The sequence below is a fragment of the Pseudomonas nicosulfuronedens genome (assembly GCF_005877905.1).
In the GTDB taxonomy this organism is placed as follows: Bacteria; Pseudomonadota; Gammaproteobacteria; order Pseudomonadales; family Pseudomonadaceae; genus Pseudomonas; species Pseudomonas nicosulfuronedens.
This window is the reverse complement of sequence record NZ_SWDV01000001.1, coordinates 110422-165266: the sequence shown is the minus strand read 5'-3', so window position 1 is coordinate 165266 and position 54845 is coordinate 110422. Positions and strand designations below refer to the sequence as shown.

Annotated in this window: 54 protein-coding genes and 1 tRNA gene (2 of these 55 only partly in view); 33 read left to right on the top strand and 22 right to left on the bottom strand. The window is 65.5% G+C overall.

The features are described from left to right. The 7 genes from flgG to FAS41_RS00795 all read left to right on the top strand — a co-directional run. On the top strand, positions 1 to 281 hold the 3' portion of the coding sequence (gene flgG, locus FAS41_RS00825) for a flagellar basal-body rod protein FlgG (RefSeq protein ID WP_138519825.1). It extends 505 nt beyond the left edge of the window; the window shows 281 of its 786 coding nt (coding positions 506-786); its start codon lies beyond the left edge, outside the window; its stop codon occupies positions 279 to 281. Between the two features lie 2 nt (positions 282 to 283). Then, on the top strand, positions 284 to 946 hold the full coding sequence (flgH, locus tag FAS41_RS00820) for a flagellar basal body L-ring protein FlgH (RefSeq protein WP_138519824.1): 663 nt from the start codon (positions 284 to 286) through the stop codon (positions 944 to 946). Positions 947 to 961: 15 nt separating this feature from the next. Continuing rightward, positions 962 to 2080, top strand: a complete 1119-nt coding sequence (locus tag FAS41_RS00815; protein ID WP_246084796.1) for a flagellar basal body P-ring protein FlgI — start codon at positions 962 to 964, stop codon at positions 2078 to 2080. Then, entirely contained in the window at positions 2080 to 3120 is a 1041-nt protein-coding gene (locus FAS41_RS00810; protein WP_138519823.1) for a lytic transglycosylase domain-containing protein, read from the top strand. The genes FAS41_RS00815 and FAS41_RS00810 overlap by 1 nt, the downstream gene beginning before the upstream one ends. After that, entirely contained in the window at positions 3117 to 4484 is a 1368-nt protein-coding gene (gene flgK / locus FAS41_RS00805; RefSeq protein ID WP_138519822.1) for a flagellar hook-associated protein FlgK, read from the top strand. The genes FAS41_RS00810 and flgK overlap by 4 nt, the downstream gene beginning before the upstream one ends. A gap of 23 nt (positions 4485 to 4507) precedes the next feature. Next, complete coding sequence (gene flgL, locus FAS41_RS00800) at positions 4508 to 5422, top strand: flagellar hook-associated protein FlgL (protein WP_138519821.1); 915 nt, start codon at positions 4508 to 4510, stop codon at positions 5420 to 5422. A 141-nt stretch (positions 5423 to 5563) separates the two neighbouring features. Beyond that, the gene (locus FAS41_RS00795; RefSeq protein ID WP_138519820.1) at positions 5564 to 6610 is read left to right on the top strand and encodes a hypothetical protein; all 1047 of its coding nucleotides are present in this window, start codon (positions 5564 to 5566) and stop codon (positions 6608 to 6610) included. 248 nt (positions 6611 to 6858) lie between these two features. On the opposite strand, the gene mdtI is transcribed toward FAS41_RS00795, so the two are convergent. Further along, positions 6859 to 7188 (bottom strand): multidrug/spermidine efflux SMR transporter subunit MdtI, encoded by a 330-nt coding sequence (gene mdtI, locus FAS41_RS00790; RefSeq protein WP_138519819.1) that lies wholly within the window; start codon positions 7186 to 7188, stop codon positions 6859 to 6861. Then, positions 7182 to 7553: an SMR family transporter gene (locus FAS41_RS00785; RefSeq protein ID WP_138519818.1), complete on the bottom strand. Its 372-nt coding sequence runs from the start codon at positions 7551 to 7553 to the stop codon at positions 7182 to 7184. Before FAS41_RS00785 ends, mdtI begins: the two co-directional genes overlap by 7 nt. A gap of 472 nt (positions 7554 to 8025) precedes the next feature. Here FAS41_RS00785 and FAS41_RS00780 point away from each other — a divergent pair, with 472 nt between their 5' ends. Then, a complete protein-coding gene (locus tag FAS41_RS00780) occupies positions 8026 to 9684 on the top strand; it encodes a SulP family inorganic anion transporter (RefSeq protein ID WP_138519817.1) in 1659 nt (552 codons plus the stop codon). A gap of 148 nt (positions 9685 to 9832) precedes the next feature. Here the strand turns inward: FAS41_RS00780 and FAS41_RS00775 are convergent, their stop codons facing one another. The 7 genes from FAS41_RS00775 to FAS41_RS00745 all read right to left on the bottom strand — a co-directional run bounded on the left by FAS41_RS00775 (position 9833) and on the right by FAS41_RS00745 (position 16766). Continuing rightward, on the bottom strand, positions 9833 to 10627 hold the full coding sequence (locus tag FAS41_RS00775; RefSeq protein WP_138520027.1) for an ABC transporter ATP-binding protein: 795 nt from the start codon (positions 10625 to 10627) through the stop codon (positions 9833 to 9835). A gap of 42 nt (positions 10628 to 10669) precedes the next feature. Next, complete coding sequence (locus FAS41_RS00770; protein ID WP_138519816.1) at positions 10670 to 11431, bottom strand: ABC transporter permease; 762 nt, start codon at positions 11429 to 11431, stop codon at positions 10670 to 10672. Next, positions 11428 to 12186: an ABC transporter permease gene (locus FAS41_RS00765; RefSeq protein ID WP_138519815.1), complete on the bottom strand. Its 759-nt coding sequence runs from the start codon at positions 12184 to 12186 to the stop codon at positions 11428 to 11430. Before FAS41_RS00765 ends, FAS41_RS00770 begins: the two co-directional genes overlap by 4 nt. Positions 12187 to 12189: 3 nt before the next feature. Next, positions 12190 to 13401 carry an MFS transporter gene (locus tag FAS41_RS00760; protein ID WP_138519814.1) on the bottom strand — a complete coding sequence of 404 codons (1212 nt, stop codon included), beginning with the start codon at positions 13399 to 13401 and terminating at the stop codon, positions 12190 to 12192. After that, positions 13388 to 14443, bottom strand: a complete 1056-nt coding sequence (locus tag FAS41_RS00755; protein ID WP_138519813.1) for an ABC transporter substrate-binding protein — start codon at positions 14441 to 14443, stop codon at positions 13388 to 13390. Before FAS41_RS00755 ends, FAS41_RS00760 begins: the two co-directional genes overlap by 14 nt. 92 nt (positions 14444 to 14535) lie before the next feature. After that, positions 14536 to 15594, bottom strand: a complete 1059-nt coding sequence (locus FAS41_RS00750) for an ABC transporter substrate-binding protein (protein WP_138519812.1) — start codon at positions 15592 to 15594, stop codon at positions 14536 to 14538. Between the two features lie 17 nt (positions 15595 to 15611). Beyond that, positions 15612 to 16766, bottom strand: coding sequence for an LLM class flavin-dependent oxidoreductase (locus FAS41_RS00745; protein WP_138519811.1), 1155 nt, complete (start codon positions 16764 to 16766; stop codon positions 15612 to 15614). A 339-nt stretch (positions 16767 to 17105) separates the two neighbouring features. Here FAS41_RS00745 and FAS41_RS00740 point away from each other — a divergent pair, with 339 nt between their 5' ends. Continuing rightward, entirely contained in the window at positions 17106 to 17837 is a 732-nt protein-coding gene (locus tag FAS41_RS00740) for a class II aldolase/adducin family protein (RefSeq protein ID WP_138519810.1), read from the top strand. A gap of 51 nt (positions 17838 to 17888) precedes the next feature. Here the strand turns inward: FAS41_RS00740 and FAS41_RS00735 are convergent, their stop codons facing one another. The 4 genes from FAS41_RS00735 to FAS41_RS00720 form a co-directional block, all read right to left on the bottom strand. Further along, a complete protein-coding gene (locus FAS41_RS00735) occupies positions 17889 to 18233 on the bottom strand; it encodes a type II toxin-antitoxin system HicB family antitoxin (RefSeq protein WP_138519809.1) in 345 nt (114 codons plus the stop codon). Continuing rightward, complete coding sequence (locus FAS41_RS00730) at positions 18230 to 18484, bottom strand: type II toxin-antitoxin system HicA family toxin (RefSeq protein ID WP_138519808.1); 255 nt, start codon at positions 18482 to 18484, stop codon at positions 18230 to 18232. The genes FAS41_RS00735 and FAS41_RS00730 overlap by 4 nt, the downstream gene beginning before the upstream one ends. A gap of 157 nt (positions 18485 to 18641) precedes the next feature. Beyond that, positions 18642 to 19718, bottom strand: a complete 1077-nt coding sequence (locus FAS41_RS00725) for an ABC transporter substrate-binding protein (protein WP_138519807.1) — start codon at positions 19716 to 19718, stop codon at positions 18642 to 18644. Between the two features lie 14 nt (positions 19719 to 19732). Continuing rightward, entirely contained in the window at positions 19733 to 21949 is a 2217-nt protein-coding gene (locus tag FAS41_RS00720) for a TonB-dependent receptor (RefSeq protein ID WP_138519806.1), read from the bottom strand. A gap of 352 nt (positions 21950 to 22301) precedes the next feature. On the opposite strand from FAS41_RS00720, the gene FAS41_RS00715 reads away from it, so the two are divergent. Further along, on the top strand, positions 22302 to 23039 hold the full coding sequence (locus tag FAS41_RS00715) for a metallophosphoesterase (protein ID WP_138519805.1): 738 nt from the start codon (positions 22302 to 22304) through the stop codon (positions 23037 to 23039). Between the two features lie 16 nt (positions 23040 to 23055). On the opposite strand, the gene FAS41_RS00710 is transcribed toward FAS41_RS00715, so the two are convergent. After that, complete coding sequence (locus FAS41_RS00710) at positions 23056 to 23490, bottom strand: CBS domain-containing protein (RefSeq protein WP_081518744.1); 435 nt, start codon at positions 23488 to 23490, stop codon at positions 23056 to 23058. A 175-nt stretch (positions 23491 to 23665) separates the two neighbouring features. On the opposite strand from FAS41_RS00710, the gene FAS41_RS00705 reads away from it, so the two are divergent. Both FAS41_RS00705 and FAS41_RS00700 read left to right on the top strand, forming a co-directional pair. Next, positions 23666 to 23848, top strand: a complete 183-nt coding sequence (locus tag FAS41_RS00705) for a hypothetical protein (RefSeq protein WP_138519804.1) — start codon at positions 23666 to 23668, stop codon at positions 23846 to 23848. Between the two features lie 69 nt (positions 23849 to 23917). Beyond that, positions 23918 to 24643 (top strand): hypothetical protein, encoded by a 726-nt coding sequence (locus FAS41_RS00700; protein ID WP_138519803.1) that lies wholly within the window; start codon positions 23918 to 23920, stop codon positions 24641 to 24643. Between the two features lie 35 nt (positions 24644 to 24678). On the opposite strand, the gene FAS41_RS00695 is transcribed toward FAS41_RS00700, so the two are convergent. Next, positions 24679 to 25272 (bottom strand): transglycosylase SLT domain-containing protein, encoded by a 594-nt coding sequence (locus FAS41_RS00695; RefSeq protein ID WP_138519802.1) that lies wholly within the window; start codon positions 25270 to 25272, stop codon positions 24679 to 24681. 246 nt (positions 25273 to 25518) lie between these two features. On the opposite strand from FAS41_RS00695, the gene yecR reads away from it, so the two are divergent. Continuing rightward, positions 25519 to 26016: a YecR family lipoprotein gene (yecR, locus tag FAS41_RS00690; protein WP_246084795.1), complete on the top strand. Its 498-nt coding sequence runs from the start codon at positions 25519 to 25521 to the stop codon at positions 26014 to 26016. An 82-nt stretch (positions 26017 to 26098) separates the two neighbouring features. Here the strand turns inward: yecR and FAS41_RS00685 are convergent. Beyond that, positions 26099 to 26175: transfer RNA gene (locus tag FAS41_RS00685), tRNA-Arg, on the bottom strand. A 657-nt stretch (positions 26176 to 26832) separates the two neighbouring features. Between FAS41_RS00685 and gabD the strand changes: the two genes are divergently transcribed. The 3 genes from gabD (at position 26833) to FAS41_RS00670 (ending at position 31214) form a co-directional block, all read left to right on the top strand. Beyond that, positions 26833 to 28284 carry an NADP-dependent succinate-semialdehyde dehydrogenase gene (gabD, locus tag FAS41_RS00680; RefSeq protein WP_054910195.1) on the top strand — a complete coding sequence of 484 codons (1452 nt, stop codon included), beginning with the start codon at positions 26833 to 26835 and terminating at the stop codon, positions 28282 to 28284. A gap of 201 nt (positions 28285 to 28485) precedes the next feature. Then, positions 28486 to 29766 (top strand): 4-aminobutyrate--2-oxoglutarate transaminase, encoded by a 1281-nt coding sequence (gene gabT, locus FAS41_RS00675; protein ID WP_045213232.1) that lies wholly within the window; start codon positions 28486 to 28488, stop codon positions 29764 to 29766. A gap of 251 nt (positions 29767 to 30017) precedes the next feature. Next, complete coding sequence (locus FAS41_RS00670) at positions 30018 to 31214, top strand: HDOD domain-containing protein (protein WP_138519800.1); 1197 nt, start codon at positions 30018 to 30020, stop codon at positions 31212 to 31214. 4 nt (positions 31215 to 31218) lie between these two features. On the opposite strand, the gene FAS41_RS00665 is transcribed toward FAS41_RS00670, so the two are convergent. Next, positions 31219 to 31929 (bottom strand): hypothetical protein, encoded by a 711-nt coding sequence (locus FAS41_RS00665; RefSeq protein WP_138519799.1) that lies wholly within the window; start codon positions 31927 to 31929, stop codon positions 31219 to 31221. A gap of 12 nt (positions 31930 to 31941) precedes the next feature. Continuing rightward, complete coding sequence (argH, locus tag FAS41_RS00660) at positions 31942 to 33336, bottom strand: argininosuccinate lyase (RefSeq protein ID WP_138519798.1); 1395 nt, start codon at positions 33334 to 33336, stop codon at positions 31942 to 31944. 233 nt (positions 33337 to 33569) lie between these two features. Here argH and FAS41_RS00655 point away from each other — a divergent pair, with 233 nt between their 5' ends. From FAS41_RS00655 to FAS41_RS00630, 6 genes are all read left to right on the top strand, one after another. Then, positions 33570 to 34640, top strand: coding sequence for a sensor histidine kinase (locus FAS41_RS00655; RefSeq protein ID WP_138519797.1), 1071 nt, complete (start codon positions 33570 to 33572; stop codon positions 34638 to 34640). 4 nt (positions 34641 to 34644) lie between these two features. Continuing rightward, positions 34645 to 35391 carry an alginate biosynthesis regulator AlgR gene (gene algR / locus FAS41_RS00650; protein WP_017521347.1) on the top strand — a complete coding sequence of 249 codons (747 nt, stop codon included), beginning with the start codon at positions 34645 to 34647 and terminating at the stop codon, positions 35389 to 35391. Between the two features lie 113 nt (positions 35392 to 35504). Beyond that, the gene (hemC, locus tag FAS41_RS00645; RefSeq protein ID WP_138519796.1) at positions 35505 to 36443 is read left to right on the top strand and encodes a hydroxymethylbilane synthase; all 939 of its coding nucleotides are present in this window, start codon (positions 35505 to 35507) and stop codon (positions 36441 to 36443) included. Next, positions 36440 to 37198 (top strand): uroporphyrinogen-III synthase, encoded by a 759-nt coding sequence (locus tag FAS41_RS00640; protein WP_138519795.1) that lies wholly within the window; start codon positions 36440 to 36442, stop codon positions 37196 to 37198. The genes hemC and FAS41_RS00640 overlap by 4 nt, the downstream gene beginning before the upstream one ends. A gap of 27 nt (positions 37199 to 37225) precedes the next feature. After that, entirely contained in the window at positions 37226 to 38338 is a 1113-nt protein-coding gene (locus FAS41_RS00635) for a uroporphyrinogen-III C-methyltransferase (RefSeq protein WP_138519794.1), read from the top strand. Beyond that, on the top strand, positions 38335 to 39567 hold the full coding sequence (locus tag FAS41_RS00630; RefSeq protein ID WP_138519793.1) for a heme biosynthesis HemY N-terminal domain-containing protein: 1233 nt from the start codon (positions 38335 to 38337) through the stop codon (positions 39565 to 39567). Before FAS41_RS00635 ends, FAS41_RS00630 begins: the two co-directional genes overlap by 4 nt. 48 nt (positions 39568 to 39615) lie before the next feature. Here the strand turns inward: FAS41_RS00630 and FAS41_RS00625 are convergent, their stop codons facing one another. Further along, positions 39616 to 40701 carry a PQQ-dependent sugar dehydrogenase gene (locus tag FAS41_RS00625; protein WP_138519792.1) on the bottom strand — a complete coding sequence of 362 codons (1086 nt, stop codon included), beginning with the start codon at positions 40699 to 40701 and terminating at the stop codon, positions 39616 to 39618. Between the two features lie 116 nt (positions 40702 to 40817). On the opposite strand from FAS41_RS00625, the gene FAS41_RS00620 reads away from it, so the two are divergent. The 3 genes from FAS41_RS00620 to FAS41_RS00610 all read left to right on the top strand — a co-directional run bounded on the left by FAS41_RS00620 (position 40818) and on the right by FAS41_RS00610 (position 43833). After that, a complete protein-coding gene (locus FAS41_RS00620; RefSeq protein ID WP_138519791.1) occupies positions 40818 to 41303 on the top strand; it encodes a disulfide bond formation protein B in 486 nt (161 codons plus the stop codon). Positions 41304 to 41560: 257 nt separating this feature from the next. Further along, positions 41561 to 42028 carry a sigma D regulator gene (gene rsd / locus FAS41_RS00615; RefSeq protein ID WP_138519790.1) on the top strand — a complete coding sequence of 156 codons (468 nt, stop codon included), beginning with the start codon at positions 41561 to 41563 and terminating at the stop codon, positions 42026 to 42028. Between the two features lie 623 nt (positions 42029 to 42651). After that, positions 42652 to 43833 (top strand): AlgP family protein, encoded by a 1182-nt coding sequence (locus FAS41_RS00610; protein WP_138519789.1) that lies wholly within the window; start codon positions 42652 to 42654, stop codon positions 43831 to 43833. Between the two features lie 3 nt (positions 43834 to 43836). Here FAS41_RS00610 and FAS41_RS00605 read toward each other — a convergent pair whose 3' ends face one another. Further along, positions 43837 to 44301 (bottom strand): TIGR02444 family protein, encoded by a 465-nt coding sequence (locus tag FAS41_RS00605; protein ID WP_138519788.1) that lies wholly within the window; start codon positions 44299 to 44301, stop codon positions 43837 to 43839. A gap of 47 nt (positions 44302 to 44348) precedes the next feature. On the opposite strand from FAS41_RS00605, the gene FAS41_RS00600 reads away from it, so the two are divergent. From FAS41_RS00600 to FAS41_RS00575, 6 genes are all read left to right on the top strand, one after another. Further along, complete coding sequence (locus FAS41_RS00600; protein WP_138519787.1) at positions 44349 to 46271, top strand: ATP-binding cassette domain-containing protein; 1923 nt, start codon at positions 44349 to 44351, stop codon at positions 46269 to 46271. After that, positions 46271 to 46837 carry a mechanosensitive ion channel family protein gene (locus FAS41_RS00595; protein ID WP_138519786.1) on the top strand — a complete coding sequence of 189 codons (567 nt, stop codon included), beginning with the start codon at positions 46271 to 46273 and terminating at the stop codon, positions 46835 to 46837. The genes FAS41_RS00600 and FAS41_RS00595 overlap by 1 nt, the downstream gene beginning before the upstream one ends. Before the next feature lie 27 nt (positions 46838 to 46864). Then, positions 46865 to 47623 carry a TerC family protein gene (locus FAS41_RS00590; protein ID WP_138519785.1) on the top strand — a complete coding sequence of 253 codons (759 nt, stop codon included), beginning with the start codon at positions 46865 to 46867 and terminating at the stop codon, positions 47621 to 47623. Between the two features lie 240 nt (positions 47624 to 47863). Then, positions 47864 to 48493, top strand: coding sequence for a LysE family transporter (locus tag FAS41_RS00585; protein ID WP_138519784.1), 630 nt, complete (start codon positions 47864 to 47866; stop codon positions 48491 to 48493). Between the two features lie 139 nt (positions 48494 to 48632). Further along, entirely contained in the window at positions 48633 to 50534 is a 1902-nt protein-coding gene (locus FAS41_RS00580; protein WP_138519783.1) for a cytochrome c/FTR1 family iron permease, read from the top strand. Positions 50535 to 50608: 74 nt separating this feature from the next. After that, the gene (locus tag FAS41_RS00575; RefSeq protein WP_081519504.1) at positions 50609 to 51079 is read left to right on the top strand and encodes a YaiI/YqxD family protein; all 471 of its coding nucleotides are present in this window, start codon (positions 50609 to 50611) and stop codon (positions 51077 to 51079) included. A gap of 99 nt (positions 51080 to 51178) precedes the next feature. Here FAS41_RS00575 and elbB read toward each other — a convergent pair whose 3' ends face one another. Then, complete coding sequence (gene elbB, locus FAS41_RS00570; protein WP_138519782.1) at positions 51179 to 51829, bottom strand: isoprenoid biosynthesis glyoxalase ElbB; 651 nt, start codon at positions 51827 to 51829, stop codon at positions 51179 to 51181. Between the two features lie 127 nt (positions 51830 to 51956). Here elbB and FAS41_RS00565 point away from each other — a divergent pair, with 127 nt between their 5' ends. After that, positions 51957 to 53195 carry a sterol desaturase family protein gene (locus tag FAS41_RS00565; protein WP_138519781.1) on the top strand — a complete coding sequence of 413 codons (1239 nt, stop codon included), beginning with the start codon at positions 51957 to 51959 and terminating at the stop codon, positions 53193 to 53195. Here the strand turns inward: FAS41_RS00565 and FAS41_RS00560 are convergent, their stop codons facing one another. Beyond that, positions 53196 to 53756 carry a DedA family protein gene (locus FAS41_RS00560; RefSeq protein WP_138519780.1) on the bottom strand — a complete coding sequence of 187 codons (561 nt, stop codon included), beginning with the start codon at positions 53754 to 53756 and terminating at the stop codon, positions 53196 to 53198. It lies immediately after the preceding gene. A gap of 233 nt (positions 53757 to 53989) precedes the next feature. On the opposite strand from FAS41_RS00560, the gene hemB reads away from it, so the two are divergent. Next, positions 53990 to 54845, top strand: the 5' portion of a protein-coding gene (gene hemB / locus FAS41_RS00555) for a porphobilinogen synthase (RefSeq protein WP_017521366.1). The gene runs 158 nt beyond the window's last position; 856 of the gene's 1014 nt are visible here — the first part of the coding sequence; its start codon is at positions 53990 to 53992; its stop codon lies beyond the right edge, outside the window.

Sequence of the window (54845 nt, the reverse complement as noted above, 5' to 3'; positions counted from 1 at the left end):
AGCTGGGCCAGATCACCCTGGTCAGCTTCACCAACCCGGCGGGCCTGGAAGCCATCGGCGGCAACCTCTACAAGGAAACCGCCGCCAGCGGTGAGCCGCAGGAAGGCACGCCGGGCGAGGAAGGCCTGGGCACCCTCAAGCAGGGCGTACTGGAAGGCTCCAACGTGCAGGTGGTCGAGGCGATGGTGAACATGATCGCCATCCAGCGCGCCTACGAAGCCAACGCCAAGGTGCTCGACGCCGCGTCGGGCATGCAGCAGTTCCTCAACCAGACGGTCTGACGATGACGCGCCTTGCCCTGCTGCTCGCCCTGGCGCTGCTCGCCGGCTGCCAGAGCTTCGAGGAGATGCTGCCGGACGAGGACTCCTCGACCTACCAGCCCCCGGAGCTGGACTACAGCCAGCCGCCGCCCACCAGTGGCGGCCTGTTCCGTTCCGGCTACGGCGGTTCGCTGCTGCGCGACAAGCGCGCCATCGGCGTCGGCGACATCGTCACCGTGGTGCTCAGCGAGTCCACCCAGTCGAGCAAGAGCGCGGGTACCAGCTTCGGCAAGAAATCCAGCCTGGACGTGCCGGTGCCGACCATCCTGACCAAGGAATACGGCGGCCTGGAAAGCTCCGCCACGGCAAACCGCGACTTCGACGGCTCGGCGAAAAGCTCGCAGCAGAACACTCTCACCGGCTCCATCGCCGTGACCGTGCACAAGGTGCTGCCCGGCGGCGTGCTGCTGGTCAAGGGCGAGAAATCCCTGCGCCTGAACCAGGGTGATGAGTTCATCCGCCTCACGGGCCTTGTGCGCATCGACGACATCAACCGCTCCAACCAGGTGTCCTCGCAGAATGTCGCCAACGCGAAGATCTCCTACGCCGGGCGCGGCGTGCTCAACGACAGCAATTCGGCCGGCTGGCTGACGCGCTTCTTCACCCATCCGCTGTTCCCGATGTAAGCAGGCGAGCCCTCCATGCGTAGAACACTCATGTGTAGAACCCTTGGCCGCCTGCTGGCGACCCTCTGCCTGTTCTGGCAGGCCGAGGTGCTGGCCATCCCCTTGCTGGACCTCGTGGACATCGAAGGCGTGCGCGAGAACCAGCTGATCGGCTACGGCCTGGTGGTCGGCCTGGATGGCACCGGCGACAAGAACCAGGTGAAGTTCACCAACCAGTCGGTGGCCAACATGCTCAAGCAGTTCGGCGTGAACCTGCCGCCGAACGTCGACCCGAAACTGAAGAACGTCGCCGCCGTGAGCGTCACCGCCAGCGTGCCGCCGTCCTACAGCGCCGGGCAGACCATCGACGTCACCGTGTCCTCGCTGGGCGACGCCAAGAGCCTGCGCGGCGGCCTGCTGCTGATGACGCCGTTGCAGGGCGTGGATGGCGAGGTGTATGCGCTGGCCCAGGGCAATCTCGTGGTGGGTGGCCTGCACGCCCAGGGCCAGAGCGGCTCCAGCGTGTCGATCAACAGCGCCAACAGCGGCCTGATTCCCAACGGCGCGACCATCGAACGGATGATTCCCAGCGATTTCACCCAGCGCCCGGACGTGATGCTCAACGTGCGCAAGCCGAGCTTCCAGACCGCCACCCAGGTGATGAACGCGGTCAACCAGCGCTTCGGTTCCGGCACCGCCACCGCACTGGACGGTACCAAGGTGTCGGTGCGTGCTCCGGTCAGCCTGGCCCAGCGCACCAGCTTCATGGCCATGCTCGAAGGCATGGAAGTGCAGGAAGGCCGCACCCGACCCAAGGTAGTGTTCAACAGCCGCACCGGCACCGTGGTGGTTGGCCAGGGCGTGCGCGTGAAAGCCGCGGCGGTGGCCCACGGCACGCTCACCGTGACCATCAGTGAGAACCCCCAGGTCAGCCAGCCGGGGGCCTTCTCCAACGGCACCACGGCAGTCACCCCGCAGTCGGACGTGTCGGTCAGCCAGGACAAGAAACCGATGTTCAAGTGGCCCGAGGGCACCAGCCTGGAGAGCATCATCAACACGGTGAACAGCCTGGGCGCTACGCCGGACGATGTGATGAGCATCCTCCAGGCGCTGGAGCAGGCCGGCGCACTGAACGCCGAGCTGGTGGTGATCTGATGAGCATCACCTCGCTCAATCGCCCCATCGTTCCCACCGGCCAGCCGGGCGAGTCACCCGAACAGGTGCGCCGCGAGCAGTTGCAGGCGGCCTCCGAGCAGTTCGAGGCGATGTTCCTGCAACAGATCCTCAAGCAGATGCGCAAGGCCGGCGACGTGCTCTCCGCCGGCAGCCCGCTGCGCAGCCGTGACCTCGATACGATGCGCGACTTCTACGACGAAGCACTGGCTGAGCACCTGGCCTCGCGCAAGCAGACCGGCATCGCCGCCCTGCTGGTGCGCCAGCTTTCCGCCGAACCCACCGATACCTCGCAACCGGTTGCCCTCGCCGATGTGGGTGAAGCCTTGCGCCGCCCCTCGGTGTCCAGCCGCAACCCGCTGGTGGACACCTGGCAGCGCGGCGTCGACCGCCTCGCCCACGCCTGGCAGCAGGGCAGCGCCGGTTTCCGCACCCTGGTGGACAGCGTAATCGGCCAGGAGTCCGGTGGCGACGCTGCCGCCGTCTCGCCCAAGGGCGCGCGCGGCCTGATGCAGCTGATGCCCGATACCGCGCGTGAAGTGGCCGGCGAGCTCGGCCTGCCCTACGACGAGCAGCGCCTGACCAGCGATCCGGCCTACAACAAGGCGCTGGGCAGCGCCTACCTGGGCAAGATGCTCGACCGCTACGACGGCCAGCACGTGCTCGCCCTGGCCGCCTACAACGCCGGGCCCGGCAAGGTGGACGAGTGGCTGAAGAACAACGGCGACCCACGCAGCGGACAGATCGGCATGGCCGACTGGGTGCGCAGCATCCCCTACGACGAAACCCGCGACTACACCCTCGGTGTGCTGCGTCGGGTGCGCGAGGCCCAGGCGCCGGCACGGATGCCTGGCAGCGGGCTGTCGCCGGAGAGCGGCCTGAAGCATGCGCCGCAGGAAGGATTTAAGCGCCACGCAGATTCCGTCGCCTATCAGGGACAACAGCCCGAATTTGTTTCCCGACCGGCCTCGGCGGCGTTTGCCCAGCCGATCCGCCTCGAGTCGAAGGAGAATGCCTCTTGAGTATGTTGAGCCAGATCGGCTACAGCGGCCTGCGTGCGGCGCAGATCGCCCTGGCCACCTCCGGCCAGAACGTCGCCAACGCCAACACCCCCGGTTTCAGCCGGCTGAGCCCGGTGCTCGCCTCGCTGGCCGGTGAAGGTGGCCTGAACGTCGGCGGCGGCGTGACGGTGACCAGCATCCGGCGCATGGCCAACGACTTCCAGAACCAACAGCTGTGGCGCGCTACCACCGAGCAGAGCTACTACGACAGCGGCCAGCAGTACCTGTCCGCGCTGGAAGGCCTGATGGGCGGCGAAGGTTCGAGCATCAGTGTCGGCCTGGACAACTTCTTCGCCGCGCTCAGCGAGGCCACCGCCACCCCTGGGTCCGTCGCCCTGCGCCAGCAGATCGTCAACGAGACCAAGAACCTCGCCCAGCGCTTCAACGGCCTGTCCGGCAACATCGACAGCCAGCTGCGTGCCCTGCAGGAGCAGCGCGGCTCCATGGTCGGCGAGATCAACGGCCTGACCTCCAACCTCGCTGCGCTGAACAAGCAGATCGTCGAGGTCGGTTCGTCCGGCGGCGATACCACGGCACTGCGCGACCACCGCGAAAGCCTGGTGCAGGACCTGTCCAAGTACGCTTCTATTCGCGTCAACGAAGTAGCCGATGGCTCGCTGACCGTTTCCCTCGCCAACGGCCAGCCGCTGGTGGCCGGCAATTCTGCCGGGCAGCTGGCGATCAGCCGTACCGCCAGCGGCGAGCAGGCAATCGCCCTGACCTTCGCCGGCACCAGCTTCCCGCTGGCCCAGGACGGCATGGGCGGTTCCCTCGGTGCGCTGTACGACACCGAGTACGACACCCTGCGGCCGAACCAGAGCGCCCTGCACGAGATGGCGGGGCAGTTCGCGCAGATGGTCAACGATACCCTCGCCAGTGGTTTCGATCTCAACGGCAACCCCGGCCAGGCGCTGCTCACCTACAACGCCGGCAGCACCACGGCGATGCTCAGCGTCAACGACCTCAAGCCGGAGGAACTGGCGTTGTCGGATACCGCGGGGGAGTCCGGCAACAACGTGAACCTGCTGGCGCTGCTCGATCTCAAGGGCCAGTCGATCACCCTCGACGGCAGCCAGGTGACCCTCAACGACGCGTTCGCCGGCCTTCTCGGCAAAGTGGCCAGCGCCAGCCGGCAGAATCAGGCCGACCAGAAGACCGCCACCACCGTGGCCAGCCAGGCACAGGCCAGCCGCGACAGCGTCAGCGCGGTGAGCCTGGATGAAGAGGCGGTCAACCTGATCACCTACCAGCAGGCCTACCAGGCCAACATGAAAGTCATCAGCACCGCCAAGGAGCTGTTCGACTCGATGCTCGCGGCCTTCTAAGGGCCATTGCGAAGGAAAGCAGCATGCGCATTACCAATGCACAGATCACCGCGCTGATGGGCGGCTCGATGAACAGCAACTCGGCGGCCCTGGGCAAGCTGATGCAGCAGATGTCCAGCGGGCAGCGCATCCTCCAGCCTTCCGACGACCCTATCGCCAGCGTGCGCATGCTGCGCATCCAGCGCGAGGAAGCGAGCCTGGCGCAGTACCGCACCAACATCGGCAACGTCTCGGGCAACCTGTCGACCCAGGAAACCAACCTGCAGGCGACCTCGGATGCGATGCTCAATGTGCGCGACCTGCTGCTCTGGGCGGCCAACGGCTCCAACACCAGCGGCGATCTCAACGCCATGGCCGGGGAGCTGGAGAACATCGAGAAGACCCTCGTCAGTTTCGTCAACGTGCGTGACGAGGAGGGCCGCTACCTGTTCTCCGGCACCCTGAGCGACACCGCCGCGGTGACCTACGAACCGCTGACCGATACTTACGTCGCCACCGGCAACGACAAGTCGCGCCAGGCGGCCGTGGCCAACGGCGTTCAGGTGGAAGAGAACGTCACCGCGCTGGGCGTGTTCGGCAACAACATGGACTTCCTCAACCAGTTGCATGCCACGGTGAAGATGCTCAAGGACCCGGCGCTGGATGTCGCCGACCCTGCGGTACACGCGCAGATCGCGGCGACCATCGACAGCCTCGACAGCGCCCACGACGGCGTGCTCGGCGCCATCACCGAGCTGGGCGGCCGGCAGAACACCCTGACCATGCTCAACTCGAGCAACGAGGAAGTCTCGCTGGTGAACCAGAAGATCAACGGCGAACTGTCGCAGCTGGACTATGCCGGCGCGAGCATCGACCTGAACACCTACCAGCTGGCGCTGCAGGCCACGCAGAAGACCTACCTGAAGCTCAACGACCTGTCGCTGTTCAGCCGCCTGTAAGTTTCTTCGTAGGGGAGCCGGGCCGCGCCGCAAGGAGGTCTGGACGCCAATCGGCGGAGCAGTGCCCGGTTTCCCTACTTTTTATCCCGCCTCCGCCCGGCCCAGATGCCGGGCGGAAGCACATCCGGTGCAGAGGTCACCATGAAGGTCATCAAGCAACTGCCGGCCGCTGCCGTCTTCGATCCCAGCGCCCGCCGCGACGTCATCCTGCCCTCCACGGGGGAGCGGCAGAACGCCCTGCGCAAAGGTGAGGAAAAAGGCGAGAACGCCGCACAGATGGCGCGCGGCGCGCAGAAGAGCGGCAGCTTCAACCTGCAACTCAACCAGCAGTTGTCCTCCATACAGTCGGCCGACAGCTACCTGGGCGACCTGCAGGACCGTCTCGGCGGCCTCAAGCTCAATCTCAGCCGCGAACTCAGCGCGCCACAATCCCAGGACCGCGAAGGCGTGCGCCAGGCCACCCGGCAGGTCAACGAGCTGCTGGAGCAGCGCGCCCAGCGCTCGGACGGCAGCCTGGACGCCAACTTCCGCCTGCGCCTCAACGAACCGGTGCGCAGTCGCTTCAGCCTTGAAGGCCTGGAATCGGTGCAGGACATCCAGCGTTCGGGCACGGAAACCCTGCTGTTCAGCGCCGGGCGACAGCTCGCCGAGCCGGCCGCGGTGGTGCTGGACGATGGCATGAGCACCGAGCAGGTACTGCGCCGCTTCAATGCCACGCTGGGCCAGGCCGGCATCCGTGCCGAACTCGATAGCGACGGTGCGTTGAAGTTCTCCGCGCCCGAGGCCGACTGGCAGCAGCTCAAAGGCCAACTGGCGGTGCAGGGCGAGGGCAAGCTGTTCGCCAAGGGCAAGAACACCCGGCTGAAAAGCCAGGAGGAGGGGCTGCTGGCGTTCCCCACCGAGATCAGCACCGATGCTTTCCGCGAGCAGCGTCAGTTGCTCGATTCGGTCGTCTCGGCGCTGGATCGCATCGGCGGCCTGCGCGATCAACTGCGCCATCGCCAGGACGACATCCGCGACTTCCTCGACCGCCATGCCAGCGAGGACGAGCGCGAATGGGCGCACACCTTCGCCGCTTCCATGCTCGACCGCATGGGGCGTAGCGCTACGCATTACAGCGCGGCGGCTCAGACGGTGGTGGCGCAGGCCAATCTCAGCCGCTTCGCGGTGGTGAGCCTGTTGGCCTGAGTTCTCCACGATAGGAAGCGCGCGGTTCTGGTAGGGCGCATAACGCGCCAGCGTTATCCGCCCTACGTTCAGGATGCGGCAGTGCAAGGGCTGTTCGCGAGCAAGCTCGCTCCTACAGGTCGGGCGCGGCGTGCTCTTCGTAGGATCGAGGGGGACGCCCAGTTCTTGCTCGCGAACCGCACGGCAGCCAACTTCGACACAACAAAAAAGGCGGAGCGCAGCTCCGCCTTTCTCGTTTCATTCGCCGATCACGCCAGCTTCAGCAGGCCCATGCCCAACACCAGCATCGCCAGGCCGGCCCAGCCGCGCCACACCAGGCGTTGGCCAAACAGGGCCCAGCCCATGGCGACGGTGGCGAGGATGCCGAAGCCGCCCCAGATGGCGTAGGCCACAGACAGTTCGATACCGCGCACCGCCTGCGCCAGCGCGGTGAACGCGCCCAGTACGCAGAGGATCGAGGCGACGCCGATCAGGCGCTTGCGGAAGCCGTCGGAATACTTCAGCAGCAGGTTGGCGATCACTTCCAGGACGATGGCCAGGCCCAGCCAGGCCATCGGAATCAGGTCATGGTTCAGCATGTCGCGACCTCCCCCTTCAGTTCACGGCCTTCTTCGGGCTTGGCGGTCCGGGTGCCGGACTTCACCAGCAGGATGCCGGCAATCATCACGGCCAGGCCCAGGGCCTTGTCCAGGCTCAGGTGCTCGCCGAGGAAGAAGGCGCTGACCAGGGTGATCAGTACGATCCCGATGCCTTCCCACAGGGCGTAGGCCACGCCGACCGGAACGCGTTTCACGGCCAGCGACAGGAAGTAGTACGACAGGCCGATCATCAGGTACATCACCAGCAGCCCGGCGATCGGGAACAGCGTGTGGGTGAATTTCATCGAGGTGGTGCCAATGACTTCGAAGCCGATGGCGGTAAACAGATAGATCCAGGAACGCATGGTAAAGCCCTCCCACGGGCAGCCGCGCGCAGTCTCGCTAAGAGCATCCTTGCGGCGGTTTCGGTTCGGGGTCGGTGGCGCCGACTCGGGCGGCAATCACTGTTGAGTGTTGGCCGCGCTTGGCGCCACGCTCAGGTAGCAGCCGAAGGGAGGAGCTAGAGGTCGCCGGTCCAGTGACGCTCGCGCGAAACCAGGCGGGAAGTGGAGAGAGGCAGAGCCTTGATGTTCAACATAATGAACACATTGTGCCAATTTCCCGTTTCGCTGGCAAATCGATCGCCTTGATTCAAGTCATGGATGCCCATGAACAGGCACCTGAGAACCCTGCTGGACCCTGCGTGTCATCAAGCTTGTGCAATATTCTGTTCACTCTGTTCTGCCTGCGACAGCACGCCACACTCATGACCTGCGCCCGTTCGTTCCGCTGCCGGTCCTGCTAGCATCCAGCATCGTTATCCCGTCGGAGACTGTGATGATCGCCCTGCGAGAAGCCTGGAAGGCCGGACTCTTCGGCCGTGAGCATTGGACGCGCAACCTGGTGGCAGGCGTCATCGTTGGGGTGGTTGCGCTACCGCTGGCCATGGCCTTCGCGATTGCCAGCGGGGTGAAGCCCGAGCAGGGCATCTACACGGCGATCTTCGCCGGTGCCCTGGTCTCGCTGCTGGGTGGCAGCCGCGTGCAGATCGCCGGGCCCACCGGTGCCTTCATCGTCATCCTCGCCGGTGTCACCGCGAAGTACGGCGTGGACGGCCTGCAGATCGCCACGCTGATGGCCGGGGCGATTCTCGTGCTGCTGGGCGTCAGCCGCCTGGGCAGCATCATCCGCTTCATCCCCGCGCCGGTGATCGTCGGCTTCACCGCCGGGATCGGGGTGATCATCTGGGTCGGCCAGTGGAAGGACTTCTTCGGCCTGCCAGCGGTGACCGGCGAGCACTTCCACCAGAAGCTCTGGCACCTGATCCAGGCGCTGCCACACCTGCACCTCGCGACGACGCTGCTGGCATTGCTGAGCCTGGCGCTGGTGCTGTTCACTCCGCGCATCGCTGCGCTGCGCCGGGTACCCGGCCCGCTGGTGGCGATGGTGGTGGTGACGGCCATCCAGTCGCTGTTCCATTTCGACGGTGTGGCCACCATCGGCAGCGCCTTCGGCGGCATCCCACAGGGGCTGCCCAGCTTCAGCCTGCCGGAAGTGACGTTGCCGCGCGTGCTGGAGCTGATCGGCCCGGCCTTCGCCATCGCCATGCTCGGCGCCATCGAGTCGTTGCTCTCGGCGGTGGTCGCCGACGGCATGGCCGGTACCCGCCACGATTCCAACCAGGAGCTGATCGGCCAGGGCATCGCCAACCTGGTCACGCCGCTGTTCGGCGGCATCGCCGCTACCGGCGCCATCGCCCGCACCGCGACCAATATCCGCAACGGTGGCAACAGCCCGCTGGCCGGCGTCACCCATGCCGCGACCCTGGTGCTGATCCTGCTGTTCCTCGCGCCGCTGGCCTCGAACATTCCGCTCTGCGCGCTGGCGGCAATCCTTTTCGTGGTGGCGTGGAACATGAGCGAGGCGCGGCACTTCCTGTTCATGCTCAAGCGTGCACCGCGCGCCGACGTGGCCATCCTGCTGGTGACCTTCCTGCTCACCGTGTTCAGCGACCTGGTGATCGCGGTGAACATCGGTGTGATCCTCGCCATGCTGCACTTCCTGCGGCGCATGGCGTCGTCGGTGGACGTGCATGCCGACGAAGGCCCGGAGCTGGAAGTCGAGCTGCGCGGCCGCGGCCTCGGCGAGCTGCCGCCCGGCTTGCTGGTCTACAGCATCGAAGGGCCGTTGTTCTTCGGCGCGGCGGAAACCTTCGAGCGCGCGCTGGCCAAGACCCACACCGACCCGAAGGTGCTGATCATCCGCCTGCGCCATGTGCCGTTCATGGACATCACCGGCCTGCAGACGCTGCAGGAAGTAATCGAACAGTTGCAGGGGCGGGGCATCGAGGTGCGCTTGTGCGAGGCCAATGCGCGGGTGCTGGGCAAGTTGCGCAAGGCCGGCGTGCTGGAGGAGATCGGCGCGGGGTATCACCCGGATTTCCCGGCGGCGCTGTCCGCCGCCAGCGCCGAGGTTGCCGACGAAACACGGACGTAGGATGGGTGGAGCTTGCGATACCCATCGTCAACGGTGGGACAAACCGATGGGTATCGCTGCGCTCCACGCCATCCTACGTTGACGCTCTCCCGATGGCCGATGGCCGATGGCGCATAACCCGTTCGGGGTTATGCGCCCTACGCGATCATCAGCCGTGCATCAGTTCCGCCAGCAGTTCTTCCTTCAACTTCGTCAGTAGCGGTGCGCCACGCTCGCGCGGATGCGACAGGTCGACCCGTACCTCGTGGCGGATCCGCCCCGGCCGCGCGTCCATGACGATCACCCGGTCGCCCAGGTACAGCGCCTCTTCCACGTCATGGGTGACCATGATCATGGTGCTGCGATGCTGCACCCAGATGCGTTGCAGCTCGTGCTGCAGGCGCACGCGGGTGAGGGCGTCGAGGGCGCCGAAGGGTTCATCCAGCAACAGCACCTTGGGCCGGGTGATCAGCGCGCGGGCGATGGCGGCGCGCTGCGCCATGCCGCCGGAAAGCTGGTGCGGGTAGGCCTGCTCGAAACCGGTCAGGCCCACCAGCTCCAGGTGATCGGCCACGAGCTCGCGCTTCTCGGCGCGGCTGAGTTTCTGTTGCTTCAGCGCCAGGGCGACGTTCTCTTCCACGGTCTTCCAGGGGAACAGACGGTGGTCCTGGAACACGATGCCGCGCTCCAGCCCGGTGCCGGTGACGGTCTGGCCGTCGAGCAGGATGCGCCCGTGGTAGTCATTCTCCAGGCCGACGATCAGCCGCAGTAGCGAGGATTTGCCGCATCCGCTGGCGCCGACGATGCTGACGAATTCGCCGGGGCGCACGTCCAAGTTGATGTTCTCCAGCACCGGAAGGCTGCGACCGTCGATGGAGTAGGCCTTGCTCAGGCCCTGGATGGCCAGCGCGCCCGATTGCGCCTGCTGGGTGGGAAGGATGGCGGGGTCGAGGATCGCGTTCATGATCGAAGCACTCATGGCAGGTAGGCCGAATGGGAGAAAGCCCTAGCGCAGGTTGCGCCAGCGCAGCAGGTGGCGCGCGAGGCGGGCGAACAGCTGGTTCATGGCGTAGCCGAGCAGGCCGATGCTGAGTACGCCGATCACCACGACCTCCATGCGCGAGCCGGTCTCGGCGTTCATCATCAGGTTGCCCAGGCCCATGCCGGTGGAGAGGAACAACTCGCAGCCCACCGAACTGACCCAGGCAAAGGCCAGCGCATGCAGCACGCCGTTGCTCAGGCTGGGCAGCGCACCGGGCAGCAGCACTTCGCGGAACTGCTGCCAGGGGCCGAAGGCATACAGCCGGCCGACCTCGCGGTAGCGCTTCTCCACGTCGCGGAAGCCCTCGAAGGCGTTCAGCGTCATCGGGTAGAAGGCGGCAAGACTGACGATCAGCACCTTGGATGGCTCGCCACTGCCGAACCACAGGGCGATCAGTGGGATCAGGCCGAGGATCGGCACCTGGCGGATCGTGTGGTACAGCGGCGCGAACAGCCGCTCCAGGGGCTTCGACAAGGCCATGCCGGCGCCCAGCACGAAGCCGCTGAGTACGCCCAGCAGCAGTCCCAGGCAGGTGCGTTGCAGGCTGGCGGACACGCTCAGCCACAGCTCGCCGGTACGGATCAGCTCGGCGAAGCCGGCGCCTATGCGCTCCAGCGGCACGAAGGCATAGGCGGCGCTGGCGCCCTGTTGCGACTGCCAGTGCCAGGCGGCGATCAGCAGGGCCGGCAGCAGCAGCCCACGCAGCGATTTGAGCGTACGGATCATGGCGTCGGTCTCCAGCGCAGCAGGCGCCTCTCCAGCAGGCGGAAGGCGAAATCGAGAATGAAGCCGATGGCGCCGGTGGCCACCACGCCGACCATCACGATGTCGATGCGCAGCATCTGCCGGCTCAGTTCGATCATCTGCCCCAGGCCGCTGTCGGCGGCGAGCAGCTCGGCGGCCACCAGTACCATCCAGGCGCGGCTCAGGCTGATACGCAGGCCAGTGACGATGGGCGGTGCGGCGGCCGGGAAGGCGACGTCGCGCAGCAGGCTCCACAGCGGCAGGCGGTACACGCTGGCGACTTCGAAGTAGCCGCGCGGAATGCCCTTCACGCCTTCGCTGGCGGCCAGCGCCACGGGAAAGAAGGCGGCCTTGGTGACGATCAGTACCTTGAAGGTTTCTTCCACACCGAAGAACAGGATGAACATCGGGATCAGCGCGATCGACGGCACCTGGCGCAGGGTGTGGAACAGCGGCGCGCAGTAGGCTTCCACGGTCTTCGACAGCGCCATGGCGGTGCCGAACAGCAGCCCGCCGACGGCACCGATGGAGAAACCGATGGCCAGGCGCGACAGGCTGTTCACCACGTGCTCGCGCAGCTCGCCGCTGGCCAGCAGGTCACGGAAACTGGCCCAGACTTCCGCTGGCGGCACCAGCAGTTGCGGCGGGAACCAGCCGGCGCGGGCGGCGACGAACCAGGCCAGCAGCAGGAGCAGGGGCGAGACGAACCAGCTCAGGCGATCCAGTAGGTGGGTCATCGATCAGCCCTCCTGGCCGAGCAGCGGCTCGGTGGTTTGCCGGCGCAGCTTGCGTTGCCAGCAGAACAGCGCGGCCAGCAGCACCAGGGGAATCCAGCAGAGGAACAGGTTGCCCAGCCCGACGAAATGGCTGATCGCCCCGCCAAGCAGCGCGCCGGAAAAACTGCCAGACATGGACGCCAGGTTGAACAGCCCGGAAATCTTGCTCTTGTCCATGGCGTGCTCGCCCAGTTGGGCCATGTTCACCAGGTGGATCAGCGCCGCCGCCGCGCTGAGCAGTACGCCGCCCAGGGCCAGTAGCCAGTAATCGCGGGCAATGCCCAGCAGCAGCAGGGCGGCGAGCGCCGCGCCGAGACTGCCGACATAGGCCAGCTTGCGGCCGCTGCGTTCGATCAGGTAGCCGAAGCCGAACAGGCCGAGCACCGAGGCCAGGCCCTGGATCATCACCAGGCTCACCGCCTGGCCTTGCGAGAGGCCGGCGACTTCCATCGCCAGCAGCAGGATGAAGGTGCCGAACAGCGCGCTGGTGGCAGCGCTGAGCAGTTCGACCAGGCAACTCTCGGCGATCTCGACGTTGGCCAGCATGACGCCGACCTGTTGCAGCAATCCGCCGGTGGCGGCGGCCACGGGGATGTCTTCACTGGGCGCTTCGCCTTCCCAGAAACCGAGGCTGTAGAAAGCCATCAGGCCAAAGCACAGGCCGATGGCAGCAAAGCCCCAGGTGAAGCTCGCCGTGCCGCTCAGCCAGTTGCCCAGCAGCGGTCCGAGCAGGCCCATGCCGAGGGTCAGCGAGCCGCGATACCAGCCGGCCTTGTCGTTGCCGATGCGCTTGAGCTGACGCAGGAAGGCGCTGTTCATGGCGACAATGCGGAACGGGATGCACAGGCCGATCAGCAGGCGCGCAGCGGCCAGCCACAACCAGCCGCCGAACAGCGGGATGGCCAGGTTCAGCAGCATCGGCCCGAGGCTGGCGAGGAAGTACACCCGGCGCGCGCCGAAGCGCGCAATGACGAAGCCGGCCGGCAGGGTCAGGATCACCATGCCGAGGGCCTCCATGGCCGAGATGATGCCGATCTGCATGGCGTTGGCACCGATGCTGATGGCGTAGAGCGTGGTGACGATCTTCGCCATGCCGATGGTGGCGCCACTGAAGGCCGCCAGCAGCATGAAGTTGAGCAGGAAGGCGCCAGGCCGCGCCGCGCTAGATGGCGACATCGATCTTCCCCAGCAGGGCTTCCAGCGGGCGCGGGTCGATCCAGTCGTCGACGCTGAAGTTGTCGCCGATGAATTCCCAGCGCTGGAGGAACGCGGTGAGATCGCGTAGCGCGTTGATCGAGCGCTCGGCGAGGTTGGTCTGCAGGCGCAGGTGCGCGTCTTCGCCGTAGGCGCTGGCGACCCAGAACTCGCTGGTGTTCAGCTCGCGGGCGAGGAAACGACGGGTTTCTTCCGGGTGTGCCCAGGCCCATTGCTCGGCGCGCAGCACGGTATCGAGCACCAGCACGGCGGCGTCGAAGTGCTCGTCCAGCAGTTGCTGGTCGACGGTCAGGGTGCGTGGCGTGCCGATGTTGGAGCGCACCAATGGCTCGGGGTGCGAGCCGACGTCCATCACCACGTGCAGGCCGAATTCGTGGGCCAGCTGCAGGCCGTGGGCGCCCTTGAGGAAGATCGCGTCGATGTCGCCGCGCAGCAGGCCGATCAGCTCGTTGTTGCGCTGCACCACGCGGTTGCCCTTGAGCGCCACCTGGGCGCCGAACACGTGGCGCACCGGATCGTCGCTGAAGGTGCCGCCGTAGGGGTAGTCCACCAGCTCGACGTCGCGCACCTCCAGGCCTTCCAGGCGCAGGGCGTTTTCCAGGCCGCGCAGGCTCTGGGCGCGGGTGAAGTCGATCTGCACGTTGGCCCACTTCGGCAGGCCGAAGCGCCGGTGGCGCAGGTCGCGGATGCTGCGCACGCCGCTGTCCGGCGCGCTGACGATCAACTGCACCTCGTCGCTCCACGACAGCCCGACCACCCGCGTGCGTGCGCCGCTGGCGCGGGCCCAGAGGGCCGGGATGTTGCCACCGTGGCGGACGGAGTAGGGCAGGTGATGGTCGAAATGCGCTTCGCGCACCTCGCGCTCGGACGACTCGCGCAGCGACTGGATGCGCGTGCCGAACGGGCGGAAGGCCTGGGCCAGGCGCCCGGATTCGACGGCAATGCCGAGGCCCGTGGGAACGGGGCTGTGGGTGTACCAGAGGGTTTCCAGCGGTGTGCTCATGGGGACTCGGAGTTCAATGGCTCCCCTCTCCCCCCAGCTTGTTGAGAGGGCGGAGAGGGGCTGGGGGAGAGGGCTCGCCCTCGTGACGTTGATCAGCCGGTTTTCTGTGCCAGGCGGCTGCGCAGGGCTTCCAGCGGGCGCGGGTCGATCCATTCGCGCACGTCGAAGCGCGCCGGGATGAAGTTCCAGCGCTGCAGGAAGTCGGTGAAGTCCTGCAGGGCGAGGATCGAGCCTTCGTCCAGGTTGGTGCGCAGGCGCAGGTGGGCATCCTCGCCATAGGCGCTGGCGACCCAGAATTCGCTGCTGTTGGTCTCCCGCGCCAGGTAGCGGCGGGTGTCGTCCGGGTGCTGGTGCGCCCAGTCCTCGGCGCGCAGTACCGAGGCGAGGATCGCGGTGGCGGCGTCGGGGTGTTGCTCCAGCAGGTTGAGGTCGACGCTCAGGGTGCGCGGCGTGCCGTTGTTGGAGCGGATCAGCGGCTCCGGATGCGCGCCGGTGTCGATCACCGTGTGCAGGCCGAACTGCTGCGCCAGCTGCACGGCGTGGGCACCCTTGAGGAAGATCGCGTCCACTTCGCCACGCAGCAGGCCGACCAGCTCTGGGTTCTGCCCATTGCGCCGGCGGCTGCCGCCGTGGCCGGTGATGCCGACGATGTTGCCCGGTGCCTCGTCGCTGAAGGTGCCCTTCAGGCTGAAGTCCACCAGTTCCAGGTCGCGCACTTCCAGGCCTTCCAGGCGCAGGGCGTTTTCCAGGCCGCGGATGGCCTGGGCGCGGGTGAAGTCGATCTGCGCGCCGCTCCAGTCCGGCAGGCCGAAGCGCCGGCCTTTCAGGTCGCGCACGCTACGGATGCCGCTCTCGGCGGTGGTCAGGATCAGTTGTGCTTCATCGGCCCAGGACAGGCCGATCACGCGGGTTTCGCGGCCGCTGGCACGGGCCCAGATGGCCGGGATATTGCCGCCGTGGCGTACCGAGTTCTGCAGGGTATGGTCGAAGTGCGACTCGCGCACCGCCTGGTCGGAAGACTCGCGCAGCGACTTGATCTGCGTGCCCTGCTCGGCCAGGGACTCTTCCAGCCAGCCTTTCTGCACGGCGATGCCAAGGCCCGTGGGAACCGGGCAACGGGTGTACCAGAGGGTATCGAGGGGACGGGACATGTGCAGCTCCTTGTGGGTCAGGCGCGGGCCTTGAGTTCGTGGACGTCGGCGCGTTTGCCCTGCACCAGCGGCAACACTTCCTGGCCGATGCGCAGGGCTTCTTCCAGGTGCGGATTGCCGGCGAGGATGAAGGTGGAAAAGCCGGCGTCGCGGTATTCGGCGAGGCGTTCGGCGACGTTCTCGTGGCTGCCGACGAGACCTATGGTCGGTCCCGGCTTGGCCTTGCCGAAGCCGGCCCAGAGGTTGGGGCCGAGGATCAGGTCGTCGAAGCGCTCGACGTTCTGGTGGTAGGCGGTCTGCCGTGCGGCACCGACAGAATCCGAGCCGGTGGCGAAGTTCTTGATGAAGGCGCTGGTGCGCGCGTCGATGCGCTCGTACTGGCGGCGCAGTTCGCTCCAGGCGGCCTCTTCGGTCTCGCGGGCGAACAGGTCGATGCGGATGCCGAAGCGGATTTCGCGGCCTTGCTTGTCGGCCAGCTCGCGCACGCGCTCCAGGTGCGGTTTGAGCTTGTCGATGGGCTCGGCCCAGTTCAGGTAGACGTCGGCGTGTTTCGCCGCGACGTCCAGCGCCGGGTCGGAGAAGCCGGAGAAGTACACGCCCGGCTTGCGCACGTTGCGCAGCGCGATGGGCAGCGAACCGCTCTCCAGCTGGTAGATATCGCCCTGGTAGGAGAACTGCTCGTTCTTCCACAGGCCGTCGATGATGTCGAGGAACTCGCCGGTACGCTGGTAGCGCTTGTCGTGCTCGAGGAAGTCGCCGTTGGCACGCTGGCTGGCGGGGTTGCCGCCGGTGATGATGTTCCACTCCAGGCGGTCGCGGGACAGGTGCTGGAGGATCGCTGCCTGCTGCGCGGCGTAGGCCGGCAGGGTCCAGGCGGCCTGGAAGGCGATCAGGAACTTGATCCGGCGGGTCTCGCGGGCCAGGGCGGCGGCGGCGATCCACGGCTCCGGGCCGGTGGGCAGCAGCGCGCCCTCGAAACCGGCGATCTCGGCGGCCTTGGCCACCTGGGCGATGTAGTCGATATAGGTGAAGCCGTCCGGCTCGCCATTGGGCAGGCGGCCCGGGGCGATGTTGCCGGGGCGCTCGATGTGGCTGCCGCGGTTGTTCTTGTCCGAGGCGAGATAGGGACCGTCGCTGCCCAGCGGCAGTCGCCAGAAGAATTCGGTGCTCATGGGCTTGCTCCTTTGCTTGGCGGGGGCAGCGTCGTGCTGCTCGTGCAAGGTCTTGAGCAAGGGCTGTGCCCAAAGGCTGAAGGCCGCGCGGGACGAGGCTTTCAGGCTGGCGTGCTGCTCTGGCAGCAGGGCGTTTGTCTGTACAGCAGCAGTGCGGCAGCAGGGGATGCTGGGCGGGCAGCAATTTCGCCGGTGTTCGGGCCGTTTCAGCCTTCCTGATTGTCCTAGTGATCCGTAATTGGCTGATTTGGTTAAGTATTTTTGGGTGGCACAAGTCCTGCTCAGTCACCGGAACACCGCCGCGCGGTTCACCCACCCCCGACTGCCAGGAGGCATTCCATGTCCACCCTCGACCCGAAACTCGCCAACCAGCTCGAACAGGTCCGTCGCGACTTCGCCAAGGCCTTCCGTGTGCTCAAGGAAAGCCGCACCCTCACCGCCACCAATACCTACCAGGCCTACGTGCGGGTGCCCGACAGCGACCAGGTGATCGCCGTCCATGCGCCCAATCCCTGGGCCGACGACCAGGAGATCCGCGCAGTGGTCGCGACCTATGACGGCGACGTGATCCTCGACGAAAGCATCCCCGGCGCGACCCCGCTCAGCGGCCGTGGCGCAGGGGGCAACGGCAAGCGCTACGCAGCGATCTTCCAGGCGCGCCCGGAAGTTAACGTGGTGATCCACGTGCACACGGCCTACCTCGGCGGCTGGGCCAGCGCCCACCGCGTGCTGCCGATCCGCTATGCCGCCTCGCAGCGCGTGACACTGGCCCGTGAGCTGCCGATCTACATCGACCGTCGCCAGCCCGAGCCGCTGTTCATCCTCGACAAGCTCGCCGAGAACCCGCACATCCCGGCCATCCTCGAAGCCAACGGCGGCGCGACCTTCTGGGGTGAAGACCTGATCAAGGCCTCCAAGCTGATCCTGCTGATCGAGGAAGGCGCCTACTTCCAGGGCCTGGCCGAAGGCCTCGGCGGCTCTCAGGAATTCGGCCCCGGCGTGCTGGAACAGCAGTGGAAGATGACCGGCCTCTGGGAGCAGGGCCAGAAGCTGCTGGGTGCAGCGGCCTGAGTTTCTGCCCGGCATGAAAAAGCCCTCTTGCGAGGGCTTTTTCATGGAAACTCAGCCGCCAGCGCGCCTCCGTGCGGCACGCTCGAAAACGCTCTCCGCCCACTGGTTCAGGCTCTTGCCGGAGGCCTTCGCCGCAATCGCGGCGGCGGCGTGAACTTCCGGCCGGATGCGCAGCATGATCTTGCCGGACGCCGGCTTCTCGGGTTCAACGCCGCGCGCTGCACAATCGGCGAGGTAGTCTTCTACTGCCTCCTGCAAGGCATGGTGCAGTCCGCCCACGCTATCGGCATGGAAGCTGACGATGTCGTGCACCCCCAGCAGACGGCCGACGAAGAGATCGTCGCGGTCGTCGAACTCGATTCGGGCGGTGTAACCCTTGTAGGTCATTTGGCTCATGCTTCCACTCCGGCCCGGCGCAGGAATTCCCGGGCTTCCTCGACCTGGTAGCGCTTGGCTTCCTTGCCCGGATGCGGGCGATGGCAGCGCCAGGTCTGTCCTTGCAGAACCAGCTTGATCCGTGAACCCTCCCGCTCTTCGACAATGCCGCCCAAGTGGCGGATCAGGGCTTCGATATCCGCAAAGACTATTGCCGCACTGGTTGGCGTGCGAAAGATCATGGTGAGGGTTTTTCGATGGCGGTTCTGCATTCGAAAATGCTATCGCTGAATGATAGCATTTTCTGTCCGTGACCCGCCCACGATCCGAGTGAACCCTCGAGATTTCCTGTAGGAGCGAACTCCGTCCGCAATCGGCATCCAGCGCGATGCGGACTCATCGCGGACGGAGTCCGCTCCTACGCACAGGTCATGGTTTGGCGGCGACGGAGGGCCCCGCGCTGCGCTGCCAGAAACTCTCCAACTGCAGGTTCTTCAATCCCTGCTCGACGAACTTCGGTTCCAGCAGATCATCCACCTTCACCGCGTTACGGATGAGTTTCGCCTTCAGGCTGTAGGCGATGCCGTCGGTGTAGTGCTGGCGCAGGGCGTCGTCGTAGAGGGGGGAGAAGTGCGCGGGCCACGGCTCGCCGGAGACCTCGCGCTGCAGCACGCTCAACGGCACGCCGGAGCGCGACTGGGCTTCCTGGTACGCCGCCTGGTTGGCGTCCTGGGAGACCCACCAGGCGGCCTTCAGGTAGGCGTCCACCACCAGTTGGGTGAGGTCGGGGTGGTCCTTGACGAAATCCCGCGCACCCCAGACTTCGGCGCGCATCTTCCAGTCGGCCGGCGCTTGCTTGCTCGACCAGATCACGCGGCCGACCTGCTTGTCTTCCAGCAGGAAGGCATCGCTCAGGGTGAAGAAGGCGTCCACCCGCCCGGCGCTCAGCGCGGCGGCGCCGGCCTGCGGGTTGAGGTTGAAGATGCGGAAGTCTTCGAAGCCCAGGTGGTTGGCTTCCAGCAGCTTGGCGAACGACAGCTCCCAAGGCCGACCCCGGTGCAGGGCGATGCGCTGGCCCTTGAGGTCGGCGATGGATTTCGCCGTGGAGCCCGGTGGCACCACCAGGTAGACGTTGTTGCCGATGCCTCCGGGGACGATCAACTGGGTGTTCACGCCCGAGGCGTTGGCGATGATCGACGGCAGGTCGCCGTAGAAGGCGAAGTCGATGCGTTTGTTGGCGAACTCCTCGTTGACGAAGGTGCCCACCGAGCCGGTGGTGGCGGGCACCCATTCCAGCTTGATGTTGCGTTGGGCCAGTTGCTGCTCCAGCCATTTGTCGCGGTCGATCACCGAGGCGGGGCCGTTGAAGGTGATCTGGCCCGCGTTGGCGTAGGCCACCGTGGCGATGCGCAGGGTGGTCGGTTGCTCGGCGGCCAGGGCGTGGCCCGCGAGCAGCGCGGCGGCGGCTGGTAGCAACCGGCGCAACGCGCGATGCAGAAGGTTCATGGAGATTACCTCGCTCAGAAGTCGGTGGTGACCGAGACGCCGAAGGTGCGCGGGTCGCCGTACATGACGGCCGCCGTCTGGTAGCCAGTGGGCAGGGTGTGGTTGCGGTATTCCTTGTCGGTGAGGTTGTTCACGTAGGCAGTGATGCGCGTGGTCTCGCCGGGCAGTTCGTAGGTCACCCGCGCGTTGCCCAGGGTGTAGCCGCCGGTGCGCATGTTGGCGCTCTGGTCGTTGGTGAAGAAGTACTGGCGACTACGGGTGTTCCAGTCGGTGCCGAGGATCACCGCGCCGCCGACGTTCAGCGGGATGCGGTAGTCGGCGCCGATCACCGCCGAGACGCTGGGCGCGCGGACGAAGTGGTTGCCGGAGTAGTCGTCATTGCCCGAGGTGTAGTCGGTGAACTCGGTGTGCAGCAGGCCCAGGCCGAAGTTGACGTGGAGGTTCTGCACCGGGATGGCTTCCAGTTCGAACTCGGCGCCGTAGGCTTCGCCCTGGGCGCCGTTGGCCAGGCGCGAAACGGTCTGGTTGTTCACCGCGGTGACGATGTTGAGCTGGATGTCCTTGTAGTCGTAGTAGAAGACGCTGGCGTTGGCATTCAGGCGACCGTCGAACCACTCCGACTTCAGGCCCAGCTCGTAGGAGGTTAGGTATTCCGGATCGACCTTGGCCACTGTGGCCTGGCTAGTGACGCCGGCGTTGTAGCCGCCGGAGCGGAAGCCACGGGCATAGCGGAAGTAGGCGCGGGCGTTGTCGGAAATCCGGTACTCCGGCGTCAGGTCCCAGCTGTAGTCGCTCCAGGTGTTGCTCTCGTCCTGGGTGGCATTGACGATCAGCGGCGAGTCGATGTTGCCCGGCTGCCACCAGTGGCCGTCGCCGAAGCTGGCGGCGCCGCGGTTGACCAGGCGCTCCAGGTCGATGTCCTTGGTCTCGCGGGTCCAGCGCAGGCCGGCAGTGACGTTGAAGTCGTCGGTGAAGTTGTAGGTGGTGCTGCCGAAGATGGCGTAGCTCTCGGTCTTCTGGTCGTAGCTGACGTTGTTGTAGTAGCTGGGGACGTAGACGTTGGGCAGCGCCGCGTTGGCGTTCTTCGACTGCAGGTCTTCGTTGAAGTAGTGGAAGCCCAGCACCCAGTTCAGCCGGTCGCTGCGCGGCGAGGCCAGGCGCAGTTCCTGCGACCACTGCTGGCTGTCGGCGTAGCTGTAGCTGCGCTGCAGTTCCAGCGGGGTGTTGTCGCTGTCGGTCCAGCCGTCGCGGGTGAAGTGCTCGAAGGCGGTGATGGAGGTCAGTTCCAGGTCGCCCAGTTGCCAGACCAGGTTGAGGTTGCTGCCGGCCTGGTCGATCTCGGCCTGGTACTTGGCGTTGAAGTTGGCCTTGCCCAGCTTCGGGTCGATGGAATAGCCGAACTGGTTGGTGCCATCCGGGCGGGTGCCGTAGCTCACGGTGTTGTAGCTGGCGGTGTCGTGGTAGTGGCGGGCATGGACGTTGAGGTTGGCGTCGAGGTTGTCGTTGACCCGCGCGGCGAGTTGCAGGCGCACGGCGTCGTCTTCCAGCGCACCCTTGTCGTCGCCGTCATTGATGTTCTCGGTGTAGCCGTCGCGGCCCTGGTGATGGAAGGACAGGCGCCCGGCGAGCTTGTCGTCCACCAGCGCGTCGCTCACCGCGCCCTCGACGATGCGGTTGGCGTAATTGCCCATGTCGACCTTGAAGTAGCCCTCGGGGCTGAAGGTCGGCTTGCGCGAAATAAAGTTGATCGCGCCACCGGTGGTGTTCTTGCCCCACAGCGTGCCCTGCGGGCCGCGCAGTACTTCCACGCGCTCCTGGTCGAACAGCGGGAAGCCGGTGGCGCTGATGTTGGCGATGTACACATCGTCGACGTAGATGCCGATCGGGCTGACCGTGTTGGCGCCCTGGTCACCGGTGCCCAGGCCGCGAATCCACCAGCGCGGGCGACCGTGCCCGTCGGTGGTGCCGGCGGAGGCGTTGGGGGTGTAGCGGGTGACTTCGCTGGCCGATTGCAGGGAGGCGTCGCGGATCTTCTCGCCGCTGAGTACGGTGATCGGCGCCGGTACTTCCTGCACCGACTCCTCGCGCTTCTGTGCGGTGACCACCACCTTGCCGAGGGTCGGCGCGGCGCTGGTTTCTTCGGTTTTTGGCGTATCGCCGTCGGTCGCGTGGACGACGACGCTGGCCAGGCTCGCCAGGATGGCAAGGGAAAGGGTACTGCGTTTGAACATGGTGTCCCCAGGGGCGGCGAAAGGACGACTGGCTCTGTGGTGCTCGGTCGTCGCCGCAAGGCATCAAGCTGTTATTGCGTTGCTCTTGTGCTGGCTCACGCGTGATGAAGGCCGAAAGGCTGCCGGGGACATCGCAACTTCCGTACCGTTTTCTCGCTGATGGATAAGCTACTGATAGAAAAGAGATTTTATTGGGTGGTGTGATCGCTGTGCTGCTGGGGCAACACTCCATGCTGGGCCGTCGCTGCCTGGGCAGCAGTGGGGCAGCAGAGTTGCACGGCTTTCGTCGCAGTGCCGCTGGAACGCAATGTGCAGCTGATAAGCTGGTCTCTTGAAAACCCTGGAGTTGGCAATGAACACGCTCTTGCCGGAGCAACCCCTGCAACGCTTCCCGCGCAACCTGCGCGGCCGCGATTTCGTGGTGGGGGATGTGCACGGCCATTTCGAATTGCTGCAGCGTCTGCTCGACCGGGTCGGATTCGATCCGGCCGCTGACCGCCTGTTCGCTGCTGGCGACCTGGTGGATCGCGGGCCCTATTCGCCGCAGGTGCTCGACTGGCTGGCCAAGCCCTGGTTCGCCTCGGTGCGCGGCAACCACGAGCAGCTGGTGATCGACGTGGTGCTGGCCGGCGATGACCGCGACCTGCACTTCCGAAATGGCGGCACCTGGTTGTACAAGCTCACGCCGGTAACCCGCGAGCGCATCGCCCGGCGGTTGCAGCAGTTGCCGCTGGTGATCGAAGTCGAACTGGGAGAGGGGCGGCGCGCCGGCATCGTGCATGCCGAGGCGCCGGTCTCACCGGCCTTTCCCGACTGGGACAGCGGCGTTGCCGCACTGGCCGGCGAGTTGGGCGATATCGCCCGGCGCAATGCCGTTGGCCTGGCCATGTGGGCGCGCACGCGGATCGAGAAGGAAGATGCTACCGTCATTGCCGGGCTGGAGCGCCTGTACGTCGGTCATACCGCGCAGAGCGTCGTGCGGCCGCTGGGCAACACCCACTACATCGACACGGGCAGCGGCTATGCCGACGGCTGCCTGAGCATTGTCGACATGCACAGCGGTGAAGTGGAAACGGCGGCCGCGCGCTGAGCGACCGCCGGGGCGATCACTCGCCGCGGATGTACTGTTCCAGTTGCTGGATCAGTTCGGCCTGTTCGGCGATGGCGGCCTTCACCAGGTCGCCGATGGACAGCAGCCCGAGCAGCTCGCCGTTCTCCACCACCGGCAGGTGGCGCAGGTGGCGCTCGGTCATGATGCCCATGCACTTGTCGACGTTCAGGTGGGTGTCCACGGTGATCACCGGCGCGGTCATCACCGCGCTGATCGGCGTGTCTTCCGAGTTGCGCCCCTTGAGCGCCAGGCGCCGGGCGTAGTCGCGCTCACTGAAGAAGCCGACCAGCTGGTTGGCTTCCACCACCGGCAGGCCGCCGAGGTTCTTCTCCGCCATCAGGCGCAGTGCATCGATCACCAGCGCATCCGGGGCGATGGTGTAAACCTGCTGGTCCGCCTTGGCGTTCAACAGCTGAGCCACAGTCTTCATTCCTACCCCCTGTTCGTTATTCACGGCGCGATGCCCGTGGTTCATAGAGAATCGTGGACGAAACGCGATCCGGCAAGGCCGGAAAGCGCCGTCCGCCGTCACGGCAGCGTCATCCTTCCGCGGCGCGACTTATACTGTGATTCCCTTCCCTGTTTCCCCCCACGAAAGACCGGCCATGACTGACGAAGACCTCGACCTCCACGAGCCCGAACACGACCACCTGCTGGACCTCGACGACGACCTCGACGGCCTGCTGGAGGAGGATGCGGCGTTCTTCGAGGACCAGCCCGGCGATCACGAGGAGGAGGACGAGGACCTGGAGGAATACCAGCCCGGGCTGGACGACGATTTGGACTGACCTTCGGACGATATCCGGGCGTCATGATTGGCTGGCAGAATGCTGGCCAGACAATAAAGAGAAAGCACCATGCGCAATGTCACGCTCGCCCTGGCTGTTTCCCTGCTCTGTGGATGCTCTTCGGACGTCCGCCGGGATGACCGCACCGCGCCCATTTCCCTCTACCGCGACACTCGCCACGCGATGGTGGTGAATTTCCAGCCCGACGCCACGGTGGCGGCCAATCCGCGCTGGGGCGCGCTGAAGGCCAGCTGGCGCGAGGCGCTGCGCGACGAGGCAGGATCGGCGGACTACCAGCTCACCGAGCAGGACGGCGAACCGCGCGCCACCGATACGCTGTCAACCCTGGTGGTGATCGAGGTCGGTGCCGACCACAGCGCCAATAATCGCGCGAGCAGCGATGGTGAGGAGTGGATTACCTCCACTGTGCGTTACCACGATGGCCTGACCGGCCAACTGCTTGCCTCCCGCCGCTACGAAAGCGAAGCCGATGGTGACCTGTTCAACTCCATGAGCGCTTCCGAAGTCAGCGCGGTATCCGAGCAGATCGTCGAGGAAATCACCGGCGCCCTGCTGGTGGCCCGTCCCTCGCGCAGCCTGCCGGCGCCACGTCCTGCCACCACGCCAGCGCAGCCGCCCGAGGCGGTCCCGCAACCGCTGGCGCCCACCGCAGCGGAGACCGTCGCCCATGTCTCTCGGCCCCTGACCAAGGAGCAGCGCCTGATGGAGTTGCAGCAGCGCAACCTGCCGTACGAGGAATACCGCGACGAGTACCAGCGGATCATGGGGCGCTGAACGGCCGTCCGCTATCAAGCGATCATCGGCGGCTGCTAGAACCAGCCGCCGCTCGACAGCTCCTGCTCGCAGCTCTTGTACTGGGCGCCGTACTGCGAGGCGCGCGCCTGGACCTTCTGTGAAGTCGTCTTCAGCCACGGCTTGGCGTCATAGCTGCGGTTGCGATAGCCGCCCCAGCCCTCGTGGTAGTTCAAGTACTGGCCGTAGGCATCCCACTTCGAGACGCGATTCACGCTGTAGGTCTTGTTCATGTACCAGCCCATGAAGTCCAGCGCGTCGGCGAAGTCGTCACGGTCGGCGCCCCAGCCTCCCGCCTCCTTCTTGTAGTCCGCCCACGTCTCGTCCTTGGCCTGGGCGTAGCCGTAGGCGGAGCTGACCCGGCCCCAGGGGATGAAGCCAAGGAAGTAATAGCGCGGCGGCAGGGCGTCGTGCTTGAAGGAAGACTCCTGGTACATCATCGCCATCGGCACCTGCACGGTCCCGCCCCAGCGTTTCTGCACTTTCAGCGCCGCTTCGTGCCATTGCGGCTTTTCGCGAAAGATCTCGCAAAGGTTCTCGGGGTGCGCCGGGGGCTTGGTGGCGCACCCGGCAAGGGCCAGGAGCAGAGCTGGCAACAGGAGCCGGAGCATGGGCGGTTTGTCCTTTTCTCGCGCGATGGCGCAAGGCTTATACAGCCTCTGGTGGTGAAGAGGAATCGCACGGCGTCGAGGGTAGCCTCGCCCCTGAAGCCAGTCGGCACGTTCGGTCTGTGGGGAGATAGCGACAGAGGCGCCCTGGAGGTCTGCGGCATCAGCGAAGCTGTTCTGCCAGGTGACTGGATGGCGCCCGGTCAGTCCTGATGGCAAAATGAGGCTATCGATGACAAGGAGGTTGCCGTGCGCCGTATTTCTCTCGCCCTGCTATTGATTGCGCTCACTGCCAGCAGTGGCTGCGCCGTGAAGAAGAACTTCTATGCCTCCGGCGGCAGCCGTGCAGACGGCACTGTCGACCTTGCCTACGACGTTCAGCAGTTCGAACAGCCCGTTGTTGACGTATCGCAAGCCCAGGCCATCGCCAAGTCCAAGTGCCAGGTTTGGGGTTATCAGGATGCCGAGGCCTTTGGCGGTCAGACCCAGCATTGCAACCAGTTCAATGGCTATGGCACCTGCATCGCGGCGCAGATCGTCGTCAAGTACCAGTGCTTGGGCAATCTAGGCAACCAGGTCGGCCAGAATGCTCCCGCGCCTTTGCTGGCGCAGCCACAAGCCCAAAGTAGCGCCTCTGGTTCGTTGAACAAAGCCCAATGGCAACAGCAACAACTGCAGATGCTGCAGTCGACGCCGATGTCCTACGAGGAATACCAGCGCCGCTACCAGCAGATCATGGCCCAGTGAGTCCGGTGTACTGGTGAAAACAGAAAGGCCCGCATCTGCGGGCCTTTTTTGCGGCCTCTCTTGAACGGAGAGGCGAAGAGAATGGCGCACCAGGCGGGATTCGAACCCACGACCCCTGCCTTCGGAGGGCAGTACTCTATCCAGCTGAGCTACTGGTGCGTATGCCGCGGCTGGCGCGGCAGGCGGCAATCATACGCATCTCCCGTGCAGGCGTCCAATGCAGGTACGCTCGTTCACGATATCGAACGAAAACAGCCGCCTGTCGGTAGAAATCCTCCGAAAAGCCCCTGCAACCTGATACCTTCGTTGGTTTTGTCGAACGAGCTATTGCCCTTTGCAGTCGAGGGCCCTAGGATTCGTTTGAGATTTCAAACGCCTCCCCATCACAACAACAGGAGACCGGAGAATTGGCATCACACCAGCCGGCCATCAGCCTGCGGGATGACAGTCTTCCGTTGCACCCACCGCATGTCCCTTGTGACAGGTCTCCGTGCGGCTTCCGTCGATCAGCGTACCGGAAGGTTGTAGGGCAGTCGTACTCCTGGGCCGAGCCTGGGAACCTGTGCGTGAACGAGTTCAACCAGACCGGGCAATGACCCCGGCCTGCGTTTTTCCGTGTCCGCATGCCGAGCGAACTAAGAGCCGTTCGCCTGGCGTCGCCTCCCAGCCGAGGCGGCATTCGTCTCCGGCGTCGATACTGATCGGCCGGAGCGAATGAACGGCAGAGACTGCGGTCTCTCCCATCCAGACAACAAGGCAGGCGGGGACTCGAGGCAGACCCGCCGTCCACAGGCTTTCCTCGAAAGGAGACAGGTCATGCAACTCAATGATGCCAAGCTGTTCCGCCAACAGGCTTACATTGACGGTTCCTGGGTCGACGCCGACAACGGCAAGACCATCAACGTGAACAACCCGGCCACCAACGAGATCATCGGCACCGTGCCGAAGATGGGCGCCGACGAGACCCGTCGTGCCATCGAAGCTGCCGACAAGGCCCTGCCGGCCTGGCGTGCGCTGACCGCCAAGGAACGCGCCAACAAGCTGCGCAAGTGGTTCGACCTGATGATCGCCAACCAGGACGACCTGGCTCGCCTGATGACCATCGAACAGGGCAAGCCGCTGGCCGAAGCCAAGGGCGAGATCGCCTACGCCGCCTCCTTCCTCGAGTGGTTCGGCGAAGAAGCCAAGCGCATCTACGGTGACACCATTCCGGGCCACCAGCCCGACAAGCGCATCATCGTGATCAAGCAGCCGATCGGCGTGACCGCGGCTATCACTCCGTGGAACTTCCCGTCCGCGATGATCACCCGTAAAGCCGGTCCGGCCCTGGCCGCTGGCTGCACCATGGTGCTCAAGCCTGCCTCGCAGACCCCGTACTCCGCCCTGGCCCTGGCCGAGCTGGCCGAGCGCGCCGGTATTCCGAAGGGCGTGTTCAGCGTCGTCACCGGCAGCGCCGGCGAAGTCGGCGGTGAGCTGACCAGCAACCCGATCGTGCGCAAGCTGACCTTCACCGGCTCCACCGAGATCGGTCGCCAACTGATGGCCGAATGCGCCAAGGACATCAAGAAAGTGTCCCTGGAACTGGGCGGCAACGCTCCGTTCATCGTGTTCGACGATGCCGACCTGGACGCCGCCGTCGAAGGCGCGCTGATCTCCAAGTACCGCAACAACGGCCAGACCTGCGTCTGCGCCAACCGCCTGTACGTTCAGGACGGCGTGTACGACGCCTTCGTCGAGAAGCTGAAGGCTGCCGTGGCCAAGCTGAACATCGGCAACGGCCTGGAGCAGGGCGTCACTACCGGCCCGCTGATCGATTCCAAGGCGGTTGCCAAGGTCGAAGAGCACATCGCCGACGCCGTCTCCAAGGGCGCCAAAGTCCTCACCGGCGGCAAGCCGCACAGCCTGGGCGGCACCTTCTTCGAGCCGACCATCCTGGTCGACGTACCGAAGAGCGCCCTGGTGTCCAAGGACGAAACCTTCGGCCCGCTGGCGCCGGTGTTCCGCTTCAAGGACGAGGCCGAAGTCATCGCCATGTCCAACGACACCGAGTTCGGCCTGGCTTCCTACTTCTACGCCCGCGACCTGGCCCGCGTGTTCCGCGTCGCCGAGCAGCTGGAATACGGCATGGTGGGCATCAACACCGGCCTGATCTCCAACGAAGTCGCGCCGTTCGGCGGCATCAAGGCCTCGGGCCTGGGCCGTGAAGGTTCGAAGTACGGCATCGAGGACTACCTCGAAGTCAAATACCTCTGCCTCGGCGGTATCTGATCCGTTTTTTCCGTGGGCGCGGGGTGGCAGGCAAGAGCTGACAGCCACCTTCGCGTCGGCGTTTTCCGGTGGTAGCACCGGACAACCCGTCTGGCGGGCCGCAAGTTCCACGACAGTCGATCATCGTATGCTGTCGTGTGTGGCTTCTCCCCGCTTTCATCCTTTGATCCGGTCGCCCGATGAGCGGCCACTGAGGAAGCTATGAGCAAAACCAACGAATCCCTGCTGCAACGTCGTCAGGCCGCCGTACCGCGCGGTGTAGGCCAGATCCACCCGGTCGTCGCCGAGCGCGCCGAGAACTCCACCGTGTGGGACGTCGAAGGTCGTGAGTACATCGACTTCGCCGGCGGCATTGCCGTACTGAACACCGGCCACCTGCACCCGAAAGTGGTTGCCGCCGTTCAGGAGCAACTGACCAAGCTGACCCACACCTGCTTCCAGGTGCTGGCGTACGAGCCCTACATCGAGCTGGCCGAAGAAATCGCCAAGCGCGTTCCGGGCAACTTCCCGAAGAAGACCCTGCTGGTCACCTCCGGCTCCGAAGCCGTTGAGAACGCCGTCAAGATCGCCCGTGCCGCCACCGGCCGCGCTGGCGTGATCGCCTTCACCGGCGCCTACCACGGCCGTACCATGATGACCCTGGGCCTGACCGGCAAGGTCGTTCCGTACTCCGCTGGCATGGGCCTGATGCCGGGCGGCATCTTCCGCGCCCTGGCTCCGTGCGAACTGCACGGCGTGAGCGAAGACGAGTCCATCGCCAGCATCGAGCGCATCTTCAAGAACGACGCCCAGCCGCGTGACATCGCTGCCATCATCATCGAGCCGGTTCAGGGCGAAGGTGGCTTCTACGTCAACTCCAAGGCCTTCATGCAGCGCCTGCGCGCCCTGTGCGACGAGCACGGCATCCTGCTGATCGCTGACGAAGTACAGACCGGCGCTGGCCGTACCGGCACCTTCTTCGCCACCGAGCAATTGGGCATCGTTCCGGACCTGACCACCTTCGCCAAGTCCGTTGGCGGTGGCTTCCCGATCTCCGGTGTTTCCGGTAAAGCCGAAATCATGGACGCCATCGCTCCGGGCGGTCTGGGCGGCACCTACGCCGGTAGCCCGATCGCTTGCGCCGCGGCCCTGGCCGTGCTGAAAGTGTTCGACGAAGAGAAGCTGCTGGAGCGTTCGCAAGCCGTTGGCGAGAGCCTGAAGGCTGGTCTGCGCGACATCCAGGCCAAGCACAAGGTCATCGGCGACGTTCGTGGCCTGGGTTCGATGATTGCCATCGAGCTGTTCGAAGGCGGCGATCACAACAAGCCGGCCGCTGAACTGGTCAGCAAGATCGTGGTTCGTGCCCGTGAGAAAGGTCTGATCCTGCTCTCGTGCGGTACCTACTACAACGTGATCCGCTTCCTGATGCCCGTCACCATTCCGGACGCGCAACTGGAAAAAGGCCTGGCCATCCTGGCTGAGTGCTTCGACGAACTGGCCTGAGCCTCATCGCTCTAACGGTTCAAGAAAAAGGCCCGCGCAAGCGGGCCTTTTTCTTTTGTGTGTTTTCCTTGTGAGAATTGTTCGCCGAAGTTGATGGCGCGCATGGGAAAGCTCGTAGGCTTTGGACTACGCTGCGCTGTACCCGAAGGCCGTTGGCCGGCGGCATCCGAAGGACCGGGCACTCGGCAAGGAAGGCTCTGGATCGGTTGTTTCCGCCTGCGACGGCACACGTCCCGAGCGAGGTGTGATCCATGAGCGTTTCTCCCGGCGTGCTGGTCGCTGCCAGCGACCCCTGGAGCCGCGAGCTGCTCGGCCAACTGGTGCTGAGCGTGCGTTGCGACGCAAGCGTCGAATACTGCGAAGACGGTGACACGGCCATCGAGGCCTGCCGCCGCTACCCGTTCGCCCTGATCCTGGCTGAACGCGAACTGCCTGGCAGCGACGGTCTGGAATTGTTGCGCCACGTGCGCATGCGCCGCCGCGGGCCGGTCGCCCAGCCGTTCATCCTGATCAGCTCCAAGGCCGATGCCGCCAGCGTGCGCGCCGCCTTGCCGTTGGCGCCCACGGCCTACCTGGTCAAGCCCTTCAACGCCGAGAACCTGCGCGAACGACTGCGCTCCCTGCTGTTGGCGCCGGGCGAGAATGTCGTATGCGAGCTGCCGACCCTGGAGCAGAGCCTGTCGCTGGAGCGTTTCCTGCAGACCGAACGCGACGCCACCGAGGGTGCGCCGCTGATGGGGGAGGTGGGTGCGGCGGTGAATCGCTGCATGGAGGCCAGCGACATCAACCTGGAGATGCTCGATCAGGAGTTCGGCCATGACCCTCAGATCACCGCCTGCCTGATCTCCGCCGCTAACAGTGCTGCGCGGCATGTCGGCATGCCGTGCCAGACGCTGATGCAGGCGCTGTCGCGACTGGGTGTGGCGCAGGCGTTGAACCTGATGCTGGCAGTGGCGCTGCAGCGCGCCGCGACTCTTTCTGATCCGCTGCTGCAAGAGCGCGCGGAGCGCTTCTGGGAATTGTCCCGGCACACCGCCGACGGTGCGTTTGCCTTGGCCGAGTCGCTGGGAGCCGATGCGGACCGTTGCTTCACCGCCGGCCTGCTGCACTGCTTGGGCGATCTCGCGCTGTTGCGCAGCCTGCAGGACTGGCACAGCGCCGGTGGTGAGCTGGGTGAGGCGGATGTGGACAAGGCCCTGAACGAGCACGGTGCGAGCTTCGGCTCCGCCTTGCGCACCCGCTGGCGCCTGCCGCTGGAGCTGCGCAACTTGATCGCCGCTGCCTACGCCATCGACAACGGTGTGTTCAGCCGCGAGGCGTTGATCGTCAATCTGGCCGCCAGCGCGGCGCGTCTGCCGGAAGAGGAGCTGCCCAGGCTCAAGGATCACAAGGCCGCGCGCATGCTGCAACTGACGCCAGCGCAGCTGGGCTACCTGGGTCGGACCTGAGCGTTCAGGACGTGTAGTAGTACTTCTTCGCCCACGCGTAGGGTCGCTGCCGCTCGATACACCAGTCGACGAAGGAGCCTTCGGGTGCCGCCGAGTAGGCTAGCCAGTCGTTCAGCATGGCGGCGAGTTGCACCGCTTCCTCGGTGTGGCGAACGTAGGGGCGGGCATCCGGTGCTTCCTCGACCAGCTGGGTCACCGTTTCAAGTGCTGCACGCGCCTCGGCCGGTTCGCCGATGAAGAATCCTTCATCGAGATGATGCATGGCGTAGTCCGCCGCGCCCAGGGCGAAATCGATCAGTCGGTAGCGAACTGCGACATCGTCCGAGGCGGCCGCCAGCGCCCGGCGCAGGAGATCGCCATCATTCTGCAGCAGCCCCAGCCAGCGTAGCGGCGCGTGCGCCGTCGGTTCGCCGTCGATCCAGGTTTGTAGCGTCGGGAGCAGGAAGCGCGCGAGCAGCGGCTGGGCGAGGAACTGGTGGGCTTCGCGGGTCTGGCTGTGCAGCGTGAGTATCTGCAGGCTCAGCTCGCGGGCTGGCAGGGAATCGGGGGCAGGGGCATTGCGCAGGAACCCTTCCAGGGCGGCAAACGCCTCTCGACGCAGGCCTCGACTGCGGGCGCGGGCGTAATCCGCCAGCGCCTGCAGGCCGGGCAGGCTCGCCAGTTCATCGGCGAGCCGTTCCAGTCCTTCGAAGTTGTCCTGGTTCCAGTAGTACATGCAGCGACGCGCTTAGCGCGCGGCCAGCAGTTCCTTGCCACGAACCACGGCGGCGCGGACCTGGTTCGGTGCAGTGCCGCCGATGTGGTCGCGGGCGTTCACCGAGCCTTCCAGGGTCAGCACGGCGAACACGTCGTCGTCGATCTGGTCGCTGAACTGGCGCAGCTCGTCCAGGCTCATCTCGGCCAGGTCCTTGCCGCTATCCACGCCGTACTTCACCGCGTGGCCGACGATCTCGTGGCAATCACGGAACGGCAGGCCGCGGCGCACCAGGTAATCGGCCAGGTCGGTGGCGGTGGAGAAGCCACGGCGGGCCGCTTCGCGCATGATCTCGCGCTTGGGCTTGATCGCCGGCACCATGTCGGCGAAGGCGCGCAGGCTGTCGCGCAGCGTGTCGGCAGCGTCGAACAGCGGCTCCTTGTCTTCCTGGTTGTCCTTGTTGTACGCCAGCGGCTGGCCCTTCATCAGGGTCAGCAGGCCGGCGAGGTGGCCGAACACGCGGCCGGACTTGCCACGCACCAGCTCCGGTACGTCCGGGTTCTTCTTCTGCGGCATGATCGAGGAGCCGGTGCAGAAGCGGTCGGGCAGGTCGATGAACTGGAACTGGGCGCTGGTCCAGAGCACCAGTTCTTCGGAGAAGCGCGACAGGTGCATCATCGCCACGGCGGCCGCGGCGCAGAACTCGATGGCGAAGTCACGGTCGGACACGCCGTCCAGCGAGTTGCCGGAGATCGCTTCGAATCCCAGCAGTTCGCAGGTGATGGTCCGGTCGATCGGGTAGGTGGTGCCCGCCAGCGCTGCGCTGCCCAGGGGCATGCGGTTGGCGCGCTTGCGGCAATCCACCAGGCGCTCGTAGTCGCGGCTGAGCATTTCGAACCAGGCCAGCAGGTGGTGGCCGAAGGTCACCGGCTGCGCAGTCTGCAGGTGGGTGAAGCCGGGCATGATGGTGTCGGCTTCGGCTTCCGCCAGGCCCAGCAGGCCCTGCTGCAGGCGCGTGATCTCGGCGAGGATCAGGTCGATCTCGTCGCGCAGCCACAGGCGGATGTCGGTGGCTACCTGGTCGTTGCGCGAACGGCCGGTGTGCAGTTTCTTGCCGGTGACACCGATGCGGTCGGTCAGACGCGCCTCGATGTTCATGTGCACGTCTTCCAGGTCGACGCGCCAGTCGAAGGTGCCGGCCTCGATCTCGTTCTGGATCTGCTTGAGGCCGTCGATGATGGTGTCGCGCTCGGCGTCGCTCAGCACGCCAACCTTGGCCAGCATGGTCGCGTGGGCCATGGAGCCCATGATGTCGTGGCGGTAGAGGCGCTTGTCGAAGTCGACGGAAGCGGTGAAGCGGGCGACAAAGGCATCGACGGGCTCGCTGAAGCGGCCGCCCCAGGACTGGTTGGTCTTCTCTACGCTCATGGATCTCTCTCGCTGAAACGGGCAGGCGCGGCGCGCGGCCTGCATGAAGGGCAAAGTGCGACGATAATAGCAGGCTGAAGGACAAAACCGGCGGCGCTTTGGCGGGTTGCGGCAGGGCAGTGGCGGTGAATCGTCGCAGGGCCCGTGGCCGATCTTTGCGCTGCCCGACAATTCCTGGCTTTTGGTCGCACGCGGCGCTTGCCGCCGTGCAGGCGCTTACGGAAACTGCGTCGATGCCCAGACTGACGAAGACCGGCGACAAGCCGGCGCCCAACGAAGACTTCTTCATCCCCGAACTCTGCCAGCCCGAAGCGCTGTTCAGCCTGGTGCTGCTCGCCGAGTTGCTGGTGCTCGTGCTGGTGCTTGCCGAGCCGATGACGCCCAGCTTCAACTGGGTGCGCCTGGCGCTGTCCTCGTTGTTCGTGCAATGGATCGTGCTGCTCTCGGCCGGCCTGTTGTGCCAGTTGCGGCCGTTCATGGCGCGCTGGCCGGCGTGGTTCTCCGGTCTGCTCAGCTGCGCGCTGGTAGTTCTGCTGACGCTGGGTTGCACCTGGGTGGCCGATTATTTCTCCCTCGGCGGCCCTATGAACCGCACTGGTGAGGTCAACCTCTACCTGCGACATGCGTTGATTGCGCTCATCATGTCCACGCTGTTGCTACGCTACTTTTATCTCCAGAGCCAATGGCGACGGCAGGAACAGGCGGAGCTGCGGGCGCGGATCGAATCGCTGCAGGCGCGTATCCGTCCGCATTTCCTGTTCAACAGCCTCAACAGCATCGCCAGCCTGATCGAGATCGATCCGGGCAAGGCCGAGCTGGCGGTGCTGAATCTTTCGGACCTTTTTCGTGCCAGCCTGGCCAAACCTGGAACATTAATTTCCTGGGGAGAGGAACTTGAGCTGGCCAGACGCTATCTTTCCATTGAGCAGTTCCGTCTTGGCGACCGGTTGCAGATGGATTGGCAGGTGAGCGGCGTGCCCGATGGCGTGCCGATTCCCCAGCTGACACTGCAGCCATTGCTCGAGAACTCATTGATTTATGGCATCCAGCCGCGCATCGAAGGCGGGCTGGTGAAAGTTGAGGCGGACTACCGTGACGGTGTGTTCCAGCTCTGTGTGAGCAACCCGTACGACGAATCGACCGAGACCCTGCCCACGAAGGGGACCAAGCAGGCCCTGCAGAATATTGCAGCGCGACTTGCGGCACTTTTCGGGCCAAAAGCTAGTCTCAGCGTCGAGCGCCGTGACGGACGGCACTTCACCTGTCTACGCTATCCATGTGCGCGTCTCATGCAGGAAGCCTGAGCTTATGAATGTCCTGATCGTCGATGACGAACCCCTGGCGCGAGAGCGCCTGGCCCGGCTGGTGGGGCAACTGGACGGCTATCGCGTCCTCGAGCCATCCGCCAGCAACGGCGAAGAAGCGCTGACGCTGATCGACAGCCTGAAGCCGGATATCGTCCTGCTGGATATCCGCATGCCCGGCCTGGACGGGCTTCAGGTGGCGGCCAAGCTGTGCGAGCGCGAAGCCCCGCCGGCGGTGATTTTCTGTACCGCCCATGATGAATTCGCCCTGGAGGCGTTCCAGGTCAGTGCGGTCGGCTACCTGGTCAAACCGGTGCGCAGCGAGGACCTGGCCGACGCCTTGAAGAAAGCCTCGCGGCCCAACCGCGTGCAACTGGCGGCGTTGACCAAGCCCCCGGCGGCTGGCGGCCCCGGCCCGCGCAGCCACATCAGCGCGCGGACCCGCAAGGGGATCGAGCTGATTCCGCTGGAAGACGTGATCTTCTTCATTGCCGACCACAAGTACGTGACCCTGCGCCACGCCGGCGGCGAAGTGCTGCTGGACGAGCCGCTGAAGGCGCTGGAAGACGAGTTCGGTGACCGCTTCGTGCGTATCCACCGCAACGCGCTGGTCTCCCGCGAGCGTATCGAGCGCCTGCAGCGCACCCCGCTGGGGCACTTCCAGCTGTACCTGAAAGGACTCAATGGCGATGCGCTGACCGTCAGCCGCCGCCATGTCGCCGGGGTCCGGCGACTGATGCACAACCTGTAGCGACACAGTGCCGCAGCGCTTGAAGCCCGGGGGGCGGCCCCCGGGCTTTTCGTTTGCGTGAGCTGTTATCATGCGGGCACTTTCTTGCACGCTTCCTTTGCCTGGAAATGCCCATGTCTCGCGAAATCCGTATCGCCACGCGCCAGAGCGCCCTGGCACTCTGGCAGGCCGAATACGTCAAGGCCCGCCTGGAACAGGCCCATCCCGGCCTGACCGTGACCCTCCTGCCGATGACCAGCCGCGGCGACAAGCTGCTGGACGCGCCGCTTGCGAAAATCGGTGGCAAGGGCCTGTTCGTCAAGGAGCTGGAAACCGCCCTGCTGGAGAACGAAGCGGACATCGCCGTGCACTCCATGAAGGACGTGCCGATGGACTTCCCCGAAGGCCTGGGCCTGTACTGCATCTGCGAACGTGAAGACCCGCGTGACGCCTTCGTCTCCAACACCTTCGCGAGCCTGGATGACCTGCCTGCCGGCAGCGTGGTCGGCACCTCCAGCCTGCGCCGCCAGGCCCAGCTGCTGGCCAGTCGTCCCGACCTGCAGATCCGCTTCCTGCGTGGCAACGTCAACACCCGCCTGGCCAAGCTCGACGCCGGCGAGTACGACGCCATCATCCTCGCCGCCGCCGGCCTGATCCGCCTCGGCTTCGAAGACCGCATCCGCTCCTCCATCAGCGTCGAAGCCAGCCTGCCGGCCGGTGGACAGGGCGCGGTGGGCATCGAGTGCCGCACTGCCGACGCGGAAATACACGCCCTGCTGCAGCCGCTGCATCATCGCGAGACCGCCCTGCGCGTCACCGCCGAGCGCGCGCTGAACAAGCGCCTCAATGGCGGCTGCCAGGTGCCCATCGCCTGCTATGCCATCCTTGAAGGCGACCAACTGTGGCTGCGCGGCCTGGTTGGCCAGCCCGACGGCACCGAACTGCTGCGCGCCGAAGCCCGCGCTCCCTTCGCCGAAGCCGAGACCCTCGGCGTGAAGGTCGCGGAAGACCTGCTGGGCCAGGGCGCCCAGGAAATTCTCAATGCGGTCTACGGCGAGGCCGGTCACCCGTGAGCCGTTGGCGGCTGCTGCTGACCCGTCCCGAAGAGGATTGCGCGGCGCTCGCCGCCACCCTCGCCGAGCATGGCATCCACGGCGACTGCCTGCCCTTGCTGGCGATCACGCCGCGCGAAGAGACACCCGTCGAGCGCAGCCTGATCCTTGACCTGGACCGTTACTGCGCGGTTATCGTGGTCAGCAAGCCGGCGGCGCGCCTGGGCCTGGAGCGGCTCGACCGCTACTGGCCGCAACCGCCGCTGACCCAGCGATGGTTCACTGTCGGCGCCGCCACGGCGGCTATCCTCGAAGACTACGGTCTGGATGTGGTCTGCCCGCAGGATGGCGACGACAGCGAAGCCTTGCTGGCCCTGCCGGCGTTCGAGCAGGTCCTGCAGGTGCATGATCCGAAGGTGCTGATCATGCGCGGCGAGAGTGGCCGAGAATTTCTTGCTGAGCGCCTGCGCGGCCAAGGCGTGGCGGTCGACTATCTGGAACTCTACCGGCGCGAAATGCCGGCCTACGCTGAGGGCGAGTTGCTGCGGCGAATTCAGTCGGAGCGTTTGAACGCCATTGCGGTCAGTAGTGGGCAGGGGCTGGAGCACCTGCAACAGCTTGCGGCGGAGGATTGGCCGCAGGTGAGTGCGATGCCGCTGTTCGTGCCCAGCCCGCGTGTGGCTGAGCAGGCGCGGGAGATGGGTGCGCAGCGGGTGATCGATTGTCGGGGCGCCAGCGCTGTGGCACTGATGGAGGCGCTGAGAAGCGCCGAATAGAACAATTTCTGAGCGAAGGATGGATCTGTGAGCGAAGCCGTCACTCCCCAAGAGACTTCACCAACATCGTCCAGCCCGGCCGCCGCGCCGGCCCCGCGCAAGGGCGGTACGGGCATCGCGCTGCTGGCCTTGCTGGTCGGCGCCGCCGGCCTTGCCGCCGGTGGCTGGGGCGTCTGGCAGGTCCAGCAGCTCAAGGGCGCCGAGCAGCAGCGCGCCGCGCAACTGGAAGATGCCCGCGCCCAGGCGCAGGGCGTGCAGAATGCCAACGCCGACTTGAACAAGCGCCTGGACACCCTGCCCAACGCCGATGAACTTGAAGCCCGCCGCCGTCTGGTGGTGGAGCTGCAGGGCGACCAGCAGCAGCTGGCCAAGCAGGTCAAGCAGGTGCTGGGGCAGAGTCGTCAGCAATGGCGTCTGGCCGAATCCGAACATCTGCTGCGCCTGGCCGCGTTGCGTCTCTCCGCGCTGCAGGACATCGACAGCGCTACCGAACTGGTCCAGGGCGCGGACGATATCCTTCGTGTGAACAATGATCCGGGCGCCTTCGCAGCGCGTGCGCAGCTGGCCAAGAGCCTCGAGGCGCTGCGCGCGCTGCCCCGTCCTGACCGTACCGGGTTGTTCCTGCAACTGGGCGCGCTGCGGGACCAGGCTGCGCAGCTGCAGCCGCTGAACCCGGCGTTCAAACCCTCCGAGGGCGGCACTGGGCCAAGCACCGCCTGGGGCGATGGCAGCAGTACCTGGGACCAGTGGTGGGAGCGCATCTCGCGCTACGTACGCATCGATTTCAATGCTGGGCAGGACATCCGTCCGCTGCTCTCCGGCCAGCAACTGGACCGTGTCCGCCTGGCCCTGAGCCTCGCCCTGGAGCAGGCCCAGTGGGCTGCGCTGAACGGCAAGCAGGACGTCTACGAACAGGCGCTGAAGCAGGCCAAGCAGATCGTCGCTGACTTCTTCAACGCCGACCTGGCTGACAGCCGTGCGCTGGTCGCGCGCCTGGATGAGCTGGGCGGCCAGGCTGTCACCGTGCAGACGCCGGACCTCGGCCCGGCCCTGAGTTCGCTGCAGGCTTACCTGTCGCGCCGCGAAAGCGCGGTGCAGCAGCAGGAGGCGGTGGCGCCCGACGCGGGGACCCAGCCATGAGTCGTCTCTACGTCCTGATCCTTGCCGTGGTCCTGGCGGCCACCCTGGTCGGGCTGGCCGTCGCCGAGCAGTCCGGCTATGTCCTGATCGCCTACAAGAGCTTCCGCTACGAATCCAGCCTGTGGACCTTCCTTGCCCTGCTGGTGGTGCTCTGGGTGGTCTACCTCGCCGTGCGTCTGGTGCTGCGCCTGCTCGGCGTCTCCGGCCGCGTGGTGAATCCCTGGTCGCGCTTCAACCGTCGCCGCCGCTCGCAACTGGCCGAGGAACACGGCCAGCGCGATCTCGCCGAAGGACACTGGGCGCAGGCGCTGCGTCATCTGCGACGTGCCGCCGAGCTGAGCGACCGCCCGCTGCCGCACTACCTGGGCGCTGCCCGCGCGGCCAACGAGCTGGGCAAGACCGAGGAATGCGACGAACTGCTGGACCGCGCCCAGGAGCGCGAGCCCGGTTCCGAACTGGCGGTGGGCCTGACCCGTGCGCAATTGCTGATCAACCGTGGTGACTTCACCCGTGCCCGCGTGGTGCTGGACAAGCTGCACCAGGATCACCCACGTCATCCAACTGTGTTGCGGCTGCTCCAGCAACTCTACGTCAGCCTTCACGAATGGCAGGCACTGTGCGTGCTGCTGCCTGAGCTGCGCAAGGAGCGCGTGCTGCAGAACGCCGAGCTGGCGGATCTGGAGCGGCGCACCTGGATGGCCGCATTGGGGGAGGCCGGCGAGCAAGGCATCGGCCAGGGCGAAAGCAGCCTGCAGCCGTTGACCCAGCGCTGGCAGAACGTGCCCTCCAACCTTCGCGCGCAGCCGCCGCTGGTGGTTGCCTACGCCGAGCAGTTGCTGCGCCTGGGCGCGCCGGAAGAGGCTGAGGAAGTGCTGCGCAAGGCGCTCAAGGAAGGCTACGACAGCCGTCTGGTGCACCTCTATGGCCGCGCCCGTGGCCGCGATGGCGCGCACCAGCTCAAGACCGCCGAAGGTTGGCTGAAGCAGCATGGCGACGATCCTGAACTGTTGCTGACCCTCGGCCGCCTGAGCCTGCAGAACAAGTTGTGGGGTAAGGCGCGCGAGTACCTGGAGGCCAGTCTGGCCCGCCAGCGCAATGCGGAAACCTGCGCCGAACTGGCGCGCCTGCTGGCGCAGCTGGGTGAAGTCGAGCGCAGCAACCAGCTGTTCCAGGAAGGCCTTGGCCTGCTGGCTCCGCCGGTTGCGCTGCCGGTTGCGACGCGCGCCTGATCCTGTCGATGCAAGTGAACACGGCGCCCTTGGGCGCCGTGTTCGTTTTCAGGGTTTACCGTAGCGGATGCGGTAGATCGCGCCGTTCTGGTCGTCACTGACCAGCAGCGAGCCGTCCGGGGCCACCAGCACGTCTGCCGGCCTTCCGTTGACCCCGCCATCCTTGTCGAGCCAGCCTTCGGCGAACACACTCTGGCGCTTCAGCGTGCCGTCCTCGTTGAGCTCGATGCGCGCCACGCGGTAGCCGATCTTCTGCGTACGGTTCCACGAGCCGTGCTCGGCGATGAACAGGTTGTTGCGGTACTCGGCAGGGAACTGCTCACCGGTGTAGAAGCGCAGTCCCAGCGCGGCGACGTGCGGGCCCAGCTTGGCGACTGGCGCGGTGAATGCGGAGCAGGGTTTCCTGCCTTCCTCGGGATCGGCGATGTCGCCCTGGTGGCAGTCGGGATAGCCGAAGTCCTCGCCCACCGTGCTGACCTTGTTCAGTTCATCGTCGGGCTTGTCGTCGCCGAGCATGTCGCGCCCGTTGTCGGTGAACCACAGTTGCTTCGTCTGCGGATGCCAGGTGAAGCCGACGGTGTTGCGGATGCCGTAGGCGACCACCTCCCGCGCGCTGCCGTCGGCGTTCATGCGCTGCAGGTTGGCGTATTGCTCACGGTCCGGGCGGCAGATGTTGCACGGTGCGCCGACCGGTACATAGAGCTTGTCGTCCGGGCCGAAGGCGATGAATTTCCAGCCATGTGCGATCTCCTTCGGAAACTGCGCCGGCAGTTCCTCGGCCTTGGGAGGTGCGTCAAGGTGCGCCTCGATGTCGCGCAGCACGACGATACGGTTGATCGACGACACGTACAGGTCGCCCTTGTGAAAGGTCACGCCAACGGGCATCTGCAGGCCATCGGCGAGCGCCTTTACCTGGCCATCCGGCTTCACCGCGTAGACCTTGTCGGAGGAGCGACTGCCGACGAAAAGCGTGCCGTTTTCGCCCCAGGCCATGGCGCGCGCGCCCGGCACCTGGTCGGTGAGCAGGCTGATATGGAAGCCCTCAGGGAGTCGGATCTGGCTGAGGTCGGTGGCGGCAATGGCCGGCGCTGCTGTCAGGGAAAGCAGCGAGCAAAGCAGGAAATGACGACGCATGGCATGGATTCCCGGATGAGTGCCACGGCCAGTCTAGACACTCGCCTTGAACTGATCGCCGTGTTTCCACTACCGTAGCGGCCTTTCCTGCAACAGCGCTTTTCAGCGGAGCCGCCATGAACCTGGCCAGCCCTCGGTCCCTGTTCTTCCTCGCCTTCCTCGCCTGTGTCGCCATGCTTGGCACCGGCTTCTACCTGCAGTACATGGTCGGGCTGGAGCCCTGCCCGCTGTGCATCCTGCAGCGCATCTTCTTCGCGGGCTGCGGGCTGTTCTCGCTGATTGCCGCGCTGCACGGCCGCGCGCCGCGCGTGTATTCGCTGCTGATTCTGCTCTGTGCCCTGGGCGGTGCCGGCACTGCGGGCCGCCAGGTATGGCTGCAGACGTTGCCGCCGGACCAACTGCCGTCCTGTCTGCCGCCGCTGGAATACATGATGGAAAGCATGCCCTATGCCGACATCATCTGGACCATGTTCCACGGCTCGGCCGATTGCGCCGAAGTGTCCTGGACCCTGCTTGGCCTGAGCATTCCGGAGTGGAGTCTGCTGGCCTTCATCGGCTTCGCCCTGTTCGCCGTCGTGCAATTCTTCCGCCGCCGCGGCTGAGCGTCGCATCTCAATTCGCCATGGCCTGTGCCTCATCGGTGCAGGCCAGAGGCATCGCGGTCTATCGATTAAACGCTCGTATGAATTTTCCCGTTGCCGGTGTCTTGAAGGCGATAACGGGCGGGCATACTCTGGTTTTCCACTCCGTCGGAAAGCCGCCGCCGAACAAGCTTCACACATCGCGGACGTCGAGGTTCGACAGAATATTGTCCCGGGGCGGACTTTGCCGGGACGGCGAAAAGGGAAGTGAGGACAACATGCTCGAGAGCTGCCGTAATGCCCAGGAACGTTGGGGAGGCGTACACCAGCTGATCGACCGCTGGTTGCGGGATCGACATGAATTGGTCCGGGCATTCGATTCCCTGGACGGTGTCCAGGCGCCGAAGACCAATGCCGAGAATCTGCAGAGCTTCTGCCAGCTACTGCTCGACTACGTGTCGGCAGGCCACTTCGAAGTCTACGAACAGCTGATGAACGAGGCGCAGGCCTTCGGTGATACGCGAGGCCTGGAACTGGCCAAGCAGATCTACCCCCGCCTCGAAACCATCACCGCCAATGCGCTGAACTTCAACGACCGCTGCGACAACGGTGATTGCCGCGAAGGCACCTGCCTGACCAGCGAACTGAAAAGCCTGCGCCAGCAGCTGCACGAACGTTTCGAACTGGAAGACTGCCTGATCGAAGTCCTGCACAACGCCCACGAGCAGAAAGCCGTTACGGCCTGAGCGAAGGGGTGTCCGAAAACGGCGCGAGCGCTTGAAGCACTCGCGCCGTTTTCGTTTGCGTCGGGTTCGTGCGATTCATGCCAATTGCAGACGCTGTTAGCGATGTTTCGAGCCTCGCACTTTGCGCACACCACGCTGAAAAACTCGCGCCGTTCGGCAGCTCCCTCCTGTGTTTTCGCAGTCTTTTTCGGGGGATGAATCACGGCTGAAAATTGGCTGCAACGGCGACTGCGAGCACCTGTTCGCGAGTGCATTTCCACTGTGTCGTGATCGCGATTTTCGCGACGTGTTGGCGTGCCGCGAAAGCCTGCCAGTCCATCTTCGTCGGGACTGCTGCGCGTTACGCGGAAGGCTCTGCGACGGGCATCTTCGACATGTCCTGAAAATTTATTTTTCATCGTCAAACGCACGCGCCACGGGCGTTTGCGCGGCCAGGCCGATGGTGACAACGGAACCAAGTGCGTGAGGCAGCGTCATTGAGTGAGAGAAAAAACGCGCCTTCGCGCACTGCTGAAAACCTCTGAAGCCAATGCCTGCTGCGGCCTGCAGCACAATAGGGACATTGGCGAGAGGCCATCAGCGGGGCTAGTATGGGCGCAACCACGTCCGCCAGGAGGCACGTCATGTCGGCCAACAAGAAACCCGTCACTACCCCTCTGCACCTGCTGCACCAGTTGTCCAACAGTCTGATCGAACACCTCGAAGGTGCCTGCAAGCAGGCGCTCGTCGATTCCGAAAAGCTGCTCGCCAAGCTCGAGAAACAACGCGGCAAGGCTCAGGAGAAGCTGCACAACGCACGCACCAAGCTGCAGGACGCGACCAAGGCCGGCAAGGCGAAGGCGCAGGCCAAGGCCAAATCGAGCATCGCTGAGCTCGACGGTGTGCTGGATGTTCTGAAGACCCGCCAGACCGAAACCCGTGCCTACATCGCCAACCTCAAGCGCGATGTGCAGGAGAGCCTGAAGCTCGCCCAGGGCGTGACCAAGGTGAAGGAAGCCGCTGGCAAATCCCTCGCTACCCGCAAGCCGGCCGCTGCCGCTGCAAAACCGGTTGCCAAGGCTGCTGCCAAACCGGCTGCCAAGCCCGCCGCGAAGACCGCCGCCAAGCCTGCTGCGAAGCCGGCCGCCAAGGTCGCCGCTGCCAAACCTGCTGCTGCGAAAGTTGCTGCCAAGCCGGTTGCCAAACCTGCCGCAAAACCAGCTGCCAAGGCTGCTGCCAAACCTGCCGCCAAGACCGCTGCAAAGCCCGCAGCCAAGCCGGCTGCCAGGACCGCTGCTGCTAAACCTGCCGCTGCCAAGCCTGCTGCTAAACCGGCTGCGAAGCCCGCAGCGAAAGCCGCCGCCAAGCCGGCAGCCAAACCCGCAGCCAAGCCTGCTTCCGCCGCTAAGCCGGCAGCCAAACCTGCCGCAAAACCGGCTGCCAAGCCTGCTGCGAAAGCTGCTGCCAAGCCCGCGGCGAAGCCGGCCGCCAAGCCTGCTGCAGCGAAGCCCGCCGCTGTCGCGAAACCTGCCGCTGCCAAGCCTGCCGCTAAGCCCGCTGCCGCTGCCAAACCGGCTGCCAAGCCCGCCGCGAAACCGGCTGCCAAACCGGCCGTGAAAGCCGCTGCCAAGCCTGCCGCGAAACCGGCCGTCAAGCCTGCTGCCAAACCCGCTGCGGCCAAGCCTGCCGTCGCTGCCAAACCGGCCGCTCAGGCCGCCCCGAGCACACCGGCTGCCCAGCCGAGTGCGCCGGCCGCGACCCCGGCTGCCAGCGCCACTCCGGCACCGGCTGCTCCGGCCAGCAGCACCTCCTCCAGCGCTTCCTAAGGCTCAGGAGAGGCTCGCCGCGGTGCGCAGGGTTTCCCGCGCATCGCGGCGCAAGCCGCCTGCCTCAGCAGACACGGCCTCCAGCCAGCGCGCCAGATCCTTCGCTTCACCCCGTGGCCAATCCTTCGCCACCGTCTCCAGCCTCCCCAGCAACACCTTTTCCGCTTCCAGTTCGAGCTGCTTGATCCGTTCGCGCAGTGACGCCAGCTCCGCATCCTGCTTCGCCGATTCTCGCCAGCGCTGACGCAGCGAACGCAACGGCACGACCACCTCTTCGCGCCATCCCCGCGCCGTGCTTTCCAGCTCGCTCATTCGCGACGCCGCGAAGGCCACCCCCGTGCTGCCCAGCCAGGCCGCAGCGAGCAACAGGCAGATATCCGCACCGCCTTCCTGCAGGGCCAGGCAAGCCGGCTCAACCCCAGGCCGGGCGTAGAGTTTCAGTGCATACGACCAGACATCATCAGACATAGAGCACCCACAGCGATTGCCAGGCGAAGCTGATAAACTCCGCCGCCATGATTCGACTACAAAATCTTACGCTACAGCGTGGCCCCCAGCGCTTGCTGGAAGGTGCCGAACTCACCCTGCACGCCGGACAGAAAGTCGGCCTGATCGGCGCCAACGGCGCCGGCAAGTCGAGCCTGTTCGCCCTGCTGCGCGGCCAACTCGGCCAGGATGCCGGTGACTGCTACCTGCCCGCAGACTGGCGCATCGCGCACATGCGCCAGGAGGTCGATACTCTCGACCGCCTCGCCGTCGACTACGTGCTCGACGGCGACGTGCACCTGCGCAGGATCCAGGCGGACCTCGCTGCGGCGGAAGACGCCCATGACGGCACCGCCCTGGCGCGCCTGCACAGCGAGCTGGACAGCGCCGACGGATACACCGCCGATGCTCGCGCGCGCAAGCTGCTGGCCGGACTGGGCTTCACACCCGAGCAGATGGACCGCCGCGTCGGCGACTTCTCCGGTGGCTGGCGGATGCGCCTGAACCTGGCGCAGGCGCTGATGTGCCCGTCCGAACTGCTGCTGCTCGACGAACCGACCAACCACTTGGACCTTGATGCCATCCTCTGGCTGGAAGAGTGGCTCAAGGGTTACCCGGGCACGCTGCTGCTGATTTCCCACGACCGCGATTTCCTCGACGCGGTAGTGGACAACATCGCGCACCTCGAACAGCGCAAGCTGACGCTGTACCGCGGCGGCTACTCGGCCTTCGAGCGTACCCGCGCCGAACGCCTGGCCCAGCAGCAACAGGCGTACGAGAAGCAGCAGGCGCAACGCGCCCACATGGAAAAGTACATCGCCCGCTTCCGCGCCCAGGCTACCAAGGCCCGCCAGGCGCAGAGCCGGATCAAGGCGCTGGAACGCCTGGAAGAACTGGCGCCGGCCCACGTCGACTCGCCGTTCGACTTCGTCTTCCGCGAGTCTGACAAGATTTCCAGCCCGCTGCTCAACCTGTCCGAGGCCCGTCTGGGCTACGTCGACAAGAGTGGCGACAAGACCGTGCTGGAGAAGGTCAAGTTGCAGCTGGTGCCCGGTGCGCGCATCGGCCTGCTCGGCCCCAACGGCGCAGGCAAGTCGACACTGATCAAGACCCTCTCCGGCGACCTGTCGCTACTGTCCGGCGAGCTTGCCCGTGGCGAGAACCTCGCCATCGGCTACTTCGCCCAGCATCAGCTCGACTCGCTGGACCCCAAGGCCAGCCCGTTGCTGCACCTGGCGCGTATCGCTCCGGCCGAGCGCGAGCAGACCCTGCGCGACTTCCTCGGCGGCTTCGACTTCCGTGGCGAGCGCTGTGACGAACCGGTGCTGAATTTCTCCGGTGGCGAGAAGGCACGCCTGGCCCTGGCGCTGATCGCCTGGCAGAAGCCCAACCTGCTGCTGCTCGACGAACCGACCAACCACCTCGACCTGGAAATGCGCCTGGCGCTGACCCTGGCGCTGCAGGAGTTCTCCGGCGCCGTGGTGGTGGTGTCGCACGACCGTCACCTGCTCAAGAGCACCACCGATGAGTTCCTGCTGGTCGCCGACGGGCGCATCCAGGAGTTCGAAGGCGACCTCGACGACTACGCCCGCTGGCTGGTGGATTTCCGCGCGCGCCAGACGCCGTCTTCGCCCGCCGTTCCCGCTGGCGACAAGACCGACAAGCGCGCCCAGCGCCAGGCCGCCGCCGCCTTGCGCCAGCAGCTCGCCCCGCACAAGCGCGAGGCGGACAAGCTGGAGAAGGAACTGGGCAAAGTTCACGAACAGCTCGCCGAGCTGGAGCAGCGCCTGGGCGACAGCGCGCTATACGAGGCCTCGCGAAAGGACGAGCTGCGTGACCTGCTGGCCCGCCAGGCGACCCTGAAAGGGCGTGAAAGCGAGCTGGAAGAGTCCTGGTTGATGGCACTGGAAACCCTCGAAGAGCTGCAGCGCCAGCTCGAGGCCAGCGAGTGATGGACGACGTGAATCTGCTGGTGGCGTGGAGTGAACCGCTGCTGCGTGGCGGGCAGATCATTCTCGTCCTGCTGCTCGCGTGGCTGGTGCAGCGCGTGGTGACGCGCGCTGTCAGCCGCCTTGGCGAGCGCTACCCGATGCCGCCGGAGCTGTTGCTGCCGCTGCGAGGTGGCCTGCGCTGGTTGATCATGGGCTCGGCAGTGATGCTGGTGCTGGAGCGCCTGGGTGTCTCCGCCGATGTGCTGTGGGCTGCGCTGACCGGCTTCGCCGCCGTGGCCGCCGTGGCCTTCTTCGCGATCTGGAGCGTGCTGTCCAACCTGTTCTGCGCGCTGATGATCTTCACCATGGGCCCGTTCCGCCTGGGCGACCGCGTGGAAGTCATCGAGTCTGCGGACAAGCCCGGTGTGAAAGGCCGGGTCGTGGCGATCAACCTGCTGTACACCACCCTGGAGGAATCGGGCGAGGACGGCGCGCCGGGCGCATTGCTGCAGGTACCGAACAACCTGTTCTTCCAGAAGGCCATTCGCCGTTGGCGCGGGCCGAACTTCCCCACCACCACTCCCTGACCCCTAGCCCTGACGGACTCCCCCACTATGGAATGGCTTACTAGCCCTGAGATCTGGGTTGCCTTTCTGACCCTGACTGCCCTGGAAATCGTACTGGGCATCGACAACATCATCTTCATCTCGATCCTGGTCGGTCGCCTGCCACCTGCCCAGCAACCCAAGGCGCGCTTCTTCGGCCTGGCCCTGGCCATGGGCACGCGGATCCTTCTGCTGCTGTCGATCACCTGGGTGATGCGCCTGACCGCCGACCTGTTCACCGTGTTCGACCACGGCATCTCCGGACGCGACCTGATCCTGTTCTTCGGCGGCCTGTTCCTGCTGTTCAAGAGCACCATGGAAATCTTCCACAGCCTGGAAGGCGCCGAGGAAGGCGAGCAGAGCGGCGGCAAGTCCCGTGGCTTCATGGGCATCATCATCCAGATCGCGATCATCGACATCGTCTTCTCCCTGGACTCGGTAATCACCGCCGTGGGGCTGGTGCAGCATGTGCCGGTGATGGTCGCGGCCATCGTCATCTCGGTCGGCGTGATGATGCTCTCGGCCGGCACCATCAGTGCCTTCATCGAGAAGCACCCGTCGCTGAAGATGCTGGCGCTGTCCTTCCTCATCGTGGTCGGCACCGTGCTGATCGCCGAGGCTTTCGAGATCCACGTGCCCAAGGGCTACGTGTACTTCGCCATGGCCTTCTCGCTGGCGGTGGAGGCAATCAACATCCGCCTGCGCGGCGCCCTGGCACGCAAGCGCGGCGAGGAGCCGGTGAAGCTGCGCAAGGACATTCCGAGCTGATCGCTCTGTCGTGATATAGAAAGCCCGGCCCAGTGCCGGGCTTTTTGTTTTTCGTGGGAGCGAGCTTGCTCGCGAACAGAGTTTCCCGGCGACTCCGGAGTTATGGCGGTTCGCGAGCAAGCTCGCTCCTACAGGGCTCCCCCGACCTTCGTCGGCAATGCTGGGCGGCGCAGCCTGACTGAGGCACACTGAGCCTCCGTAACAATTTATTGCGCCTGCCTGGGCGCCATGAGGTCCGCCATGCTCGCCAGTACCTGGTTCGCCTTCTTCATCGCCTGCTGGGTGATCAGCCTGTCGCCCGGCGCCGGGGCCATCGCCTCGATGTCCTGCGGGCTGCAATACGGCTTCTGGCGCGGCTACTGGAATGCCCTGGGCCTGCAGATCGGCCTGGCGCTGCAGATCGCCATCGTCGCCGCCGGCGTCGGCGCACTGCTGTCGACGTCCGCCGTGGCGTTCAGCGCGATCAAATGGTTCGGCGTGGTCTACCTGGTCTATCTCGCGTACCGCCAGTGGACTGCTGCTCCGCAGGTCATGGCAGCCAGCGGCGAGCGTCCCATCGGCCGGCCGCTGACCCTGGTGCTGCGCGGCTTCCTGGTCAATGCCAGCAACCCCAAGGCGGTCATCTTCATGCTCGCGGTGCTGCCGCAGTTCGTCGACCCGCACCAGCCCATGGCGATCCAGTACGTGATCATGGGCGCCACCATGATTACCGTGGACCTGATCGTCATGGCCGGCTACACCGGTCTGGCCGCACGTGTGCTGCGCGCGCTGCGCTCGCAGCGCCAGCAACGGATCATGAATCGAACCTTCGCCACCTTGTTCGTGGGCGCCGCCGCGCTGCTCGCCACGGTCCGCCGCGCCCCGGTCTGAGGGCGTTTGCGGGCTTTTTGTCGGAGGGTCGGGGTGGCCTTGCGGTCACTCCGGGCGCAATTGCGCGGGACGTTCTCCTTGCATAGACGGAAACCTGAGGTGACAATTTAACCTCTTTCATTCTCATTTAACTTTCCGTATGCGCCCCTCCAAACTATTCGTCTGGCTGTTGCCGCTGGTCGGCCTTTTCAGCCTTGGAGCTCACGCCGACACGGCTGTCGACCCTGCTCAAGCCCTGCACCTGCTCAGTTATCTCGCCGCTGACTATCCCGCCACCGTCGCCGACGGCAAGGTGATCAACGACAGCGAGTACAAGGAGCAGCTGGAATTCGTCGGCAATCTCCATTCGCTGATCCTGACCCTGCCGGCACGCCCCGAACGAGCTGACCTGGAGAAGGACGCTGCCGGCCTCAAGCAGGCCATCGAGCAGCGTCAGCCGGGCAAGCAAGTGGCCCAGCAGGCCCGTCACCTGGAGGCGCGCGTCGCCGATATCTACCAGGTGGTGCAGACCCCCGCGATTACCCCGGATCCGGCCCGTGGCGCCGAGGTCTACGCCCAGCAGTGCTCGATCTGCCATGGCGATGCCGGCAAGGGAGACGGCCCGGCGGGCATCGGCCTGGAGCCGCCGCCGGCCAACCTGACCGACCGCGCGCGTCTGGACCAGCTGAGCCTGTATGACCTGCGCAACGTCATCGGCCTGGGCGTTGCCGGCACCGACATGCCGGCCTTCGCCGATCAGCTCGACGAGCGCCAGCGCTGGGACCTGGCTTCCTATGTGGCCAGCCTCAGCGCCGGTCAGGCCAAGCCCGATCCGGCCCACGCCTACCCGCTGGCAACCCTGTCGACCCAGACTCCGGCGGATGTCGCCGAACATGACGGCGAAGCCGCAGCCGAGAGCTTCCGTGCGCTGCGGGCTCATCCGCCGCTGGAGCACCGTGGCCCGGCGCAACAGATCGACTACACCTCCGCGACGCTGGACAAGAGCTTCGCCGTGTACCGTTCCGGTGACCACGACCAGGCCTACGACTTGTCCGTGGCGGCCTACCTGGAAGGCTTCGAGCTGGTGGAAAGCTCGCTGGACAACGTCGACGCCGACCTGCGCAAGGCCACCGAGAAGCAACTGATGGCCTACCGTCAGGCACTGCGTGATGGTCTGCCGGAAGCCGAAGTGGCGCAGCAGCTGGAACTGGCCAAGGCCAAGCTGGCGGACGCCGCCAAAGCCCTGAGCGGTGACTCGCTGAGCTTCTCCATCAGCTTCGTCTCGGCCCTGCTGATCCTCCTGCGCGAAGGCGTGGAAGCGATCCTGGTGCTCGCCGCGATCCTCGCCTTCCTGCGCAACACCGGGCAGGAGAAGGCCGTGCGTGGCGTCCATGTCGGCTGGGGCCTGGCCTTCGTCGCCGGTTTCGCCACCTGGGCGGTTGCGGCCTACGTCATCGACATCGGCGGCGCCCAGCGTGAGCTGATGGAAGGCTTCACCTCGCTGTTCGCCTGCGTGATGGTGCTCTGGCTCGGCGTGTGGATGCACGACCGTCGCCATGCTGCCGCCTGGCAGGACTACATCCGCAGCAGCCTGGTGGGCGGCGGTGGTCGCTTCGGCTTCGCGGTGCTGGCGTTCTTCTCGGTCTACCGCGAGCTGTTCGAGGTCATCCTGTTCTACGAGACCCTCTGGCTGCAGGCTGGCCCGGCCGGTCACAACGCGGTGATCGCCGGTGCGGGCACTGCGGTGGTGATCCTGATCGGTATCGCCTTCGTGATCCTGCGTGGCTCGGCGAAACTGCCGCTGAAGCTGTTCTTCACCGTCAACGCCGCGCTGCTCTGTGCCCTGTCGGTGGTCTTCGCTGGCCATGGCGTGGTCGCCCTGCAGGAAGCCGGCGTGATCGGCACCCGCCCGGTACCGTTCTTCGACTTCGACTGGCTCGGCATCAAGGCCGATGCCTACTCGTTGTCGGCCCAGGCGGTGGCGCTGGTGGCGGTGGCTGTGCTCTACGGACGCAGCTACTTCTCCGAGCGCCGCAAGGCCGCCGAGATCGCCTCGTCCTGAGGCGATAGCCAAGCGACATACGACGGCCAGTGCGATACTGGCCGTCGTGCTTTTCGAAGGAAGGTTTTCCCCCGATGCGTATCTGGATCGACGCCGACGCCTGCCCGCGTGCGGCCAAGGAGCTGGTGGCGAAGTTCGCCTTGAAGCGCAAGCTAGAGGTGGTGATGGTTGCTGGCCAGCCCGTGGCCAAGCCGCCGTTCGCCTGTGTCAGCCTGATCGTGGTGCCCAGCGGAATGGACGCTGCCGACGATTACCTGGTGGAGCAGGCCGAGCCCGGTGACCTGGTGATCTGCAGCGACGTGCCGCTGGCCGACCGACTGGTGAAGAAGGGCGTCGATGCGCTGGACCCGCGTGGCCGCGAGTTCGACGAGAAGAACATGGGCGAGCGCCTGGCCGTGCGCAACCTGTTCACCGACCTGCGCGAGCAGGGCCAGGTGGGTGGAGGGCAGGCGCCCTACGGCGACAAGGACCGCCAGGCCTTCGCCAACGGCCTGGACCGGTTGCTGACGCGCCTGCTGCGTGAGGCGGAGAGCCGCAAGGGCTGATCCGGCCTGAAACGAAAACGCCCGGCAATGCCGGGCGTTATTATTCCGGTGGGCTACATCGGCGTTGCAGCGGCTCGCGGATGTCTCGACTGAAGAGCTTCAGGCCAGCTCCAGCACCCGGTCGACCGCCTTGTTGATGCCGCTGGCGGCCTCGGCGATGGACTGTGCGAGCATGTAGGCCGGAGTGGTGACCAGCTTGCGGTCCTTGTCCTCGACGATGTCTTCCACGGCGCAATCGATGTGCTTGGCGCCCATGTTGGTCAGCGCCTTGGCGGTGCCTTCGTCAGTGCCGATGGTGCATTCCACACCTTCGCCATAGATGCGCGCGGCCATGGCCGGGGCGATGCAGATCAGGCCGACCGGCTTCTTCGCCGCGGCGAAGGCCTTGGCCAGGGCCAGTACGTCCGGCTGCACCTCGCACTGATCGCCCTTGAAGGCAAAGTCACTGAGGTTCTTGGCCGCGCCGAAGCCGCCGGGCACGATCAGGGCGTCGAAGTCCTCGACCTTGGCTTCGCGCACGTCTTTCACTTCGCCGCGGGCGATGCGTGCGGACTCCACCAGCACGTTGCGCTTTTCCGCCATTTCCTCGCCGGTCAGGTGATTCAGTACATGGTGTTGCTCGATATTCGGCGCGAAGCACTGTACCTGGGCACCGCGCTGGGACAGGCGCAACAGGGTGATCACGCTTTCGTGGATTTCCGCGCCGTCGTAGACGCCACAGCCGGAGAGGATAACGGCAACTTTCTTCATGAACTGCTCCTGTACGAGGGGGCCGGGGCTGTCGCGATATGCCGCCCGGGCTGTCGCCGACGGCCGTGGCCGGCGGCGGGCAAGGGACTAGGATCCTTCCTCATAAGCATAACGATTCGGTCGCGCCATGAACTACATCCTCTTCGCCGTACCCTTCTTTTTCCTGCTGATTGCGATCGAACTGCTCGCCGACCGCTGGCGCGGCCTGCGTACCTACCGCCTGAGCGATGCGCTGAACAGCCTTAGCGCCGGTGTGCTCTCCACCACCAGCGGCCTGCTGACCAAAGGCCTGGCGGTGCTCACCTATGCCATCGCCTGGCAGCACCTGGCGCTCTTCGAGATGTCCACGCAGAGCCTCTGGGTCTGGGTATTCGCCTTCGTCTTCTACGACTTCTGCTACTACTGGAACCACCGCCTGGGCCACGAACGCAACGTGCTCTGGGCCGCGCACTCGGTGCACCACCAGAGCGAGGACTACAACCTCTCCACCGCACTGCGGCAGACCAGCACCGGCTTCATCTTCGGCTGGATCTTCTACCTGCCCATGGCGATCGCCGGGGTGCCGCCGCTGGTGTTCCTCACCGTCGGCGCGCTGAACCTGCTCTACCAGTTCTGGGTGCACACCCGTCACATCCCCAAGCTGGGCTGGTTCGAGTGGATCTTCATCACCCCGTCCAACCACCGCGTGCACCACGCGCAGAATCCTATCTACATGGATCGCAACTATGGCGGCGTGTTCATTATTTGGGACCGTCTGTTCGGCACCTTCCAGGAGGAGCTGGACGAGGAGCCGGTGGTGTTCGGCGTGACCGTGCCGCTGGCCAGCTGGAATCCGCTGTGGGCCAACCTGCAGGTCTACGCGCACCTGTGGAATGACGCGCGCCACGCCAGCAGTACCTGGGACAAGCTGCGCATCTGGTTCATGCGCACCGGCTGGCGCCCCGAGGATGTTGCCCGGCGCTATCCCATGGTCAAGCCGGACCTGGCCACCTTCCGCAAATTCGACGTGCCACTGGGGCGCGGCCGCCAGTGGTACGCCGGGCTGCAGTTCGCCACCTACGTGGTGGTTGGCACCTGGTTGCTGGGTGTCGGGGAGCACTGGCAAGTGCTGCCGCTGGTGATCGGCTGGAGCTGGATGGCTTTCGGGCTCTATGCCATCGGTTGCTGGCTGGAGAACCGTAGCTGGGCGCTGCGCCTGGAGGTGCTGCGTCTTCTTCTGAACGTGCCGGCCGTGGCGGCGCTGGCGCTGTGGGGAGGGATCGAACTGCCGCAGTGGGCGCCCTGGGCGCTGGCGGTCTACTCGCTGCTCAGCCTGATCGGGCTGCTGGGCCTGCGGCGCGCCGAGCGCCTGCCGCAGGCGGCCTGATCAATCGGACTTGGAAGCCTTGAAGCGGCGGCGCAGCCAGAACAGCAGGCCGATCACCACCAGGCCGCCGAGGACCATGAGTTCGTACTTCTTGATGTTGCCCAGCACGCCTTCGAGCACGCTGCCGAAGTAGAAGGCCGCGCTGCCCAGCACGGAAGCCCAGACGATGGCGCCGATGCCGTTGAGCAGCAGGTAGCGTGCCGGCGGGTAGCCGGACAGACCGATTGCCACCGGCATCACGGTGCGCAGGCCGTAGACGAAACGGAAGCTCAGCACCCACAGGTCGGGATGCTTGCGAACGTGCTCCAGCGCCTTGTCGCCCATTTTTTGCCAGCGCGGTTTGCGCGCGAGCAGCTTGCGACCGTGGCGACGGCCGAGGAAATACCAGAGCTGGTCGCCCGCGTAACTGCCGAAGAAAGCCACCGCGATGACGTATTCCAGCTGCATGTAGCCGCGGAATGCCAGGAAGCCGGCCAGGACCAGAATGGTCTCACCCTCGAAGAACGTGCCGAGAAACAGCGCGAAGTAGCCGAAATCCTGCAGGAATTGTTGGAGCATTATCGAGGCAACGCAGCGAAATGAACGCGAAGCCTAACTCGGTTGTCGCCCGCAGGGAAGGCACCCCAGTCTGCACAACTGACCTGGAACAAGTCCGTGCCGGTGCAGAGCGGCGGCATGCCGCTGCGGCAGGATGCCGCGACCAAGGGTCACTGTTACCGGTTGTTACCAATCGGTCATAATTCAGGGCTATAACTGTCAGACTGTGCCTGCTGTATCAGGCCCTGGAGTACGCCGTGAGCTTCATTCCCGCCGATCGTGCCTTCCCCTTCACTCGTCTGCGTCGCAACCGTCGTGACGAATTTTCCCGCCGTCTGGTGCGCGAAAACGTCCTGACCACCAACGACCTGATCCTTCCGGTGTTCGTCCTCGACGGCAAGAACCAGCGTGAAGCGGTACCCTCGATGCCGGGTGTGGAGCGCATGTCCATCGACCTGCTGCTCAAGGAAGCCGAAGAGCTGGTGGAGCTGGGCATCCCGGCCCTGGCGCTGTTCCCGGTGACGCCGCTGGAGAAGAAATCCCTCGATGGCGCCGAAGCCTTCAACCCCGATGGCATTGCCCAGCGCGCCACCCGCGCCCTGCGCGAGCGCTTCCCGGAACTGGGCATCATCACCGACGTGGCGCTGGACCCGTTCACCAGCCACGGCCAGGACGGCATCCTCGACGAAGACGGCTACGTCCTGAACGATATTTCCGTTGATGTGCTGGTCAAACAGGCGCTTTCCCACGCCGAAGCCGGCGCCCAGGTCGTGGCTCCCTCGGACATGATGGACGGCCGTATCGGGGCGATCCGCGAGGCCCTGGAGTCCACCGGTCACATCAACACCCGCATCATGGCCTACTCGGCCAAGTACGCCAGCGCCTACTACGGCCCGTTCCGCGATGCCGTCGGCTCCGCCGCCAACCTGGGCAAGGGCAACAAGGCCACCTACCAGATGGACCCGGCCAACAGCGACGAAGCGCTGCACGAGATCTACGCTGACCTCGCCGAAGGCGCCGACATGATCATGGTCAAGCCGGGCATGCCCTATCTCGACATCGTTCGCCGGGCCAAGGACGAATTCCGCGCGCCGACCTTTGTCTACCAGGTCA

What these genes read in the sequence shown, in the direction of transcription:
- flgH (WP_138519824.1), top strand. Translation starts at nt 284, where the DNA reads ATGACGCGCCTTGCCCTGCTGCTCGCCCTGGCGCTGCTCGCCGGCTGC.
- FAS41_RS00815 (WP_246084796.1), top strand. Translation starts at nt 962, where the DNA reads ATGCGTAGAACACTCATGTGTAGAACCCTTGGCCGCCTGCTGGCGACC.
- FAS41_RS00810 (WP_138519823.1), top strand. Translation starts at nt 2,080, where the DNA reads ATGAGCATCACCTCGCTCAATCGCCCCATCGTTCCCACCGGCCAGCCG.
- flgL (WP_138519821.1), top strand. Translation starts at nt 4,508, where the DNA reads ATGCGCATTACCAATGCACAGATCACCGCGCTGATGGGCGGCTCGATG.
- FAS41_RS00795 (WP_138519820.1), top strand. Translation starts at nt 5,564, where the DNA reads ATGAAGGTCATCAAGCAACTGCCGGCCGCTGCCGTCTTCGATCCCAGC.
- mdtI (WP_138519819.1), bottom strand. Translation starts at nt 7,188, where the DNA reads ATGCTGAACCATGACCTGATTCCGATGGCCTGGCTGGGCCTGGCCATC.
- FAS41_RS00785 (WP_138519818.1), bottom strand. Translation starts at nt 7,553, where the DNA reads ATGCGTTCCTGGATCTATCTGTTTACCGCCATCGGCTTCGAAGTCATT.
- FAS41_RS00780 (WP_138519817.1), top strand. Translation starts at nt 8,026, where the DNA reads ATGATCGCCCTGCGAGAAGCCTGGAAGGCCGGACTCTTCGGCCGTGAG.
- FAS41_RS00775 (WP_138520027.1), bottom strand. Translation starts at nt 10,627, where the DNA reads ATGAACGCGATCCTCGACCCCGCCATCCTTCCCACCCAGCAGGCGCAA.
- FAS41_RS00770 (WP_138519816.1), bottom strand. Translation starts at nt 11,431, where the DNA reads ATGATCCGTACGCTCAAATCGCTGCGTGGGCTGCTGCTGCCGGCCCTG.
- FAS41_RS00765 (WP_138519815.1), bottom strand. Translation starts at nt 12,186, where the DNA reads ATGACCCACCTACTGGATCGCCTGAGCTGGTTCGTCTCGCCCCTGCTC.
- FAS41_RS00760 (WP_138519814.1), bottom strand. Translation starts at nt 13,401, where the DNA reads ATGTCGCCATCTAGCGCGGCGCGGCCTGGCGCCTTCCTGCTCAACTTC.
- FAS41_RS00755 (WP_138519813.1), bottom strand. Translation starts at nt 14,443, where the DNA reads ATGAGCACACCGCTGGAAACCCTCTGGTACACCCACAGCCCCGTTCCC.
- FAS41_RS00750 (WP_138519812.1), bottom strand. Translation starts at nt 15,594, where the DNA reads ATGTCCCGTCCCCTCGATACCCTCTGGTACACCCGTTGCCCGGTTCCC.
- FAS41_RS00745 (WP_138519811.1), bottom strand. Translation starts at nt 16,766, where the DNA reads ATGAGCACCGAATTCTTCTGGCGACTGCCGCTGGGCAGCGACGGTCCC.
- FAS41_RS00740 (WP_138519810.1), top strand. Translation starts at nt 17,106, where the DNA reads ATGTCCACCCTCGACCCGAAACTCGCCAACCAGCTCGAACAGGTCCGT.
- FAS41_RS00735 (WP_138519809.1), bottom strand. Translation starts at nt 18,233, where the DNA reads ATGAGCCAAATGACCTACAAGGGTTACACCGCCCGAATCGAGTTCGAC.
- FAS41_RS00730 (WP_138519808.1), bottom strand. Translation starts at nt 18,484, where the DNA reads ATGCAGAACCGCCATCGAAAAACCCTCACCATGATCTTTCGCACGCCA.
- FAS41_RS00725 (WP_138519807.1), bottom strand. Translation starts at nt 19,718, where the DNA reads ATGAACCTTCTGCATCGCGCGTTGCGCCGGTTGCTACCAGCCGCCGCC.
- FAS41_RS00720 (WP_138519806.1), bottom strand. Translation starts at nt 21,949, where the DNA reads ATGTTCAAACGCAGTACCCTTTCCCTTGCCATCCTGGCGAGCCTGGCC.
- FAS41_RS00715 (WP_138519805.1), top strand. Translation starts at nt 22,302, where the DNA reads ATGAACACGCTCTTGCCGGAGCAACCCCTGCAACGCTTCCCGCGCAAC.
- FAS41_RS00710 (WP_081518744.1), bottom strand. Translation starts at nt 23,490, where the DNA reads ATGAAGACTGTGGCTCAGCTGTTGAACGCCAAGGCGGACCAGCAGGTT.
- FAS41_RS00705 (WP_138519804.1), top strand. Translation starts at nt 23,666, where the DNA reads ATGACTGACGAAGACCTCGACCTCCACGAGCCCGAACACGACCACCTG.
- FAS41_RS00700 (WP_138519803.1), top strand. Translation starts at nt 23,918, where the DNA reads ATGCGCAATGTCACGCTCGCCCTGGCTGTTTCCCTGCTCTGTGGATGC.
- FAS41_RS00695 (WP_138519802.1), bottom strand. Translation starts at nt 25,272, where the DNA reads ATGCTCCGGCTCCTGTTGCCAGCTCTGCTCCTGGCCCTTGCCGGGTGC.
- gabD (WP_054910195.1), top strand. Translation starts at nt 26,833, where the DNA reads ATGCAACTCAATGATGCCAAGCTGTTCCGCCAACAGGCTTACATTGAC.
- gabT (WP_045213232.1), top strand. Translation starts at nt 28,486, where the DNA reads ATGAGCAAAACCAACGAATCCCTGCTGCAACGTCGTCAGGCCGCCGTA.
- FAS41_RS00670 (WP_138519800.1), top strand. Translation starts at nt 30,018, where the DNA reads ATGAGCGTTTCTCCCGGCGTGCTGGTCGCTGCCAGCGACCCCTGGAGC.
- FAS41_RS00665 (WP_138519799.1), bottom strand. Translation starts at nt 31,929, where the DNA reads ATGTACTACTGGAACCAGGACAACTTCGAAGGACTGGAACGGCTCGCC.
- argH (WP_138519798.1), bottom strand. Translation starts at nt 33,336, where the DNA reads ATGAGCGTAGAGAAGACCAACCAGTCCTGGGGCGGCCGCTTCAGCGAG.
- FAS41_RS00655 (WP_138519797.1), top strand. Translation starts at nt 33,570, where the DNA reads ATGCCCAGACTGACGAAGACCGGCGACAAGCCGGCGCCCAACGAAGAC.
- algR (WP_017521347.1), top strand. Translation starts at nt 34,645, where the DNA reads ATGAATGTCCTGATCGTCGATGACGAACCCCTGGCGCGAGAGCGCCTG.
- hemC (WP_138519796.1), top strand. Translation starts at nt 35,505, where the DNA reads ATGTCTCGCGAAATCCGTATCGCCACGCGCCAGAGCGCCCTGGCACTC.
- FAS41_RS00630 (WP_138519793.1), top strand. Translation starts at nt 38,335, where the DNA reads ATGAGTCGTCTCTACGTCCTGATCCTTGCCGTGGTCCTGGCGGCCACC.
- FAS41_RS00625 (WP_138519792.1), bottom strand. Translation starts at nt 40,701, where the DNA reads ATGCGTCGTCATTTCCTGCTTTGCTCGCTGCTTTCCCTGACAGCAGCG.
- FAS41_RS00620 (WP_138519791.1), top strand. Translation starts at nt 40,818, where the DNA reads ATGAACCTGGCCAGCCCTCGGTCCCTGTTCTTCCTCGCCTTCCTCGCC.
- rsd (WP_138519790.1), top strand. Translation starts at nt 41,561, where the DNA reads ATGCTCGAGAGCTGCCGTAATGCCCAGGAACGTTGGGGAGGCGTACAC.
- FAS41_RS00610 (WP_138519789.1), top strand. Translation starts at nt 42,652, where the DNA reads ATGTCGGCCAACAAGAAACCCGTCACTACCCCTCTGCACCTGCTGCAC.
- FAS41_RS00605 (WP_138519788.1), bottom strand. Translation starts at nt 44,301, where the DNA reads ATGTCTGATGATGTCTGGTCGTATGCACTGAAACTCTACGCCCGGCCT.
- FAS41_RS00600 (WP_138519787.1), top strand. Translation starts at nt 44,349, where the DNA reads ATGATTCGACTACAAAATCTTACGCTACAGCGTGGCCCCCAGCGCTTG.
- FAS41_RS00595 (WP_138519786.1), top strand. Translation starts at nt 46,271, where the DNA reads ATGGACGACGTGAATCTGCTGGTGGCGTGGAGTGAACCGCTGCTGCGT.
- FAS41_RS00590 (WP_138519785.1), top strand. Translation starts at nt 46,865, where the DNA reads ATGGAATGGCTTACTAGCCCTGAGATCTGGGTTGCCTTTCTGACCCTG.
- FAS41_RS00585 (WP_138519784.1), top strand. Translation starts at nt 47,864, where the DNA reads ATGCTCGCCAGTACCTGGTTCGCCTTCTTCATCGCCTGCTGGGTGATC.
- FAS41_RS00580 (WP_138519783.1), top strand. Translation starts at nt 48,633, where the DNA reads ATGCGCCCCTCCAAACTATTCGTCTGGCTGTTGCCGCTGGTCGGCCTT.
- FAS41_RS00575 (WP_081519504.1), top strand. Translation starts at nt 50,609, where the DNA reads ATGCGTATCTGGATCGACGCCGACGCCTGCCCGCGTGCGGCCAAGGAG.
- elbB (WP_138519782.1), bottom strand. Translation starts at nt 51,829, where the DNA reads ATGAAGAAAGTTGCCGTTATCCTCTCCGGCTGTGGCGTCTACGACGGC.
- FAS41_RS00565 (WP_138519781.1), top strand. Translation starts at nt 51,957, where the DNA reads ATGAACTACATCCTCTTCGCCGTACCCTTCTTTTTCCTGCTGATTGCG.